General features: G+C 29.5%; 38 protein-coding genes and 2 pseudogenes. 9 read left to right on the top strand and 31 right to left on the bottom strand.

Annotation, left to right across the window (positions count from 1 at the left end):
- Positions 1-304: 304 nt before the first annotated feature.
- The 17 genes from B3630_RS11970 to selD all read right to left on the bottom strand — a co-directional run bounded on the left by B3630_RS11970 (position 305) and on the right by selD (position 19884).
- Positions 305-1861 carry an AMP-binding protein gene (locus B3630_RS11970; protein WP_346898446.1) on the bottom strand — a complete coding sequence of 519 codons (1557 nt, stop codon included), beginning with the start codon at positions 1859-1861 and terminating at the stop codon, positions 305-307.
- A gap of 4 nt (positions 1862-1865) precedes the next feature.
- Entirely contained in the window at positions 1866-3056 is a 1191-nt protein-coding gene (locus tag B3630_RS11965; RefSeq protein ID WP_346898444.1) for an MFS transporter, read from the bottom strand.
- Positions 3057-3190: 134 nt separating this feature from the next.
- Positions 3191-4450 carry an ATP-grasp domain-containing protein gene (locus tag B3630_RS11960; protein ID WP_346898442.1) on the bottom strand — a complete coding sequence of 420 codons (1260 nt, stop codon included), beginning with the start codon at positions 4448-4450 and terminating at the stop codon, positions 3191-3193.
- 855 nt (positions 4451-5305) lie between these two features.
- Entirely contained in the window at positions 5306-5557 is a 252-nt protein-coding gene (locus B3630_RS11955) for an acyl carrier protein (RefSeq protein WP_346898440.1), read from the bottom strand.
- 257 nt (positions 5558-5814) lie between these two features.
- On the bottom strand, positions 5815-6846 hold the full coding sequence (locus B3630_RS11950; RefSeq protein ID WP_346898438.1) for a hypothetical protein: 1032 nt from the start codon (positions 6844-6846) through the stop codon (positions 5815-5817).
- 133 nt (positions 6847-6979) lie between these two features.
- Complete coding sequence (gene ispG / locus B3630_RS11945) at positions 6980-8029, bottom strand: flavodoxin-dependent (E)-4-hydroxy-3-methylbut-2-enyl-diphosphate synthase (protein ID WP_346898436.1); 1050 nt, start codon at positions 8027-8029, stop codon at positions 6980-6982.
- 176 nt (positions 8030-8205) lie between these two features.
- Positions 8206-8916: a UPF0280 family protein gene (locus B3630_RS11940; protein ID WP_346898434.1), complete on the bottom strand. Its 711-nt coding sequence runs from the start codon at positions 8914-8916 to the stop codon at positions 8206-8208.
- A gap of 42 nt (positions 8917-8958) precedes the next feature.
- A complete protein-coding gene (locus B3630_RS11935) occupies positions 8959-10122 on the bottom strand; it encodes a homocysteine biosynthesis protein (RefSeq protein ID WP_346898432.1) in 1164 nt (387 codons plus the stop codon).
- 19 nt (positions 10123-10141) lie between these two features.
- On the bottom strand, positions 10142-11023 hold the full coding sequence (gene aepX / locus B3630_RS11930; protein ID WP_346898430.1) for a phosphoenolpyruvate mutase: 882 nt from the start codon (positions 11021-11023) through the stop codon (positions 10142-10144).
- Positions 11024-11095: 72 nt separating this feature from the next.
- Positions 11096-12190: a phosphonopyruvate decarboxylase gene (gene aepY / locus B3630_RS11925; protein WP_346898428.1), complete on the bottom strand. Its 1095-nt coding sequence runs from the start codon at positions 12188-12190 to the stop codon at positions 11096-11098.
- Between the two features lie 78 nt (positions 12191-12268).
- Entirely contained in the window at positions 12269-13030 is a 762-nt protein-coding gene (locus tag B3630_RS11920) for an isopentenyl phosphate kinase (RefSeq protein ID WP_346898426.1), read from the bottom strand.
- A gap of 28 nt (positions 13031-13058) precedes the next feature.
- Positions 13059-14042: a DHH family phosphoesterase gene (locus tag B3630_RS11915; protein WP_346898424.1), complete on the bottom strand. Its 984-nt coding sequence runs from the start codon at positions 14040-14042 to the stop codon at positions 13059-13061.
- 262 nt (positions 14043-14304) lie between these two features.
- Entirely contained in the window at positions 14305-15507 is a 1203-nt protein-coding gene (locus tag B3630_RS11910; protein ID WP_346898422.1) for a hypothetical protein, read from the bottom strand.
- Positions 15497-16789 carry a CMP-5'-phosphonoformate--3-phosphoglycerate phosphonoformyl transferase gene (locus B3630_RS11905; RefSeq protein ID WP_346898420.1) on the bottom strand — a complete coding sequence of 431 codons (1293 nt, stop codon included), beginning with the start codon at positions 16787-16789 and terminating at the stop codon, positions 15497-15499. The genes B3630_RS11910 and B3630_RS11905 overlap by 11 nt, the downstream gene beginning before the upstream one ends.
- Positions 16790-16862: 73 nt before the next feature.
- Complete coding sequence (locus tag B3630_RS11900) at positions 16863-17417, bottom strand: adenylyltransferase/cytidyltransferase family protein (RefSeq protein WP_346898418.1); 555 nt, start codon at positions 17415-17417, stop codon at positions 16863-16865.
- A gap of 80 nt (positions 17418-17497) precedes the next feature.
- A complete protein-coding gene (locus B3630_RS11895) occupies positions 17498-18673 on the bottom strand; it encodes a cysteine desulfurase family protein (protein WP_346898416.1) in 1176 nt (391 codons plus the stop codon).
- A 170-nt stretch (positions 18674-18843) separates the two neighbouring features.
- Positions 18844-19884 (bottom strand): selenide, water dikinase SelD, encoded by a 1041-nt coding sequence (selD, locus tag B3630_RS11890; RefSeq protein ID WP_346898414.1) that lies wholly within the window; start codon positions 19882-19884, stop codon positions 18844-18846.
- Between the two features lie 221 nt (positions 19885-20105).
- Here selD and B3630_RS11885 point away from each other — a divergent pair, with 221 nt between their 5' ends.
- Complete coding sequence (locus tag B3630_RS11885; protein ID WP_346898412.1) at positions 20106-20342, top strand: Tn3 family transposase; 237 nt, start codon at positions 20106-20108, stop codon at positions 20340-20342.
- A gap of 267 nt (positions 20343-20609) precedes the next feature.
- Here B3630_RS11885 and B3630_RS11880 read toward each other — a convergent pair whose 3' ends face one another.
- The 3 genes from B3630_RS11880 to B3630_RS11870 form a co-directional block, all read right to left on the bottom strand.
- Positions 20610-21866, bottom strand: a complete 1257-nt coding sequence (locus tag B3630_RS11880) for a hypothetical protein (protein ID WP_346898410.1) — start codon at positions 21864-21866, stop codon at positions 20610-20612.
- A 142-nt stretch (positions 21867-22008) separates the two neighbouring features.
- Complete coding sequence (locus tag B3630_RS11875; RefSeq protein ID WP_346898408.1) at positions 22009-22662, bottom strand: hypothetical protein; 654 nt, start codon at positions 22660-22662, stop codon at positions 22009-22011.
- Positions 22663-22713: 51 nt separating this feature from the next.
- Positions 22714-23442 (bottom strand): TraX family protein, encoded by a 729-nt coding sequence (locus tag B3630_RS11870; protein WP_346898406.1) that lies wholly within the window; start codon positions 23440-23442, stop codon positions 22714-22716.
- Positions 23443-24057: 615 nt separating this feature from the next.
- Between B3630_RS11870 and B3630_RS11865 the strand changes: the two genes are divergently transcribed.
- The gene (locus B3630_RS11865; protein WP_346898404.1) at positions 24058-24210 is read left to right on the top strand and encodes a hypothetical protein; all 153 of its coding nucleotides are present in this window, start codon (positions 24058-24060) and stop codon (positions 24208-24210) included.
- Between the two features lie 526 nt (positions 24211-24736).
- Here the strand turns inward: B3630_RS11865 and B3630_RS11860 are convergent.
- A complete protein-coding gene (locus tag B3630_RS11860) occupies positions 24737-25057 on the bottom strand; it encodes a hypothetical protein (protein ID WP_346898402.1) in 321 nt (106 codons plus the stop codon).
- A 637-nt stretch (positions 25058-25694) separates the two neighbouring features.
- Here B3630_RS11860 and B3630_RS11855 point away from each other — a divergent pair.
- The 6 genes and pseudogenes from B3630_RS11855 to B3630_RS11835 all read left to right on the top strand — a co-directional run bounded on the left by B3630_RS11855 (position 25695) and on the right by B3630_RS11835 (position 30972).
- Positions 25695-26273 (top strand): class I SAM-dependent methyltransferase, encoded by a 579-nt coding sequence (locus B3630_RS11855; RefSeq protein ID WP_346898400.1) that lies wholly within the window; start codon positions 25695-25697, stop codon positions 26271-26273.
- Positions 26274-26276: 3 nt separating this feature from the next.
- Positions 26277-27065, top strand: coding sequence for a MerR family transcriptional regulator (locus B3630_RS11850; RefSeq protein WP_346898398.1), 789 nt, complete (start codon positions 26277-26279; stop codon positions 27063-27065).
- Positions 27066-27587: 522 nt separating this feature from the next.
- Positions 27588-29045: a class I SAM-dependent DNA methyltransferase gene (locus B3630_RS11845; protein WP_346898396.1), complete on the top strand. Its 1458-nt coding sequence runs from the start codon at positions 27588-27590 to the stop codon at positions 29043-29045.
- A 5-nt stretch (positions 29046-29050) separates the two neighbouring features.
- Positions 29051-30217: a restriction endonuclease subunit S gene (locus B3630_RS11840; RefSeq protein ID WP_346898394.1), complete on the top strand. Its 1167-nt coding sequence runs from the start codon at positions 29051-29053 to the stop codon at positions 30215-30217.
- Positions 30218-30441: 224 nt separating this feature from the next.
- Positions 30442-30561, top strand: a pseudogene (locus tag B3630_RS17460) (DUF3990 domain-containing protein); the annotation flags it as partial.
- 39 nt (positions 30562-30600) lie between these two features.
- Positions 30601-30972, top strand: a complete 372-nt coding sequence (locus tag B3630_RS11835) for a hypothetical protein (RefSeq protein ID WP_346898392.1) — start codon at positions 30601-30603, stop codon at positions 30970-30972.
- A 248-nt stretch (positions 30973-31220) separates the two neighbouring features.
- On the opposite strand, the gene B3630_RS11830 is transcribed toward B3630_RS11835, so the two are convergent.
- From B3630_RS11830 to B3630_RS11805, 6 genes and pseudogenes are all read right to left on the bottom strand, one after another.
- On the bottom strand, positions 31221-31397 hold the full coding sequence (locus B3630_RS11830; RefSeq protein WP_346898390.1) for a hypothetical protein: 177 nt from the start codon (positions 31395-31397) through the stop codon (positions 31221-31223).
- 201 nt (positions 31398-31598) lie between these two features.
- A complete protein-coding gene (locus B3630_RS11825; RefSeq protein WP_346898388.1) occupies positions 31599-32141 on the bottom strand; it encodes a GNAT family N-acetyltransferase in 543 nt (180 codons plus the stop codon).
- Between the two features lie 180 nt (positions 32142-32321).
- Positions 32322-32447 (bottom strand): annotated as a pseudogene (locus B3630_RS11820) (IS1595 family transposase); the annotation flags it as partial.
- Between the two features lie 20 nt (positions 32448-32467).
- Positions 32468-33052 (bottom strand): recombinase family protein, encoded by a 585-nt coding sequence (locus tag B3630_RS11815; RefSeq protein ID WP_346869640.1) that lies wholly within the window; start codon positions 33050-33052, stop codon positions 32468-32470.
- A gap of 421 nt (positions 33053-33473) precedes the next feature.
- Positions 33474-33836, bottom strand: coding sequence for a hypothetical protein (locus tag B3630_RS11810; RefSeq protein ID WP_346898386.1), 363 nt, complete (start codon positions 33834-33836; stop codon positions 33474-33476).
- 184 nt (positions 33837-34020) lie between these two features.
- Positions 34021-35466, bottom strand: a complete 1446-nt coding sequence (locus B3630_RS11805) for a thiol-activated cytolysin family protein (protein WP_414633012.1) — start codon at positions 35464-35466, stop codon at positions 34021-34023.
- 403 nt (positions 35467-35869) lie between these two features.
- Between B3630_RS11805 and B3630_RS11800 the strand changes: the two genes are divergently transcribed.
- Positions 35870-39217 (top strand): DEAD/DEAH box helicase family protein, encoded by a 3348-nt coding sequence (locus tag B3630_RS11800; RefSeq protein ID WP_346898382.1) that lies wholly within the window; start codon positions 35870-35872, stop codon positions 39215-39217.
- A 457-nt stretch (positions 39218-39674) separates the two neighbouring features.
- Here B3630_RS11800 and B3630_RS11795 read toward each other — a convergent pair whose 3' ends face one another.
- From B3630_RS11795 to B3630_RS11780, 4 genes are read right to left on the bottom strand one after another with little or no spacing between them, the layout of a single operon-like run.
- The gene (locus B3630_RS11795) at positions 39675-40121 is read right to left on the bottom strand and encodes a hypothetical protein (protein WP_346898380.1); all 447 of its coding nucleotides are present in this window, start codon (positions 40119-40121) and stop codon (positions 39675-39677) included.
- Positions 40114-40755 (bottom strand): DUF3990 domain-containing protein, encoded by a 642-nt coding sequence (locus B3630_RS11790; RefSeq protein ID WP_346898378.1) that lies wholly within the window; start codon positions 40753-40755, stop codon positions 40114-40116. The genes B3630_RS11795 and B3630_RS11790 overlap by 8 nt, the downstream gene beginning before the upstream one ends.
- Positions 40756-40800: 45 nt before the next feature.
- The gene (locus B3630_RS11785; protein WP_346898376.1) at positions 40801-41433 is read right to left on the bottom strand and encodes a hypothetical protein; all 633 of its coding nucleotides are present in this window, start codon (positions 41431-41433) and stop codon (positions 40801-40803) included.
- Positions 41426-42181 carry an AAA family ATPase gene (locus tag B3630_RS11780; RefSeq protein ID WP_346898374.1) on the bottom strand — a complete coding sequence of 252 codons (756 nt, stop codon included), beginning with the start codon at positions 42179-42181 and terminating at the stop codon, positions 41426-41428. The genes B3630_RS11785 and B3630_RS11780 overlap by 8 nt, the downstream gene beginning before the upstream one ends.
- Positions 42182-42262: the final 81 nt, after the last annotated feature.

The following is a 42262-nucleotide window of genomic DNA, read 5'->3' as shown; positions in this document are numbered from 1 at the left end:
AAAAAGTGGACTAACTTTTTAAAGTTGGTCCACTTTTTCTCACACTTCCAATAATATTAATTTAAAGCTATCCCTAAGCTGTAGTAACACGCTCCTTGTGGAGTTATCTGCCTAATATAACTTTTGGGGGGATAGGCAAGACTACCAAAAGTTTTATATATTTATCTAATTTTAAGTTTTTTTATCATTTGTAAGATCCCTCATTGATATATTTTTTATTTGCAAATGGGAGGCTTTATTTTTATAGAATTTTCTTAGCTTAACGGCTATATGGGGACACCCACATATAAAGTTGTTTACATGTTTAATTGGTAAGACATATCAATTTGTTACGATCTATCTTTCCTGTTACAGTAAGCGGAAATGTATCAATCATAACAACTTTAAAAATCATCATATACGTAGGTAGATATTTTTTTAAAACATTATTAATATCTGCTGTATCATATTTATTGTTAGATTTAACAAATGCAATCAACTTAGTTTGATCTGCTATATTCTCAGATATAACTGCACATTCAACTATATCTTTTATACGTAAGATAGTAGATTCAATTTCACCTATCTCAACTCTATGTCCTCGTATCTTTATTTGAGTATCCTTACGCCCCGAAAAAATTATTTTACCATCTTCACATAGAGTTACGTAATCTCCAGTTCGATATAGTTTTCCAAAAATAGGTGAGTTTATAAAAGCATTTTTAGTAACTTCTTCATTTTTCCAATAACCATTTGCAATGAATCTAGAGCAAATTAATAGTTCACCTTCATTAACGTCATATTTACTTAATTCAGAACAAATATATTTTTTTTCAAAGCAAGTATCAGGTATCTTTTTTACAACCCCATGTTTGCTAACAACAATTAAGTGAGTATCCTTTACAGGGATCCCTATGAAAGCTACGTCATCTTTCTCTGTTATATAATTCCCAGCAGAATAGGAAGATTCTGTTTGTCCGTAAAGATTGTACAATTTCACTTTATTTAATTTTTCATTGCATAATATAAAGTCATGCTCTCTTACTGCTTCTCCACCGAGTACAACTAATCGTAAATAAGGTAAATTTACAACCTTATTATAAGCATTCCAAAACATTCTAAAAAGTGAAGGTACACTATGCCACACAGTTATCTCATTTTCTTTAAGCCAGTTGTGTAGTGTAAAAAAGTTTTTAGGTTCACGCAAATCTAGTGGATATAGACACGCGCCCGATAATAATGAAGAAAAAATATCTATTACTGCGGCATCATGGCCATATGTGGAAAATAACGTTAATTTATCTTCTTTTGTAATGTTTAAATTACTAATATATTCACTTGCAAAGTGAACTATAGATTCAGCTTTTTGAATAACAGCTTTTGGTTTACCCGTCGAACCTGATGTATAGAGGATGTATACATCAGGATTATTGCTCATTTCAATAGGCAATGTGTACTCTTTAGATGCGTTATAATCAAGTTCCTCTAAAACTATAATTTGTGGTTCAGATTTCATTTTGCCGGCTAATTCTTTCGTTAAATTTACTCCTTCATAATCAGTAATTAAAAATTTAATGTTTGAATTATCTGCCATATAAATCAATCGATTTTCAGGGTAAGAACTATCCAATGGCACATAAGTCAAACCTGATAGTACACAAGCAACAATAGCAACAATGCCCGAAACTCCGTGATTGAATATTAGCCCACAACATGGTGACTTAGATTTTAGATTGAACTCATCAACATATTCCTTTAAATTTTGTGAAATATTACATGATTTCTCAATTAGTTCTTCATAAGTTAAAGATTCACTAGCTGTTTTAATTGCTAATTTATTTAAGTATTGATTCTTAATATTTAGTATTGATTTTAAAAGCATTTATCTACCCCTTTTCATTAAAGGTTAGTGTAGTAACTAAAGGTTTTAATAATAAAATAACTCCTAATGCAGCAAAGACACAAATAATTGAAACAACTCCTATAGCTAAAATTATATTGATACTTAATAATAATGAAAGTACTGGTAGAAAAATACTTATCATTAATGAAGTCATAAATTGTCTGACCCCTGATACTCTACCATGAAAACTTTTAGCAGCTGTTTTTTGCAGAGAATAATTAAAACTAGAAACTGAAATAGCATTAGATATTCCTATAAAGAATGTAGAGATTACTACGATTTCTACTGAATGTAGACCAAATCCTATTACAAATAACCCTTGAGTTATAAGACTTACAGCTGTCCATTTTAATGGACATTGTAAATTCTTAAGGTTTCCAAATATATTGGCACCTATAATTGCTCCAATAGCAAAAGCTGAATCCCAGATTCCTAACCACCACATTGGAGATTTCATTTCTGTTAATATTGGTACATATGCTATATTAATGAATGAAACCATAATTATATCGAATGTACATAAAAATACTAGACTAAGAACAATAGGATTTTCTTTTAAATTCTTAATAAGGTCATACCATTCAACAAAGAATTTTTTAAATCCAATTGTTGAGACTGTATCTTTAATTCTTTTTCCTTTACGAGTAAATATTTTTTGATTTGGTATTATTGAGATTCCAATACATGTCGCTGATACAATATATGAAAATCCATTTAATACTATTGCAAAAAGAGGAGACGTAAAGGAAATTATAATACCTGCTATGCCTGCTCCAAGAAGTTGACCTACTTGAAGACAAGTACTTGTTCTAGCATTATATCGAGCTAAACTGTTCCCATCTGCTATCATTGGTCCAATAGCAAAGCTCGCAGTTTTATAAAAAGGTCCTAATAGGCTTATAATTATAGTAGCTAAAAATATACTTGATACGTATCCCTTAAATGCAATTATGGCGCATATAATTACAACTAACCCACGAAGAAACTCTGCTATAAATGCAGACTGCTTGGCTCTTCCTCGGTCTACTGATGAACTCGCAATTGCTTGAGTAAGTAATTTCAAAACATTTTGAATTACTAATAAAAATGCAAATGCTGATACAGCTCCTGTTTTATCATATAGTATTTTACCTACAGCTAATGTATTCATCCCGTTACCGATATTTGTAATCAAGACTCCTAGTGGGATAAGAACTTTTGGATTACGTAATTTATTTAAATTAATAATAATCATCCTCCTTTTTAACACATGTCTAGATGGTTTTATAAATTTATACTTATACCAAATATTAGAATAAAACCTTATAATTATTTATTCTGATATATAACTTTAATATAACTCTGAGCTTTTCTTAGATATGAGTAATAATTATCGAATGTATTTTTCTCAACAAAGTTACCAATAACCCATCCTAGATATGAATATGAGTCACATTCAGCGGGAAGATAGTCGCCAACTTTCTTTCTAATGCATACTTTTTCAACAAATTTTTCTTTTAGAATTTCTTCTTCGCCTTCAATAGATTGTATTATCCCATGACCCTTATATTCAATATTATACCAATAATGTGTTGAAGATGCATTGCTGGTGTTTAAAGACATTTGCTTGAGCAATTCTAATTCATTCTCTGTATGATCCTTTAATGAGACTAATATTAAAGCTTCATAAAATGAAACACCTAAGGCTTTTTCGAAAAGCTGATAAAAGCATCCACCTGCACCTGGTCGTAATGCAGATTCAATTACATAGCCTTTGTTATTTCTCATTCTAATTTCTGTATGTGTTGCCCCTGATATTACTCCAGTTGCTTTTACTGCTTCATGCGATAAGTCTAGAAGCTCTTTCTTTATCTCTTCTGATAAGGATGGTTCTGTCAAATATAACCGATCCGGAAAAGAAGGACCTTGAGGATTTCCCTTTGACATAATTCCATTAAGTATCGGGCTACCTTTAAACCAAATTGTATCTACTGAATATTCTTCTCCATCTATATAATCTTCAATCAAGAATCCTGACTTTACAGCCTTTTCAACATTTAGTGTGGAAACATTGAAACGAAGAATTTTATTTATCTGTTTTTTTAATTCTTCTTTATTAAAAACTATTCCCACACCAGCGCTTGCTGCTCCATGAGCTGGTTTTACAATAAGTGGATACTCTAAGGAACTCAAATCAACATCTGCAAAACTTTTTGCTGAACAAGATGATGGTGTAGATACATTAGCCTCTTTCCAAACTGATTTCATACGACTCTTATTACGCATAATATCATATGTCTCCACTGGACTAGGAGATATTCCAAGATATTCTGCATATTTCGCAATATTGACAGAAAATTGTTCAACACATGATATTATTGCATCTGGACGTCCCATAAATTTTTCAACCTCATTGCCTAATACTTCAATAGGCAAAAATGGATCTATTTTGATATTAGGATACTGAATTTCAATTTTAGATTCACTTGCATAAAATAAATATGGGTCATGTCCCAGCTTTTTAGCAGCAGAAGCTATAAGTGGTCCATTAATTTCATCTGAAAAAATCGCTATTTTATTTTTCTTCATAATAACATTCATTCCTTTCGCTGTGTTCAAGTCACAAAATTTAATTAAAGTGATTATTTCACCAAATATTGTAAATAACATAGATAAGTATACAGGTGTACTACAGAGCACGGCAGAGTAAGTCTGATCGTAATTTATCGTAATCCATATAATAACATGTGCCGAATACTTTTTTAGTACAAATAATTGTTCCAATGACCACGTAAATTAATCTTTGTTTAAACAAAGACCCTTTAAGATCATGAGTATTCAATCAACACTTGTGTACTCTATTTTTTATTTGTAGGTGATATATATGTTAAAAATTGTTTACCAAGTATGTTGTGGTATGAATGTTGCCAAAAAACATGATGCGCTTTGGCTTGTAGACTTGTACAAGCATGGTCTCCTTCATGGAAGCTTTATTCTTCCTAAAAATATCATGGAGTTACGAGACCTTATGTTCTATCGCTTTAAACTTACCAAATATTATCAACTAATTCTTATTGAAACAGGGTATACAATAGATATTAATACAACTTAATATATTTTATTACACTCTTTACAACAAGTGTAATTCTTGCATTTTCACATATTGTATTGTATGAATTAATTTATGAAAATATATGTTATATACAGGTTGTGATTCAATAATGTAGAGGATTTTAAGTTATTTCTGAAATCGGCACCAATATTGTACTCTTCAAGGATGCAAAACACCTATATTCTTAGGATGGTGTTACTTCTTAAAATAATTTACTATCATAATATAAAACTATAAGAGATACTTCAATCACATACCTCTAAGCTATTTAAATTGAAAATATCCCTATAACTTCATTCTTATTTATCCTTTACTTAATGTATAATTATTTCCTATTGTTTTTTTGAGTTTAACATATCTAAAATTAGACGCGGAGTCTTTATTTGTTCAATTTTAAAGCTCTCATAGTCAATTTCAATTTGAAGGAGCTCTTCAATTCTAAATAATAGTTCCATTATTGCAAGCGAATCAACGCCAAGATCCTGAATATCTGTATCAGCAACTTCTTTAAAATCATTAATAATTAAATTCATGCTTTCTTGTGAAATTATTCCATTGAAGACTTTATAAAGCTTATTTTTCATCTTTAAATTACACCTTCTTCTATATATTTTTTAAAATTTTGATAACTCACTCATTCTTAGAATACATTATTGCAAAAATAAACTATCTTAATATATATTGAACTAATGTATTTATATAGACATAGATTAGTTACGTGAACAGAGTTACATTCTTTTATTTATGGTTAAGGCGGATATTTGTATACGCTTTCTTACCATGACTATGCCATTATAGAGTGATTTTAGCTATGTTTTAAATTTAAATGGTATATTAGAAACTAATTTTTTAATATAATAGCATTTGCTTCGCAAATAAGTTTTTGATATATTTCAAAATCTTTAATTAATGCACTCAATTCATTTATATAAGAATTCATAAAGTTTATATTAGGGCGTGAAAATACCATACTAGCCCACTTTAATAATGATTTTAATCTCTCTCTAATTATAGTACTCTGGTTTAAAATAGCCTGAGAATGTTCTTTTCCAACTATGCTACTACACTCAGTATCAGCTAAAATAGAATTCCAAGCAAACAACATTGGTTCAATTTTATTTGCAATATGCCTATGCATACGCAATTGATTTCTTTTACTAATTTCATTAAGAACTAATTCTTTTTTGTATGACTCAAAATAATTTAAAAGTTCATATAATCCAATATTATTAATCTTTAAATTTGGATTATATTTTTGTTTAACTAAACCTTCATCATAGTAAAATCCGTATAAATTTTTCATTATTTCTTTATATAGTTTCACACCACTACACTTTAGTTTTTTAATCAATGACTCGGTTGCACGTATAAAAGTAATAGTTACTTTTCCTTCTCCATCTTTAGGAAGTTTCGAAATAAATTCTTTAAATTCCATTGGTATGCAAGTTAAGGAACATGTCTTACCGGTTTTTGTATAATAAATTAAATCATCTTTCATACCTTCAAACAGAGTGCTCGTAACATATAAGGTTCCATCAGGTCTCTCCACAGTAAACATTGCATAAGCTTTATAACCATCAGAAAATTTTTCTTTCATTATGCCGCGAAGCTTTTCTGTTTCAACACATAAGGTTTCCGTAATTAAATCAACAATTTTACTAAGCCCATTTTGTATTGGCGTAATAGGCTCATTATTTTCAGAATATAAAAATCCCCAAAAACGGTCTGCAAATAACCAATTGAAATTTTTCATATTAGAATTTCTTTTTAAATAATGATATAAGGAACGATCATAACATACGTAAATAGCACTTTCTTCTCTTTCTTCTGTGGTAAGTTGAATTGAATCAAAATGGTGCAACATTGATTGCAATATATCCCTCCTCTTGTATAAAATTAATAAATTTTATTGACTAATATTTAAAAAGTTATTTGCTTTTTACTTGACTATTATAAGTTAATCAATGAATTATATTTAATTTTTAGTTTGTTCTTCATCTTTGTTATCAAAGTCTTTCTATTTCTTCTACTAATTCTTTTACAGCATTATCTTTTGATATCTTCCTTATAATTTTTCCTTTTTTAAATAGTAGAAACTCTCCATCTCCGCCAGCTATTCCTATATCTGCATCTCTTGCCTCTCCTGGTCCATTTACTGAACATCCCATAATTGCCACTTTTAAATTTTTATTTATAGAAGATATTTTGGCATCTACTGCTTTAGCTACTTCAATTGAATTAACTTTACATCTTCCACAAGTAGGACATGAAACTAATTGTATACCCTCTTTTCTTATCTCTAATCCTTTAAGTATTTCTTTAGCAACAGTTACTTGTTCAATAAGATCTCCAGTAAGCGAAACTCTTACAGTATCTCCTATTCCTTCAGCTAAAAGAGTTCCTATTCCTAATGTAGACTTAATTGTTCCTTTATAAGAAGTTCCTGTTTCAGTTACCCCTATATGAAGTGGATAATCTGTCATTTTTGATATTTTTCTATAAGCGTCTATACTCATAGGAACACTAGATGATTTAACTGCAATTACAATGTTTTCAAAATTAAAAGTTTCGAAAATATTACAATAATTTAATACGCTTTCAACCATTCCATCTGCAGTTATCCCATTATATTTCTTTAATATCTCTTTTTCCATACATCCTGAATTTATTCCTATTCTTATAGGTACTTCTTTAATCTTTGCAAATTCAACTAGTTTTTTTAATTCAAGCTTATCAGCAATATTTCCAGGATTTATTCTTATTTTATCTACACCATTTTCTATACATGCTAGAGCTAATCTATAATCATAGTGAATATCAGCGACTAAAGGTATTCTTATTTCTTTTTTTATTTTTTTAATTGCATCAGCAGCTTCCTGATCTACTATAGCAACTCTTACAATTTCACAACCTGCAACCTCTAATCTTTTTATTTGATCTATTGTAGCTTTGATATCTCTAGTATCACTATAAGTCATAGCTTGAATAGTAATGGGAGCATCTCCACCTATAAAAACATCTCCTACCCTTATTTTTCTAGTAGTTCTTCTTTCCATAAAAATACTCTCTCCTAATCTAAAATATATTTTTAAATGCAAGCATATATATCTAACAGACTTAATGTAATAATTCAATTATAACAACAAGGAACCGTTCTTCTCTTTTTTACTACAAGTTCTTAATTTATAGGCTATAGGAATCATGTGCAAAACTTGAATTAATCATAAATTTGTTACTTTATAATACTTATATCTCCTCGAATACCTATCTTATCTTTGTAAACAATAACTACTCCAATTATTTCATCTATAGCTTCAGTACTATTAATGACTGTTAAAATATCGTCTTCTTTTTTAACCTTATTGCATAATGATGTAGCATATGCATCAGCTAATGCTGTATTTTTACATATTACTGTAACTGCATCTGCCTTGCCAAAACTTAGAGAATGTCCTACTGTTCCAGAAGACGTACATATTCCAACTGGCAAATATGACTTGTCTACTTGTAGCTTCAACTTAGATGAAAATGGTGAATCTCCTGCAAATATTGATATCACAATATTTGTATCACTGCTTGCATATATATCTCCACCATTTTCTAAAATTATTTCATTAATATTAAACTTACTTTTTATTTCCTCTCCTATAAGGTGTGAAAAGGTTCCTGCCACTGTAGCCATAGGGCCTACTGCAGCCTTTTCTGCTACCTCAGCCATTGTTTTTGCAATTTCTGGTGCATTATCCTTTACCTTGTAAGGAACTAGAGTACTTGCAAATATCGTATCAGTTGTTATAAAATTTTCTAAAATACCCCTTAATGCCTTAACTCTTTCATATGCGAATTCTTCCATTTCTTTCTTGTATTCATCACTTTTAACAGAAATCCAAATATCAGTCTCGAAGTAGCTAATAATAAAGGATTTAAATCCTAATTTTTTCATATCATTTCTATATAATCGTAATTCATGCATAATCTTAACCAATTACGTCAAAGTTTTAAAAACTGAGTCAGTAGGTAATAACTCTACTGGTTCTTGGATAAGAAATTCACCTTTAATTATCCATTCTTTTAAAACTTGAGCAATTTTTCTGGCTTTACTCATACTTGAAATTGGGTAAGTTTTCACATCTTTATCATTAACTTTTACTGAACCTGATTTTAATTGTTCATAATTTACTATTTGTACTCTTGGTTTCTCTCTTCTTTGTATGCCATAATCAAGTAGTACTGTATTAATATCCTTATCTCTTACAGATACAAATTTCATCATTTCTTCATTTAAAATAGGTATGGGTATACCAATTCCTACACATAAACTAACGCCATAATTTTCAATTGCCATAGCCTTAATATATTCAGTACTCATTTTTTTCAAGTCACCTACTACACTTAACGTGCAACCTTGACCTATTGGAATTGATTTATCGTTCTTTTCTTTTAATGGATTATGTTGAGTTCCATTCCATGAAACATATCCAACACTACCCCCTAAAAAGATTCTACTACCAATTCCTATAGTTCGTAATTCCGGATCATTTAATAAAGGACTTAGTTGACCTGCACTTGAATAAGTTATATTTCCATAATTAGGTTTTAATTTTCCCATGTATGTATACATTAATTTATCTGTAGAATTTATTGCTGCTGCATAATTCTGATATGCATTACGTGGATTAAAGAGAATACATTGATTTAAACTATTTTTATCTACATATGTTTCTAATCCAGGGTTTGGTTTACAATCTGTTACCCCACCTTTAGCTTTTAACGTTATCTTCTCTCCAGAAACTATGCTCTCAATTACATGAGCACCACCATATAGTTCATCTGAATCTTCTTTCATTTCTGTTACTCCTAAATAAGCATCAACAGAAGCAAGTCCACCATATGCAGGAACTCCATTTAACCAAACTTTCTTCATTTTTATTGGTGGATCTGATTGACCAAAGTTAATAAATGCACCTGATGAACACATTGGTCCAAATGTGCCTGTGGTTACAACATCAACCATTCTTGTTGCTTCCTCAATACCTTTTTCAGCAATTATATCCAAAACTTCTTCTGCTGTAAAAACAACAGCTGTTCCATTCTTTATCTTTTGATTTATCTCTGCATAAGTTTTAATTATTTTTAAAATTTGTCTCACCCCTATTAATATTATAAATTTAATTTTTTTTACTAGGAATATATTTCTCTTTTGCAAGAATATATTCATCAATATTTTGCAACTTAAAAATTTCATCTATTGGCGTAATCTTTTTTTCAACACCTTGTACTGTTCTTTCTTCAAAAATCTGTCTTGAAACCTGTCTCATTGCACTTATAGATGATCTAATATTATGATTTCCCCATATAATTAAAGATATTTTCATGTCAATAAACTTTTCAATAGGCTCTTTATAATATTTTGTAGGTACTATTATAATAGGTTTTCTATTATCCCATCTTTTCATAAACTGTTCTATTTCTGATGCATTATCTAATTTACTATGTATAAGTAACGCATCTGCACCACTATCAGCATAGGCATAAGCACGTTTTAAAGTTTCTTCCAATCCTTTCCCTACGATAAAAGATTCTACTCTTGCTACTATAACGAAATCGGGATTACTAGAAGCATCTTTTCCCGCTCTTATCTTTCCACAAAACTCTTCTATATTAGCTAACTCTTGTGTCTCGGATTCTACAAAAGAACACATTTTAGGAAAGTTTTTATCCTCTATGCATACCCCTGCAACACCAATTTGTTCTAATTTCTTAACAAAAAGTCTAAAATTATTAAAGTCGCCAAAGCCAGAATCACCATCTAATAAAATTGGAATTTGTGTACCATTAGTCATAAATTCACATATATCGCACACTTGTGTGCAACTTAATTCATTAGTATCTCTTACACCTAGTGAAGCAGACATACTAAGTCCACTAGCCCAAATACCATCAAATCCTGTTTCTTCAACAATCTTAGCTGATAAACCATTATGTGCCTCCATTATGAAGTTTGTTTTTCCATTATAAAGTAAATCTTTTAGTATCTTTGATTTATTCATATTCGTTAACCATCCTATCATTAAATATCTATTATTTACATAATTTATAATTAAATATATTTATTAAACTAACTAGCAACCCAGAAAATTCATAAAACGTTCTTTATAAAATTCACAAGTTTCTTTTGGTCTTCCTAAATCTTTAGCTGAACCTTTTAAAACCTTAATTAGAATTAAAATGGTACCTTTTTTCTCATTTTCAAACTTAATTGTTTTTTCTAAATCATCTAAAGTATTTATTCTATAAGTTCTATCATATCCACAAGCTTTAGCAACTTCATCTATCTTAGTTATTTCTGAATTACAACGTTGACCACCAGTTGAATCATAAGCCTCATTATCTAAAACAATATGCATAAAATTGTTAGGCTTATATTTTCCTACAGTAGATAAGCTACCCATCTTCATTAATACTGCACCATCGCCATCTAGTACTATTATCTTTTTATCTTCATTACTAAGAGAAACTCCAAGTGCAATTGAAGCAGCACATCCCATAGATCCAACCATATAAAAGTTATTTTCACTTTCTTTACCGTAATAATACAACTCCCTAGATATTTTTCCAGTAGTTGAAATTATAACCTCATCACCTTTTAATGAATTACTTATAGTTTCTATGGCAGCTACCCTTTGTATTGTGCCACTACTATAACCATCCTCATATTTATATGATTCTAAAAAACCTTTTTTTAGTAACAAGACTACTGAAGTATCCATGGTATTTATATAGTCACTTAATCTCTCTACTTGTTCTTCATACTGATTTTCATCTAAAAACTCATATTTTACACCTAAAGCTTTTAATAAATCTTCAGTTACAGCTCCCATTATTTCATGTTGAGGCTCATCCGGTATCCCTATTTCTCCTCTTAAGGTAACAACTATTAAAGTTTTTAGCTTAAACAGTAAATTTAAAGAAGTTAAAGGATTTATTATGTTTCCTAATCCAGAATTTTGCACCATAACAACAGGTATCCTATTGCTTAAGCTGAATCCTGCTGCTAATCCCATTGCTTCTCCTTCATTTGCTGTAGAATAATAATCATAAGTATCTTTATTGTCTAATATAAAATTTATTGCTGGTTTAAGGAATGAACATGGCACTCCCATATATGGTCCAAATCCCTTTGAATTTAATGTTTCAATAAAATACTTTGCTTTCATTTTTATCCCTCACAATTTTTTAAATGTGTATTATGTTATATGATAATTTATTTTCTAACGGTTATATGAACACTAACATTATTTATCTATAGTTGTTCCACAAACTTTTTTTCCACTTAATGCATCTGCTATTCTATTATCTTTATTTCCATTTACAATTACTGATTTAATACCCAAGTCAGCTAATTTAAGAGAAATATTAACTTTATTTAGCATACCACCCGTAATATCACTAGAATTATAATTTGAATTCCACATTTTATTTAAGTTACTTCTATTTAATGTTTTCATTACAGTAAGGTTATCATTTTCATCTTTCGATAATACTCCATCTACATCTGATGCCCAAATGACCTCTGAAGGATTTAATTGAATAGCCATTTCCTCAAGTATATGATCACTTGATAAAATGAAGTATTTTTTAAAATCATCCCATACTGTTCCTCCATGTAAAATAGGCACATAATTCTTATTAATGTAGTATGTAATTATATCCAAAAAAGAATCTACTATTTTGCCATTTTCACAAGCAAATATAGATTCAAGATCTATACTTCTTACTGGAACTCCAGATTTTAAAAGAGTATTTGCAAAATAATTATGAAACTCTTTAATATTAACTTGAATATTTCTTGCTAATGTAGAATTTTCACATGATATATAACCTTTTTCATATAAAGGAACATAGGTACGACCAAAACTACCTAATCCATGAACTAATATGAGTGGTTCATTATATTCCTTTAACTGAAGTGATATTTTTCTTATATTTTCTTCATCTATTTCACGCCATATATTTTTATGGGTCATTAGACTTCCACCAATTTTCAATAACTTCATAGTATACCTCCAAAACAAATAAAACCCTTTATTGAATTGATTTTTTTCCCATAATTATAGACTTTTTAATTATCTCTTTACGAAGATACATTTTGTCCATTGTTCCTACACCATTCTTAAATTCTATGTTAAGTAATTTATTTAGTTTCTTTTTACAGTCATTATTATGAGTTACAATATAACTTTTACCATCACTAATGCTAATAAGATTTAACATCCAGTCTTCACCTAAATTACGTAGAGTTTTTTCAATAATGTCTAAATTATTCTGTAATATATTTAATCCTTTCCAGACTACTAATTGTCCAAATACACTAGGTAAATAATCTGTAGGTTCCATAGTCTTGACATCATTGTTAATAGCAATTTCCAAATTGGATTCAATTCTTTTTTGACATTCAGAAAAATATTTTAACGGCCAATCCTCTGGCAAATTTGCTATTTCGGCAAGAGTTTTGTAAGCACTAATATCGCGCTCAGTTGTAATATTCGATTCGAAATTAAGAGTATTATCTAAAATTCCAGTTGCAATTAACCGTGCACTATCATAACTAATCTTAGAAAGTAAATTGTTAAATTTATACTTTTCAAAAACTAACGTGCAAGCAGAACCAATAAATTCAATATTAGCTTTTTTACCAAGTTTTTCTTCCCAATATTCTTCAAATCCCACATGGTGATCAATAATTTCTACAATCTTTTTTTCTACAACAATAGGATCAAAAAATTTGTTATTTGAAACATCAATTAGTATAAACTCATCCTTGTCTTTTGGTTCATACTCATTAAGTTTTAAATCCCATCCTTGTATAGTTGGTGTAATACTTTCATTTAGTGGAGAACTACTAACAGCTTTAGCCTCATATCCTTGTAATCTAAGTAATTCCGTATAGGCAATACACCCACCATAAGCATCTATATCCATATAAGAAGATCCAGAAGTAACTACTTTAACTACTTTTTTTGAATCATTTTTAATAAACGAATTCAAATTATCATTGTCTATATCCATATATACTTTAGCTCCTCTATTATTTAAAACCATAAATAGTAAATTAAACTCAATAATCTTAAAAATAAAAAACAGACATTTTGCATTTTTATCAATAGTTCACCTAATATAACTATGTCTGAAACTTTTATACTTAATTCTTTAAATTTTTTATTGAAATTGACGTATATAAAAAAACTTTAATAAGCATTTATTATATACTTGTAAAATTATTTAAGTTGTTGTGCACAATTATAGTTTTTATTTTATAAATTTAATTTTCCTATTGTACTTTTTCAATAAACATTTCTTCAAGACGAATAAGTTGATTATATCTTGAAGTACGATCTCCTCTTCTTGGTCCACCAAGTTTTATAAATTTTACTCCAAGAGCAACAGCAAGATCACACATAAAGGAATCCTCAGTTTCTAATGATCTATGCGATACACATAAAGTCATTCCCTGTGATTTAGATTTCTCAACTGCACGTAAAGTTGCTGAAAGTGTACCTGCTTGATTCATCTTAAGTAATATCCCATCTGCTAGAGAAATATCTATATACTTAGAGTTTGTAGCGAATAAGTCATCACCAACTATAATTACTTTAGAATCTAATCTCTTCCTGAGATCTCTCCATGCATCCTCTTCATCTAGATCAAAAGGATCTTCAAGATATACTATTGGATACTTTTTGCACATATTTATATACTCTTCAATAATATCTGTTGCCATTTGTTTCTTACCAAAAATATTATATTTTCCATCTTCTTCTCTAAGGTGTTCTGCTGCTACATCTACAGCTATCCCTACTAAGTCAATATATCCAAGATCATGTATTGTCTTAGTAACTATTTCAAACATTTCATCCATACCAATTTCATTAGCAATCATACCACTTGATGATGAATATCCATTTAAAAGTTTTCTTTTTTTTAGTAAATCTTCAATATATTTGTATATTTTTTTTGTAGCTAAAAGAGCTTCGTCAAGAACTGAAATATTTACTGCTAACATAATTTGTTGAAATGGTAAATTGCCTTCACTATTATGAATTCCTCCAGAAAAAACCGCAACAAGAGGATATGGCATTTTTATGGTTGTTTTTGCTAACTTAGAAATATATGATACTAAATTACAAGAAGAACTTGAAGCAGCGGCTCTAGCAAATGCTAATGAAAGAGCTAAACAAACATCAGATCCTAGTATATTAGCCCACGATTCCAATTTTGAGTCAAACCCTTCTTGGCTTATAAAAGAGCAGCCTTTAAATTCTTGAACTTTAATATTTAAATCTGAAATAATACTAGATTTTTCAGAATCTAACCCAAAAGTTCTTGTTGTTTCCCTTCTTCCTGGTAAAATTGCCACTGGCGCAGAAGCTCTCCCAAAATTTCCACCCAAAAGCATAACTTCAGCTTCTACTGCAATTCCACCTCCAGAGTTAAGTATTTCTCTTATCTTGATTCCACTAATATTATATTTCATACATTCCATCCTTTCTGTAATTTACCAATAATGGAATCAATTCAATGGCCTTTTCCATATGTAGTCCACCATTTAAAGCAAATCTCTCTGCAAAGCGATTTGCTCCATCATGACCAATAATCGATCCACTAACTAGTATAGGTACCTTATCAGTTGAGTGAATTCCTAATTCACATGGAGTAGCATGATCACATGTCACCACTACAATATCATTTTCATCAATATGACTTATAAGTGGAGCGAAGAAATTCTTGTCTATTAATTCAATTGCTTTAACTTTTTCCTCAGGCCTATTGTCATGTCCTGGCTCATCTGGGCCTTTTAAATGTACAAATATAACATCTGTTTCTTTCTTGTTAACCTTAATTTCTAATTCCTTTAAAAATTCACTCTCAGACTGTGACTTTTCAGCTTTAGAATAGAAAAACTCTCCTCCTATTAATCTTGCTAATCCACATTCTGCTGGAATCTGACCATATAAAGCTACTTTGCATCCATACTTTTGAAAAAATGAAGGAAGTGATTGAGGATTTTCTCCTCCATCTCTAACAAGTAAAAGATTAGCAGGTAACCTATTTTCAATAACTCGCTTAAGATTTATAGGATGTTCTTTTAATACTTTATGAGATCTTTCTATAAAAGCATTAACAATGTTAGCAGTATTTTGAGCACCTTCATCATCTATCAAAGGAGTACATTTTAGTGGTATAGGCGTATAATTTAGTACAGGAACACCGAATGGACCTACATTCTTAAATCCTGGATCTGTATTTGATACAAGACCAGAAAGTTGCAACCCATTACCAGAAAAGCATAAAATTCCGCGATGATGTCCAAAAGCAAGTAACTTGAAAGTAACATCTCCGAAGTCACTTAAATCTACTTCCTTACATATAGCATCAGCCAATATCTGAAGCTCGTTATCCTCTAAATCGCGAGATGTTCTTCGATCAAGTTTATTATTTATATTATCAAAACTTGCAAAATTCACGCGAAAAGCTATAGAAGATTTACTATTATCCAAAAATCCTGTTCCAAGCCCTTCCAATGGACCTCTCCCAGTATAGTATTTCATAGGATCATATGAAAGTAGTGCCATTGATCCTGAGTCCGATTCTGGACATATATTATCATCTATAACTGTTATCATTGTTTGTTTACCTTTAGAAGCAAGCTTATCCAAGTTAGGTGTGCAAGCTTTTTCTAAAGGTGTTTTTTTCCCTAATATATCTATAGGCCTATCTGCCGCTCCATCTAAGACAATAATATATATTTTATTCATAATTACCTCCAAACATTTATATTACTATAAACAATATATTTACTACTAAAATATTTTCAGCCTTATCCTATTTTTAAAAATTTAGAGCACGTATTCTTTCATCTATGCCTAATTCTTTTATAATTCTAGCAGTTGATGGATATACCATTTGTTCCCAAGGTGCACTTTGTATAATAGCATTTCTAACTTTAGTCGCTGAAATTCCTTTATCTTTACTTTTCCATAAAACATATGTTTTAAGATTTAAATTTTTAAGTCTTTTTAATTTTTCCTCTCCCCAACTATCATAGATTGTTAAAAAATATATTGCATCTTGTGGCGCATAATACTCTATTCTCTCTGGGAAACCTATTGGAAATGGAGTAATAACAAACTCTGAGCAAGGTATGCCAGCCTCAACTAAAGCATTTTCAATCATGATCATCCTCTCGTAATACGTACAAGGATTTGTTGTAGACTTCCCACGGTTTTCATCACAACTCTCAGCAGGAGACTGCCATGGATCAGGCGACGTAATCCCTATTATAAGTTTCTTGCAATGTTTTTTTGCTTCTAAAATATATTTCATATGATCTAAATGTAAAACTTGAAATCTTCCATTAACTAATCCTATATCTACTTGTTCCATAAACATACTCCTCTATAATTTATTTATACATTTAAACGCTTACATGATTATGAAATCATTTATCTATATATTACTGAAAACTAACGCAATGTTTTTTTATTTAAGAGTTTAGATACTCCCTCTCCAATAATCTTAGCAGCCTCATCAATTTCTTCTTCAGTAGTAAATCTTCCCACTCCAAATCGAACTGAACTATGTATACGTTCATGTTCTAATTTCATTGCCTCAAGTACATGAGATATCTTTCCTGTTCCACTAGAACAAGCTGATCCAGTAGAAAATGAAATTCCCTTTGTTACAGAAAAAAGTGATAATGCCGACACACCTAGAAAAGAAACATTAAGATTAGAAACAATTCTATTCTCAATAGAACCGTTAACTTTAATATCTTGAATCTGTTCTCTTAATTTATTTAATAGCCTATCCCTAAGTTTTCTTACATGTTCTCTTTCTTGTGCTCCACTAGAATAAACTAGTTCAGCAGCTTTCCCTAAGCCTACTACCCCTGGAACATTAATTGTTCCAGCTCTAAGCCCTCCTTGTTGTACTCCACCACAAATTTGTCCAGTGATATTAACTGGATTTGTTGATAGTCTGACATAAAGAGCTCCAACACCTTTAGGTCCATAGAATTTATGTGCTGAAATAGTTGCTAAATCAACTCCTAATTGATCTACATTAAATTCCATAGACGTAATAGCTTGGGTTGCATCTGTATGAAAAAGTGCACCATATTCATGTGCTATACTAGCAATTTCCTTAATTGGCTGAATAGTTCCTACCTCATTATTACCGAGTATAACAGATACTAATACAGTATCTTTTCTCATCTCTCTAAGAATATCATTAGGATTTACTCTTCCTTCATGATTAACCCCTACATAAGTTACTTCCACACCTTCACGTTCCATTTTTCTACAAGTTTCAATGACTGATGGATGTTCTATTTTGGTAGTAATAATATGTTTTTTTCTTTTATGAGGTAATGCATCTATAACACCACAAATTGCTAAGTTATTTGATTCTGTAGCTCCCGAAGTAAAAATAATATTATTTGATGATGATGATCCTAAAAGAGTTGCAACTTGTTCTCTAGCATTATCTACAGCATCTTCTGCTAACAATCCGTATTCATGAGACGTACTAGATGGATTTCCATAATATTTATTGTAGTACATAGACATACTTTCTATAACTTTGGGATCTACAATAGTCGTTGAATTATTATCTAAATAAATATTTAATTTATTTTTCATTGAGGACTCCCCTCCTAACTTATATTCTGCATGAATAAATCTATTTTTTAATATGTATTTATCTGCATTATTATTGAGTAGTGATTTTATATAATTAACATATAGTTCTTATTGATACATAAGGCGTGTTACATAATGTATATGAATTTCACGCCAAATATAATTTCTAATCATTTAACTACTATGTTTTTTGTATCATTTACAATACCAATTTTTTTGAAGCCATATGATTCTAATTTACTAACTTTTTCTTCATTAACTGAAACTAAAACTGCTCCATTAGTTTGTGGATCCACTAAAGCTAATTCTGATATACTTGAAATGTTTAATTTTACTTTATGTTTTCTTTTTGTATACTCTAGATTGTCTAAAATAAATGATGTTTTAATACCAATATGTGATAACTGAGAAATTGAACTTAAAATTGGTACCTCTGATAAAAAAATATCGGCTCCATGCTCAGAACCTAACATTTCTGATAAATGCCCTAACAAACCAAATCCAGTAACATCCGTAAGGGCATGTACACTAACTGAAAAAGCTGCTTGAGCTGCTTCTTTATTTGATGTTGTCATAATAGAAATACTCTCTTCAAGAGCCTCTTCTCCTAACATTCCATGGAAAACTGCACGTAGTGCTATTCCAGTACCAATAGGCTTAGACACCATTAAAACATCTCCTGACTCACAGCTACATTTAGCGATATAACCAGATTCAGGAGCCTTTCCTAAAACTGAAAGCCCAACAAGAGATTCCTCACTCTTTATTGTATGCCCCCCACTAACTTCTACACCTTCACTTTTACATGCACTAAAAACTCCGCCTAATACAGCTTGAGCTTGTAAGTTAGAGTCAGTCTTTGATATCACAAATGTAACCAATGCATGAGTGGGTATACCTCCCATTACATAAATATCACTTAATGCATGAAGTGCAGCAATTTTTCCAGCAATATATCCATCTACTCCCACAAGAGGGCCAATATCTGTACTTAAAAGTAATGTCTTATCATCAATTTGTACAACAGCAGCATCTTCTGGATTTTCCGCAGTAGTTACAGGTTCAAAATCGCCCGCAATTAAATGTGCACCATTTACAAGCCTAATTAGATCACTTCCTGAAACTTTTGCCAAACATCCACCTCTCTCACACATAGATATTGGAACAGTTTTACTATTTTGATTATTTTGATTATTTAAATTATTATTCATTATTACACCCTCTAACTTAACTACTTTATTAAAATTAATCTTCGTATAACAATAAGTTATACATCTGATTTCATATAAAAATATATCATATTCATGTATAAATTTCAACATTTTTCAATAAATTTCAATAAATTTCAATAATCACAATTTTACACAATAAAATTGAAATTTATACCTATTTATATATAAAACTTGATTTGCCTAATTCTCTAAAGTCACTAATGGTCTCAATCTATCATCATCAATTCGGGGTATCTTCTCTATATGCTGATTATAATGCTCATTATGGTACTGGTAAAAGTGCTTCCATATATAGACATGGAAGTGGTCAATTTTCAACATTTTATACTAAAGTTATAAATACTAATGCTACGAATGCATTAATTGCATTTAGAAATCCTCCTTACCATGTTTTTAGCTTTTTATGTTTTTATGTTCTTATACCCTTAAAGCATTGATATAACTAACATTAAACCTCCTAGGGATAAATAGCATTTTATAAATATATATATTTAATTTTTTCAAATATAGTTCTTACTTAAATTTCGGCTATAACCTTTTGATTAGTTGGAAAAATTCTATAATATTAAGCTTTCCTATTACGCCTTAAATCAATTGTATGTAACAGATTTAAAAACTGTCTATGATTATGTATTTTATAATATCCTAGATAATATTATAATTTAAGCCAATGATAACTTAATATCATTGGCTTAATTTTAGTCTTATAAATCTATTCCAGGATTTGTAGTAATATCATCTGCAAAGATAGCTATACCATCTACTTTTGTACCTTGCTCTACTCTAGGTTGAGTAGATGGATTAGCTGGATAAGTAGTACCATCATATTTGACCCATGCATAGAAACTTTCTATACCGCCTCCAGCTACATACATAATTATATCCCTATAACCATTTGTCTTAGTATCGCTGATAATAACTGGGTTTCTTACAAGGGAAAATCTTGATAATAATTTATTTTCACCATTTTTCTGTTCAAAAATAGCACCACTGCAGCCACCGGTACCGCAAACATACGGGCCTACCAGATAGACGAAAACTTCAGGATTTCCATCTTCATTCAGGTCTACTTTATTATAATAATACTTTACATTGCCACCCATTTCTTTTAAATTGAATTCCTCTTCTATGGCCTGTTCAAGTTTCACATCCCTATCAGTTTCAGAAGTAATAAATTCTACTGACGAAAAATCTATGCCGAACTTTTCGCCATAAAGGCTAACTTGAAGTAGCTGATTTTTTAAGTGAAGCAATTCCTCTTTTGAGGGATAAGGATATTCAAAGGCCAAAGCCCTATCAATTGATTTCAAAGCACCTGTAGTATCACCTGTTTTTATTTGGGCATCAGCTAGATAGTACCAGTAGGTAGTTGAATCCTTCTCTTTTAAAAGATTTTCATAATAATTAACTACCTTTTTAAAATACTCAGGATATGCATCTGGCGCTAATAAAAACTTGCCATCCACCCACCTATATATCTCTACCTTATAAGCATCTCCAGTATCATGTATCCACAGAGCTAACTCGTACAATCCATCTTTACCTTCCGTACCTTCTACATCTATCTTGCTAAAATATTTGTTTCCGTCAATCAAATCACTTATTCCTGTTCCCGTCCATTCATAGACACTAAGATCGGACCAAATTGCCCCAACCTGCCATCCTACTATTAAGTTATTCATTTTTCTATCTGTTATTGGGGCAGTGCCCAAGTAAGTTATATTGTAGCCCTTGCCTTTGATAGTATCTGCCACATGCCAGCTATTATTATAGTATTTTAGTACAATAATATAGTTTTCTCCTTTCCAATAATAAGCAACAATTAATTCTAATACTCCATCTCCATCCAAATCTACGGTTATAACTGCTGGTACTTTGTAAGGGCTTTCTAGCATGATCATTTCAGCCCCTGGTGGCAAAAATTCTTTTATAGTATCTTGCATATATACACTATGCCACATATAATAACATTCCTTTATCTTTGCTCTATAGTTAGTATATGCAGGTATTTTTAATAGGTGTAGTACATTTATATACCACATAGTTAATGAAAAACCAAATGTTAATGTATTAGAGTTACTAAGGTACACTTAAAACACATATTTAATATACATTAGGTAAGAAATAAAAATCTTTATTTTTATCAAATAAACTGTCTCTTTTTAATTTATCAAATAAACCTTTTATGGTATCATCTTCTTCAAAGTTATATGCGAAAACATTAAGAATCTTGTTCTCATTACTAGACTGAAGGTCCTCATATAAACTGTCTGATACAACAATTTGACTGTTAAATAATCCTGTTACCAGTATTTTTTTATAGCCTATGCCTATAACGTCTAATTCAATATCATCAACTTTAAATTTTTTAACTTCCTTTAACTCTTTCCTATATTTAAAGTTTTTTAATCCATCATATTTTGGTATTATTAAGGTTTCATTTTCTTTTAATTTAACTTCTTTAAATCCTAGAACTTTAGATAATTTGTTATACTCAGAATTTTTAATAACTACACTATTATCTTTGGTATTAAGTAATTGAAACTTTATCTGTTCATATTTATAATTATTATCTTTTAATAAATTTTCTATTGTCATCAGTTGTTCTTGTTCCTTTTCATTTCCTTCAGCAGATATATATGTGCAAGAATACGGGAAATTATCACTTATGATAAATTCCTTAAATACAAATCCTCCTGCTAAAATCACTATAACTAGTAGACAGATTAATATTATTTTTGATTTGCTAAATTTCATTTTAACCACTCCTCTTTATAAAACATCATTACAATTAGTACTTCTTAACTGCTACTTTAATATAAACTCCGTTATTGCTAATATCCATAGATGTAATGGATAAAACACATAAAATAAATATTTGCTAAACTTATTGTTTAAACCTCTCTCACCATTATATAAAAGTATAAATGGAACTACTAATATAAATAGAAAATCTGAATTAAACATTATTTGCATTATTGTAAGATTAATATCTCCAGGATATATTTGAATGCCAGAAAAGGCTAACGGAATGAATAATATAATATATCCAATTATTTGATTTTTAAGATTTCCTCTAAAGAAATATGTTATTAATATAAATGGAATAATAACAATACCACCTTCAGTAAACATACTTAAGGGAGTTAGTATTATTGCACCTAAAATTAATAATAATTTTTTTCTGCTATCCTTACCCTTGCTATATTCTATTAGATTTATAATAGTTAGACCAATGAATAAAGTCATAAATATATTATTATGAACTGAGACTCCTTTGGATTCAAGGGCTAGATTAAGTATTCTATTTCCAGCCTCCATAAATATGGCCCATCCAAATAGTCTTATATTATAATTTAATCTACTTCTAGTATGATAAAACCCTTCTATCATCAAAAAAGCAAATATTGGTGCTACCACCCTTGATAATGGATGAAACCATAGTGGGAATATATTACTAAACGTAAAATATAGATGATCCATTAACATAAGTATTAATGCAATAATTTTAAGTTGAAAACTATTCATTTTTTTCATGTTCTAGCCTCCTAGTATTGTTTATGATTTTATTATATGCGATTAAATAAAATCCCGAGTATTTAATTACATTACATTAATCTTACTATTTTGAAAGATAAAACTTCTTATATTATCCTAAATAGAAGTAATGGTCTTCCTTTAAATTCAGTTAAAGGATGTATAGCATATAAAGAATGGGGTGGTTTAAAGCACACTATTAGATTTCTATATATAAAAGTGTATTGAAGGAATTTTTAGTAAATGAACAGGAATGGTATAGCCTTGGTGCTTTTATGACAAATCCTACTGAAAGTGGACTAGGACTTTTCATAAAAAACAATGGCATGAGAATTATAAACAAGACATAATATTATATAAATGTGTAAAGTCCTTGTAATTACAAATGTATATTCTCATGGGGAACTATAAATCATAGAATTAAGTAAAATAAAATATAATTTATTTTACAATATAACTAAAGGATTATATTTACAATTACATGTCAATAGAGTACAATTTTATTATCCCAATTTTATAAAACCGTAGGAGATGGCTGCGGTGGTTTTGTTCATTTTACCCACCTGGGCTAGTGGTAATTAATTTTACTAAAGCTTAGAAGGTGGTGGTACTGTTATGCGAGAAATGATTTTTATAGGAATTACATTATTAATCCTAATAAAATTAATATTAAAACATAATAAAGATTTTAATTATATAAAAATTAAACTTAAATTTATTGGTGTTGATATAGAGATTCAAAGCAAAGAAAAAAAGAACCCATCTTAACCGCGTTCTTTTTTTCTTAATTAAATACCTATTTAATTTTTCAGTAGCCCGAAACAAAAATAAATGTTCAGGAGAGATTAGTGTTAGCAGCACTAATCTTTTTCTTATCTATATTATATCAAATATTTATAAAAAATAAACATTAAATTATAAAAATCAAATATTTATATTTTTACATTTAATGTATATAATAAAGATTAGGTGTCTATAATTTATTTGAGTTCACTCTCAGCTATGTGCTTAAACAAAAGAAAAAAAACTCCTACCTGTATACTTAATATACAAGTAGGAGTTCTGCTTTTCCAAAATAATAATATATTTAAATTATTTTTGTATGCAGTAATTAATTTTTAAATATCACTCCATAATTCTTTTGCTGGTATTGATACTTGCCCTATTCGAAAGTCTATTTTTTCAGCTCCATTAACTGTAATAAAATAATAGCTAATAAACCTCCTATTGGTGTTAGTGTTATTTTGACACCTACCAATGGAACTACAATTTCCTCACTACCCTCTAAAATCTTCTATAACTTACCTATAAATCTTAGCATATTCTTACAAGTCTCATATCTATCCTTACCAGTTATAAAATTTTGTGGCTTAAGATAGCTTGTATACATTCCAATACTACCTCCAACTCCATAAACTGTTCCTACATTTCTAAAATCAAAATTTCTATCTGAACTTATAATAGGATGTCCATAGTAATCAGACATATATTCTGCAGCTCTCTTATCAATATCATTACTGTATACTATAATTCCTGAAAGATACCTTGTCTGGATAACTCCTTCCTCTATAGTATTGTTTCCTTCAATAATAGTGTTTTGATTTTCTGTGTTCATATTATCTTCCTCCTTAAAATTTGATTATTTATTACTCATTTAATATATATGCATTAATCTTATTTATTGGAAAATATTAATTTTATCTTTCTAGGTTATGTAGAAACTTTTTTTCTTAATCCTTTAAATATAATATTTACTGATTGATATGAAGTAAATCTAAAGTGCAAATAATTATCTTAATAACTACTTCACCACCCATAGCAAGTATAGACTCATCAATCAATACAAATATTGTTGCATTTAATAACACATATTATGATACAAATAATATTACATAATACGTTACAAAAATTGTTACAAATAAATTACATAAATAACCCTGGCTACGATTTGATTTATATTACACCGTATAAGGAGTATATAAATTCATTACTTGGTATTATACTATTTTTTATAATCAAATTACATTTAATTTATCTTAAACCTATGTTTCTCTAGGAGACCTAAACCTTGTAATACCAATAGATTAAACTCCCAAGAACATAAAAACATAAAAACATATGAAAGGAATTTAAAAATTAAAAGATAAATTTCCAACTTTTACTTGACTGAAACTAAAGAAAATACATATTGACTATGATGTAACAACACAGTATATAATTATACTAATAATAACTGTGATAGGAGAAAATTAATGAAGTTTTTTATGAAAGAAGAAAATGTAAATCAATATATAGAAATGACAAAGGAGTATGATCCAACATCTATAGTTAATAAAGTAAAAAAATATCTCCCTAAAGGTTCAACACTATTAGAGCTTGGTATGGGTGAAGGCAGAGATTTAGAATTATTGTCTAAAGAGTATAAAGTGGTAGGCTCTGATAATTCAGAAGTATTTATAAACAAATATAAGAAAAAAAATAAAGGTATAGAGGTTCTTCCTATAGATGCTACCATGATGAATACAGAAAGAAAATTTGATTGTATATATTCAAATAAAGTTCTTCATCACCTAACAAAGAAAGATTTTATAAAATCTCTTAAACTACAAAAGAATAATTTAAATAATAAAGGAATAATATTTATGACTCTATGGAATGGTGAATATAGAGAAGAAATTATGTTTGATGGTGAAATACGATTTACTTATTATTTAGAAAATGATATAAGAGAGATTGTAAAAAATGACTACGATATAGTTACTATAGAAACTTATAATGAATTTGAAGAACATGAAAATGATTCATTATTAGTAATTTTAAGAAAGAGATAATATATGAGAACAAAACTAATAAAAGGTGAATTATCAAAGCTTTTAAACATAACTAAAGCAACTATCAGGTACTATGAAGATAAAAAGGTTATATCAGCATCTAAAGATGAAAATGGATATAATCTATATGATTGGGAAGATTTAGAGAATATAAGTAATATTCTATTCTTAAAAGATTTAGGTGTAAGTATAGAGGATGTTAAAAAATATAAAGAAGATGAAAAAGATATTAAGACTTTACTAGAAGATAAAAGATATACCATAGATAATGAAATATATAAATTAAAAAACATTAGAAGTAGGCTAGATACTATACTTAATCTAGGTTGTAGTGAAAATATAGTATTAAATACTGTACAAATAAAACAAATCCAAGAAAGACAATACCTTACTTTCAAAAAATCAAAATATAATAGTATAAAAGAATTTTATGATAATGCGTATAGATTATACGCTGAAATAAGTTCGTGTAGTCAATCTTTTATATTACTCCATAAAGATTATGATCATAAAAAACATTCTTTTGAAAATAGCAAAATGCTTTTACCTTATATAGATAATGTAGTACAAAATAATTTATGTGAGATACTTATTCCAAAGTCTAATTATATTATAATTAAGTATGTATATAAAAATTTAAAAGATTTTGAATGTGCTTATGAAAAAATTGTAGATTATGCTGAATCTAATAATTTAAAGATTGATAAGTCTTGTTTTATAGAAATAGAATATAAAGATTACAGTATTTTGTACAAGGAAAAGATGTATGAATTACAATTTCAAATATTTTAATTGACATTAACGTGAATAAAAATATTTGCGTCCCAATTGCATATTGAGATACTATTTTTTACATTATATCAATAAGTAACACTATACATGAGCCAATGATATTTTTAATATCATTGGCTTAATTTTAGTCTTTTAAACATCTCTTTAAATTTTACTTCCTCATAGGTACGATCCTCTATAAGATAGTATTATTATCTATTGCCTAGGGCAACTACTTCACCACCCATAGCAAGTATAGCCTCATCAATGAATACAAATATTGTTGCATTTAATAACACATATTATGATACAGATAACATTACATAGTATGTTACAAAAACCGTTACAAATAAAACACAAAAATAACCCTGGCTACAATTTGATTTATATCACACCATATAAGTAGTATATAAATTCATCTCTAGGAAATTGGATCCTTAGACATTATCAATAACCAATAATAATGCTATAATAATGCTAGTAATTAATTATAATAACAACTATATAATGATTTTAAAAATAAAGACACATTAGGAGGACATTATGCTTACAGGAGAATTAAAAAGTAAAGTTGATAGGATATGGGAAACCTTTTGGACAGGTGGCATTACAAACCCTCTTGAGGTTATAGAGCAATTTACATATTTATTATTTATAAAAGGTCTTGATGACATAGAAACTACAAAGGAAAATGAAGCAGCTTTTCTTGGGCTTACCTATGAGGGTATGTTTAAAGAAGAGAATAAGAACCTTAGATGGAGCCAGTTTAAGAACATGGAAGCTACAGAAATGTATAACATAGTTTTAAATAAGGTGTTTCCATTTATAAAGAATCTTCATGAAGATGGAGGCTCAGCTTATTCAAAATATATGGGAGATGCTATCTTTAAAATTCCAACTCCACAGATGCTTTCTAAGATTGTAGATGGTATTGATGGTATTGACCTGGAGAAGAGAGATACTAAGGGAGATTTATATGAGCATCTTCTTTCTAAGGTAGCTACAGCTGGTACAAATGGACAGTTCCGTACACCAAGGCATATCATAGGGATGATGGTAAGGCTTATGAAGCCAACACCCAGTGATGTAATTGTTGACCCTGCCATGGGAAGTGCAGGTTTTTTAGTAGCTGCCCAGGAGTATTTAAGGGAAAATGAATCAGACCTATTTTTAAATGCAGGACTTAAGGATCACTTTAATAACCATATGTTTCATGGCTTTGATATGGATAGAACCATGCTTCGTATCGGTGCTATGAACATGTTCCTTCATGGAGTTGATAACCCAAACATTGAATATAAGGATAGTCTATCAGAGAAAAATATAGACAAGGAAAAATACACCCTAGTCCTTGCAAACCCACCTTTTAAAGGCTCCCTTGACTATGAGGCAGTAAGTGCTGAGCTACTTAAAGTGACAAAGACAAAGAAAACAGAACTACTATTCTTAGCACTAATCCTTAGAAGTCTTAAAATTGGTGGAAGAAGTGCAACTATAGTACCCGATGGAGTACTCTTTGGAAGCAGTAAAGCTCATAAAGAAATCCGCAGGGAAATAGTAGATAATAACAAATTAGAAGCAGTTATCTCCATGCCAAGCGGTGTATTTAAACCCTATGCAGGAGTTAGCACAGCCATTCTAATCTTCACAAAAACAGCCTCAGGTGGAACAGACAAGGTTTGGTTCTATGACATGAAATCAGATGGTTACTCCCTAGATGATAAAAGACAAGAAATAGAAGGCAGTGACATTCCAGATATCATTGAAAGATTTAACAATCTAGATAAAGAGATAGATAGAAAACCAACAGACCAAAGTTTCTTTGTTGATGTAGAAGAAATCAAAGATAATGGCTACGACCTTTCAATTAATAAATACAAAGAAATTGTATATGAAGAAGTAAAATATCCTCACCCACAAGAGATTCTTATGAAAATAAGAGAGCTAGAGATGGACATAAGTCAAGGCATTGAAGAGCTAAGTGAGATGATTGAGGGGTAGAGAAGATGGAATATAAAATGATGAAATTAGGAGACATTGCAACATTTGTAAATGGATATGCATTCAAACCTAATGAATGGGATACAAAAGGATTTCCTATAATTAGAATACAAAATTTAAACAATCTTAATCAGACATTTAATTATTACTCAGGTGATATTGATGAAAAATATTTAGTAACTAAAGGTGATATTTTAATATCATGGTCAGCTAGTATAGGTGTGTTTGAATGGTACAGAGAAGATTCAGTTTTAAATCAACATATCTTTAAAGTTAATTTTGATAAGATAAAGATGAATACAATATATTTCAAATTTATGGTAAGTATTGCATTAAAGAGAGCTATGCAATATATGCATGGTTCAACAATGAAACATATTACAAAAGGGTATTTTGATGCTATAGAAGTTCCAGTACCTAGCCTTGAAATCCAACAAAAAATAGCAACCATCCTAGACAAAGCCCAATCCCTCATAGACAAAAGAAAAGAACAAATTGAAGCTTGTGATGAACTGGTAAAGAGTTTGTTTTATGTGATGTTTGGGGATCCAGTTTTAAATCCAAAAGGATGGCATATTAGAGACTTAGGAACATTGGGTTACTTTAAAAATGGAATCAATTATAAGCAAAGTGATTCAGGATTTAATATAAAATTTTTTGGAGTTAGTGAATTTAAGTATGGAAATACAATAAATAATTCTAATATATTACCTACATTAGAATTACAACAAGAACCAAACGAAGAATATTTACTTAAAAAAGGTGATATCATATTTGTTCGTTCAAATGGTAGTAAAGAATTAGTAGGAAGAAGTATTTTAGTTAGAGAATTAGAGGAAAAGACAATATATAGTGGTTTTTGTATAAGATATAGAAATCAATGTAGAGAAATAATACCTGATTTCTTAATTCAATTATTTTTAGACCAAAACTTTAAAAAGTCACTTAAGAAAGATAGCCGTGGTGCTAATATAAATAACTTGAATCAACAAATGCTATCGAGTTTAAAAGTAATAGTACCTCCACTATCCCTCCAAAACAAATTTGCCACTCAAGTGGAAAAAATAGAGCAACAAAAAACCCTTCTTGAACAAAGTCTTAAAGAATTAGAAAACAGCTTTAACTCCCTTATGCAAATGGCTTTTAAAGGGGAATTGTTTAATGGAATTTAATGAAATAAATACAGTTTCAGGTGAAACATATTTTAGAACACCATAAGATAGATGCAACACTTCAATATGCAATAGTAAACCAAAATAATCTTAAGACCTCATATAAGAATTATATTGGATGGTATTTTAGGTGAAATATTTACATTTACTTAAATTGGAAAAAGTAAATATACTAAAGATTTTTGGTGGGGATTCTATTTTACAAATAATTTTGAGCTGAGGATATTTCAAGAGAGGTATTTGGCGATCTAGCAAAATTTAAATATCCTACTCATCAAATAAGTTTTCATACTTTAAAAGCTCTTGATTATCTGAAGTTTGAAAGAGATGAGATTATAAAGCAGAAAAAGGCTCTGTATTATAAAGAATGGGGGAAAAATTATATGAAACAAGATTATAGGAATAATATTAATACATTATCAATGATAGGTACAGAAGACTTTAATATATACTATACAATTAATGATAATGAGACTTTTATAAAATGGGGTGATTCAAAGCACACTATTAGTAATTCTATGTATAAAGGCATATTGAAGGAATTTTTAGTAAATGAACATGAATGGTATAGCCTTGGTGCTTCTAGGACAAATCCTACTGAAGGTGGACTAGGGCTTTTCATAAAAAACAATAGCGTGAGAATTATAAATAAGTCATTAGATTCAGAATATGCATCTCTCATCGCTGCAATAATGTATAATGAGGGTTGGATTGATTATAAAGGTAAAAAACCAATAAAAATAAGGAAAATTTAATGTAATAACATGCTGACCTTGAAAAATTGGAATAAAAATTAAAGCTAAGGTTCATGGTATTAGAACTGTTTCAAAATATGTAGACGGTTTTAATATGATTTCCTGGTATTAAAGTTTAAAGGCATTGATCTTTCAATGCCTTTGTGTTTTATAAAGAATAAATATCCTTTTCTATTCGAACATACAATTGTAATTACATCCCTATACTCCCTAATTTCATGTAGAATCATATAATTATAGATTTCTTATTAATCCTTTCGATTCTTTACAGTTTCCCAAAAACCCTCATTATAGTTGGGATTTTCTGTTGCTGTGTTTTTCTCTTCCAGTAACTTATTTATGATTTTATGTAATTCCTCAATCTGCCTATCTTTCATCCTTAGCTGGTCTAGTAGAGCTTTAATGACTTCTTCGTTTGTATTCATCTAAATTCCTCCTATAGTTTCCTCAATTATTTTAGCATTAAAATATCTATTTATTATATTAATTATATATATATTGTTTAAAATTACCCATAATAAATATCCATGATAAGATATATTTCTTTGAACATAAAAAGAGTAATAATTTTAAGAATATTACTCTCTTGGTTTACAGTATAATAAAATTGGGCATTAATAATAAATTTATTTATTAACTTGTTGCATATACTCTTCTTTAGTTAATGCATATATTAAATGAAATACGTCTTTTCCATTATTGTCTCTCATATAATCATCTATAACTTTCATCCCTAGTCTTTCAGCAATTCTACTTGAGCTAGTATTTTCAGGAATTACTTGAGCTATACATTTATCAGCATTAAGAACGCTAAATATGTAATCTACACACCCTTTGATTCCTTCTGTTGCATATCCCTTACTCCAAAACTCTTGCTTTAATATATATGCAATCTCTATATAATCAGTTTCTTTTATATTTACTGGTAATATACCCATTATTCCAATAACTACATTAGTTGATTTTTCTACAGCTAAATAGTAACTGTATCCAAAATCCTCATATTGTTCAGTAATTTTATCTATCCAACCGTAAACTTCTTCATCCGAGTAAGTTTTTCCCCATCCAACAAGCATTAGTTTTTCATCTTGCAAAATGATTTTCATTTCTTCATAATCACTTTGCTCTATTTTTCTTAATGTTAATCTTTCAGTTTTTATATTCTCCATTTGTCCTCCTAATTGAAAAATATATTTTTACTAGCTCTTGAAAGTCTTATTTAATTTTTTCATTTAGCATCTCCATTTATGAACAATAGAACACTATTGTGATTTAGATACTATGTATATTATACATTAATGTTAGATTATATGGAATATATTTGAATATCAAATGGAAATGGCCTCTCTTCAATGATAACTCTTTATTCTGGTATCTATAAAAGGAACTACACTATGGATTAGCATATTTTTAGTCCTTATAATTTCCTTTTCATCATTAAAACTGTAGAGCCACTTGTACAAAGCCATATAATTTGTATTCATCTATATTCCTCCTATAGTTTTCTTTTGTTAACTTCCCTTATAAGGGTACTTTTACTTATTCCTGTAATTTCTGCAACTTCTGTATAGCTAGAATTACCACCATTTACTACCAGCATTCCTAAGGCATGTTCTATCTGCTTAGGACTATGCTTTTTAGGTCTACCCTCTTTAAATCCTGGTTTTGTTTTTGCTATTGCTTTACCACTTTGAGTACGTTCTATTATCATAGCTCTTTCAAATTCTGCAAAGGCAAGTAGATTAGTTACTATTAATCTTCCCATTGGTGTATCTTCAATTAAACCCATATTAAGAATATGGATTTTAACCCCCTTACCCATTAGCTTATCTATATACTGTAATCCCTCTTTTGTTGTTCTACAGAATCTATCAAGCTTAGTTACAACCAAAGTATCTCCAGGTTCAATATCATCTAATAATTTATTAAATACATATCTATCTTTAGCTGCACTATAACTTTCCTCAATTATTTTAGCATTAGAATATCTATCTAATATATTCTTTCTTTGATCCTCTATTGAATTACCTTCTAATTGTCCCTTGGTTGATACTCTTATATATCCTATAATATTACCCATATAATCACCTTACTTTTGAATATTAGTTTTGACACTGCTTTATATATTGAGTATAGGTTATTCCTTAAGAGGTGTCAATACTGTTAAGTTTTGACACCTCACTAATAAACTTAACTATTACGAAGCCTACATCGTTGGATTTCATAATAGTTTTTTCTCACCATAAAAACACAACTGCTATCAGTAACACACACTTCCTGACAACATTATAAAAGCTTAATTCTTTATAATGTTAATTAACTATATTCTCACATTTATAAATATAATTGGACATCTTGTTTCTCATATTGTATTATGATACATATAACGTAATTAAGGAGAATTTATGTATGAATACTTTTAGAAAAGTGAAATCTTTATTTTCCGTATTATTAATAATTCTGGTTATATTTTCATCCTACATCTATTCTTGTAGTAACACTCAATCTATAAATTTTTCAATATTTATAACGCTTATGGCTGCCTTACTTGGATTTATTGATGGCTTAGAATATATAATCATAAAAAAATCCACCAAAATAGGATATCTAATTTGCACATTATCTATTCTTCTTCCTATTCCAATTATAATTTTAACAAATACTATATCATAAAAATAATTAATTTCTCTTACTGATGTATGTTTACTAAACGTAAATCTTATCGTACTATCGCACTCTTCATCAGTTAATCCTATTGCTTTTAACACATGAGATTGCATCAATAAATTTTCAGAACAAGCAGAACTAGATGATACATATATATTTTTGCTATCGAGCAACATCTTAAATAGTATACCATTCATATTATCCAACTTATGTATATCTTTAAATGATAAACACTCAACAAGTGCTATGCACATATATCCGCAGGATCTAATTAATGAAATTAAAATAAAAATAGGTAAAGCTATGAATAAAATATAAAAAGAGCCATCTTTTGTTATGGTTTGTTTTTTAACTTACCATAGTAAAAGATGGCTCTGATAATTAATGACTAATATTAGCTGTTGGATATAGTGTAGTTCCTCCAATTGAAACATTTATTTCATTTGTCAATGGAACATTATATTCATCAATAATTGTTCTCCACCATTCCCAAGCGAGTCCGGTACACTCTCTTGCATAAATTCTTATATTTTTTGCATTAGCTGGCAGTGGAATTACTGTAGAGTAATGAGCTGTTTTGTCCTCCCAACTTCCATCCCATCTCTTATGTTCCAGTACCTCTTGTCCACTCTCATCATAAGAAATTTCATCCCATGATATATCAAACTGGGCAACATATGCACCATAATGGTCAAGGTTTATTTTCCCTTTAGAATATTCAGTAGATGTAGTTTCAATATAATCTGTTTTGTTATGAACTGCTGCAACTGAATTATCTTTTAAGAATACACTTGTATATGATATAGGATATGCTGGATTTTTAGGATTAAATTCAGCATTATTTTTAATTACATTTCGTATTTCTTCAAAATCCTTTGTAATAATCTTGTTATGTTCCTTAGAATCTCCACCTAATACAACGGCAGTATATGAGCTTTCTTCAAAAATATCATTATATTTTGATTTGGTTTCTACGCTGTTATCATTAAGTAATGCTTTAAATGCAGCTTGTACATCTTTGCTCTTAGATGTTGTTTCTAATTTTACATAAATTGTTCTACCATAGGCTACATTTGATACCATAACAGGTGGTGCTGAATTACTTACTCCTTTACGGGTTAATTCTTTAAAAGTAACACTATCATCAAAAAGATCTGATGGATTGTTAGGAAGCTCTGCACTTACAGTATAAAATATTTGTTTATATGCGGCAATCATAACTTTTTTTTCTCCATTTGAAATTGCATCAAAATCAATTCCAAGTGAACCATTCATAACTTTAGCGTTAACATTCAGAGCAGTTGATAGCTGAGATTTGCTATAAACCATAGATTCTGAGTATTGCATTCTTGCAGGCAGTGTATGTGTTGTTGAATATTTTTCATTCCAAGTAGATATTAACCCATCTATTTCTCCAGACACATTAGCATATGTTGGATTTTCAACTGTTACTGTATTTTCTTTTTTCATACCTGGTAAATCTATACTAATATTTAAAGTTTTTCTTTTACACACCAATAAATTAGGTTGGTTTTCAACAAAACCATTATCAGCAAGTTGCAATGCTCCAGGATATGTGCGATCAGTCATGGAATCAATAATAGAAATATCTACTGGTGAAGTTGTAAGTGATTTTTTATTACGTTCAACTACTACAAATTTGTCTTTTGACTTTAACCCTTCTTTAGGAACAAAACTTTCTATACTATCACCATTTGATGCCAAAATTTGATTTTTATCATAACTTAATTTTGCTATACCATTATCAATACCTTTAGATGGACTAGGTTGACTTACTGATTTAGGTGCAGGCACTTCAGCAAAGATGTTAATTGGCTGTTGAATAATACAAAAACCAATTAACAGGCATATTAATACTTTAAACCTTTTTGCATAATTTAAGAATTTCACACTAGTTACCCCCTTTTTTAATATATTAATTAATGCTCTTTATGAACAAACATCATTATTTCTGCTATTATTTTATATTTGTTCATATTATACAATATATTATCGGTATAATAAACGTTAACATTAATAGTGAAAATAGATTCAAAGCTTAAAATAAAAAACTTAAATGCTAAAATCATAAAGAGTACATCTATAGAAATATAGGTGTATTTTGTTATAATAAGGTATAATATAGTTAATTAAACATAATTAATATTAAAATATACATATAATTCGATAAAAGTAATATATATCAAATGCCCATAGGGAGGGGATTTTATTGTGTACCAACTTTGACTTTTTAAAGTCAAAACATATATTTAAAAGCTTTGCAACTAGTGCAGTGGAGGCGGAGAAGAGTCTTCTTGTGTCTCCTGCTACTTGTGCTATTCTTTCAAGGAGAGCAGTGGAGCTTGCTGTTAAGTGGGTTTATAGTTTTGATAATGATCTTACAGTTCCTTATCAAGATAATATTTCAAGTCTTATTCATGAGACTACCTTTAGGCAGATTATAGACCCATCTTTGTTTTCACTTATTAAATACATAATTAAACTTGGTAATACTGCAGTTCATACAAATGCTAGCATTACAAGGGATGAGGCTGTGCTTTCTCTTAGGAATCTTCATGAAGTGGTAAGATGGATTGATTATTGTTATGCAGATGAATATACTTGTAAAGATTTTGATGAGGGTATTCTAGCACAAGGTGAAGAAAAACGTACAAGACATCAGGAGCTTAGAGACCTTTATGATAGGCTAAGTTCAAAGGATAAAAAACTTGAAGATATACGCAAAGATAATGAATCTTTACGTAAGACTATGACGGAGCAAAGAATAAGCAATACTGAAAGCTATGACTTTCAGGTTGATGAGCTAAGTGAGGCAGAGACAAGAAAGAAATATATTGATGTTGAGCTTAAGCTGGCAGGGTGGAATATAGGCACGGATTGTCTTATAGAAGTACCAGTGGAGGGAATGCCTAATGCTGCAGGTACAGGTTTTGTAGATTATGTGCTCTATGGTAATAATGGAAAACCCCTTGCAGTGGTTGAGGCTAAGAAAACAAGTAAGGACCCTAATGTGGGTTCTCAGCAAGCAAGGCTTTATGTAGATTCTTTGGAGCATCAATACATGCAAAGGCCTCTTGTTTTTACCACCAATGGCTTTGACATAAATTATATCAACGATGCAGAGGACTATCCTCAAAGACCTGTCAGTGGAATTTTCACTAAGGATGAATTACAACTTATAGTTGATAGAAGAAGTAATAAAATCTCTTTTGACAATGTAATGATTAATGATGATATTTCTAACCGTTATTATCAAAAGGAAGCAATTATGTCTGTATGTGAAGCTATAAAAACTAAGCATAGAAAGATGCTTCTCGTTATGGCTACAGGAAGTGGTAAAACAAGAACTGCCATTTCTATAGTTGATATATTAATGAGACATAATCACGTGAAAAATATTTTATTTCTTGCAGATAGGAAGGCCCTTGTGAAGCAAGCTAAGAATAACTTTAGTAATCTACTACCAAGTCTTACTCTTTGCAATTTATTAGATAATAAAGATAATCCAGAGCAGGCTCGAATGATTTTCTCTACATATCCAACTATGATGAATGCTATAGATGAGAAAAGAAGCAAGGATGGACGAAAACTTTTCACTCCTGGACATTTTGACCTTATAATCATTGATGAAAGTCATAGAAGTATTTATAAAAAGTATGGAGATATTTTTCAGTACTTTGATGCCATGCTCCTTGGACTTACTGCAACTCCAAAGGATGATATTGATAAGAATACCTATAGCATTTTTGAGCTGGAGAATAATGTACCAACCTTTGCCTATGAACTAGAAAAAGCTGTAGAGGATGAATTTTTGGTAGATTATAGGTCGATAGAGGTTAAATCTAAGTTTATAGAAAAGGGAATTTATTACGACGACCTTAGTGATGAGGAAAAGGATGAATTTGAAAAAACCTTTGAAGAAGATGAAAATATAGATGATAACATTTCAAATAGTGCTATTAATGAATGGCTTTTTAATGCAAATACTATAGATATGGTTCTTAGAGAGCTTATGGAAAAAGGCCTAAAGGTTGAGGGTGGCGATAAACTTGGAAAAACAATTATCTTTGCAAAAAGTAGTCGCCATGCCCAGGCTATTGTAGATAGGTTTAATATAATCTTTTCAGAGTATGGCTCACATTTTATAAAGCAGATAGATTATAGCATTAACTATGTAGATACCTTGATAGATGATTTTAGTACAAAGGAAAAGATGCCACAAATAGCTGTATCTGTAGATATGCTTGATACTGGTATTGATATCCCTGAAATATTAAACCTTGTGCTCTTTAAAAAGGTACGTTCTAAATCTAAGTTCTGGCAGATGATAGGAAGAGGTACAAGACTCTGTACTGACCTCCTTGGAGTGGGTCTTAACAAGGAACTGTTTTATATATTTGATTTTTGTACTAACTTTGAATTCTTTAGAGCTAATCCTAAAGGCATGGAGAGTAAGGGCACCCATAGCTTAACAGAGAGAATCTTTAATACTAAAGTTGATATTTTAAGAGAACTTCAAGATATTAAGTATCAAGAGGAAGATTATATTCATTATAGAAAAGACATCTTAAGAGACCTTTTAGAGGATGTAAGAAGCCTAAATAGAGAAAACTTTAGAGTGAAGCTCCATGAAAGATATGTAGAAATCTATAAAAACAATGAGCCATGGAATGCCTTAGGAACGGGAAGTGTAGCTGATATAAAGGAGTACATCTCACCATTAATTACACCACTTAATGATGATGAACTTGCCAAGAGATTTGATTGTCTTATCTATACAGTGGATCTTGCATATTTGCAAAACAAAAATGCCACAAAGCCTATAAAAGCTATTATTAATACAGCAGAGCAACTTTCTAAATTAGGGACAATCCCAAAGGTTATGGAGCAAAAACATATCATTGAAAAAGTTCTAACTGATGAGTTCTGGGAAAGTGCAGATATCCTTGACCTTGAAGAAGTAAGAAATGCCTTAAGAGACCTTATTAGGTTTATCGAAAAAGATGGCCAAAAGATATATTACACCAACTTTAAAGATGAAATCCTTGAAATCAATGAAAATGGAGCAATGTATAATAGTAATGACCTTAAGGATTATAAGAAAAAGGTGGAGCATTACCTAAAAGAGCATAAAGATGAATTAGCTATATATAAACTTCGTAATAATAAAAAACTCACAAAAGAAGATATGAAAACCTTAGAACGTATCCTATGGAAGGACCTTGGCAGCAAAGTAGAATATGAAAAAGAGTATGGAAATACTCCAGTTACCAAGCTAGTGAGAAAAATAGTAGGACTTCAAAGAGAAGCAGCCAATGAGGCCTTTAGCAAATTTCTTAGTGAAGAGAATCTCAATCTAATACAAATAAGATTTGTAAAACTTATTGTAGACTACATTGTAGCTAATGGAATTATAGAGGACAATAGAGTTCTTATGGAAGAGCCTTTCAGAAGTCTTGGAAGTATCACCACCTTATTTAAAGATAACATAAATGATGCAAGAGAAATCATGAATGTTATAACAGATATTAAAAATAATTGTGAGCAGATTAGTTAATGTAAGTGAAAGTGAAATAACTATATATATAAGTAAAAATGAAAAATAAAATGTGAAAAGCTACGTAAATTTTAGATACGTAGCTTTTTATAATAATTAAGAAATTCTGTTTGATTTATAAATAAAACTCCCAATACTATTTATTGGAATATAATACATTTTTTAATATTAGCTTATTTTTTAAATTTTACCTTATTATTATTAATTTTATAATATTATACATGTAAATAAATGTAATGTAAAATTATTCAAATTTCATTCAATATAATAACGGTTATGTTGAATGGTGACATATTTTGTAATAATTTTTGCTAATTGTATAATAAAATTGTTATTTAATTAAATAAAAGTTAATAATTTAAATATATTTATTTATTTTACTTTTATGTAATTTAAAGTTTAAAGACTTTTGATAAATTACTAGTATATTATAGAAATAAAAAAACAGCCCTGATTTTTAATCAAAGCCGTTAAATAATTTTATTCCTAAATAATCCTGACAATCCTCTAAAACATACATTGGGTCTACAGTATGATAGATTTTATAATTTCTTATCAGATGTTTAACTCCATCTTCTCCTAAAGCAGCTGCGATTTCCTCACCTGTTACCTTTGCTCTATTGCTCCAATCTTGTAGACAATATCCCAGCCAATACATCCTTTCCTTCTCATAGATTATTTCATCCTCATTGTAGACTCTTTCTTTAACCTTATTTTCTTCCATAAATTCTTCAAAGTAGTAATATTGACTTTGTGAATACCATTGAGGTTGATATATTTCAATTCCCTGCTTATATTCACTATTTAAGGCAGTTAAAGTAAAATCTACTTCATCCATATTATATTCCACTGCTAACTTGAAGAATTGTCCAAGGTGTCTACAAGCCATTGAATATTCATCCATTAATATCAACTCCCTCTAACTCATCAAAATATTTACCTACCTTACCAAACTTTTGTCTTATAAAAGTCATCTTTTTATTCATTATATCTTTTTTAGCTCTTACTTCTTTAGAATAATATGCTTTGTCTAATTCATCTAATTGAGTAGCACTACTAAATTCCACTGCATCTATACCAGCTTGAGTCTTTATATTGTATTGAACATCTAAGTCCATTGAGTTTAGAGCATGAAGACAATGATCTATAGTTATATTATTATTAAAAAATAAATTTAAAGTATCAAACATTTTATCATCTGCAGTAGGACCAATTATAACATCATACTCATGAATATTTTCATATTTTTTATTTAGTATATGATTAATCTCATCATTTAATATAAGTCCTCTATTATAAGCTATAAACAATATCCAATGAATATCTAAATCAAAAGTCAATGAATTAAGACCATCTACATTAAACATATACTTATTAACATAGGCTGGTTTATCTTTTTTACGAGTTGCCCAGCTTTTAGCCATTTCTATATTAGTAGTTGCATAAAACCCTCTTCCAAAATCACTAAATTTTCTTCCACCCTCATAATTAGGTTTATCTATAATATTATCACTTCCATGATATATAATAAGTTTCATTTAATTCACTTCCTCTCACTCTAAATAACTTAAACCTATATTTTATTATCTCTTGTTTCCCTTATTAAGTATTTCCGTTAATACACTATTTAAAACAAGATCAACAAATTCCGCCTTTTTCAGTCCAGATAACTTAGAACATACCTCTATTTTATCTATGGTATCTTTTCTTAAATGATAAGCACATCTAGTAGTTGATTCCTCGGTGGAATAAGTGCTTTCAAGGGTTCTATTACCTATCCTTATAGACTTTACATGGGTTATCTTCGGAATTTTATTTGTAACAGTTTTTGTTACATCATTTGTAACTCTTTCTGTTTTATTATTTGTTTCATTATTTGTAATATTTTCTGTGTTAATTTTTGTTTCATTATCTTTAACATTTTCTGTGTACTTATTTGTTTCATTGTTTGTAATATTTTTTGTGTTAATTTTTGTTTTATTATCTTTAACAATATTTGTGTTTATTATTGTTTCACTTTCTTTAACATTTTCTGTACTATTTGTATTGCTTTTTTCTTTAGTTTCTAGTGACTTATCTAGTACTTTTTTAGGTGTATTTTTTGTGTCATTTTTATTAATGTCATCATTAGAACTTGATACAAAGGCGCTCATAACTCCTTTAATAACCTTTGGAGTTTCCTTTTCTCTCTTATCTAAACTTGCTCTTTTACTCATGGCTAACAATCTCCTTTGCTATACTCATATAGGCCTGTGACCCTTCAAAATTATCTCCTTCAGTTTCAAAAATACTGCTCATACTTAAACAAGCATCAGGGAATTTAATACTTCTTTTTATTAGACTATTAAATACAGGGTATCTTTCCTTTAAGGCTGCTACCACTTCATTATGGTGCTTAGTTCTACCATCATACATGGTAACCACTACCCCTAGGAACTCTAACTCCTTATTCCATTCTTTAACTTCCTCTAAAGTTGAATTTAATATTTCTAACCCCTTAAGAGCAAAGAAGGTAGGATCCGTTGGTGCAATTACATAATCAGCAGCCATTAAACTGTTAATAGTTAAAATACCTAAGCTAGGTGAGTTATCTATTATTATGTAATCATAATCCTCTTCAAGGGCATTAATTTTATTTTTAAGTATATACTCTCTACCCATTTTATTAATTATAGTAAACTCAGCTCTAGATAATTCTATACTACTTGTCACTATCCATAAATTTTCTATATGCGTTGCACATATAGTCTCATCTATTGGAGTATCCTCAGTTAAAACATTGTTTATACTTATCATTCTCTCTAGTGGATCTATCCCAAAGTTAACACTTAAACTAGCCTGTGGATCTAAATCAATCATAAGTACCTTTTTACCAAGCTTAGTTAATGCCACTGCTATATTTAATGTAGTAGTAGTTTTAGCTACACCACCCTTATTATTAGTAATACTTATTACTTTTCTCATTATGTTGCCTCCTAACATTTGTACACTCATTGAAACAAATTTTGTTACAAATCATGTAACTATTATAACACATATTATTTA

The sequence above is a fragment of the Clostridium sp. UBA7503 genome (assembly GCF_002477055.1).
GTDB lineage: Bacteria > Bacillota > Clostridia > Clostridiales > Clostridiaceae > Clostridium_J > Clostridium_J sulfidigenes.
The sequence above is the reverse complement of the archived record's forward strand: the minus strand, read 5'-3'. Positions and strand labels throughout refer to the sequence as shown.

Bases quoted from the DNA above. Each gene is read 5' to 3' on its own strand.
- B3630_RS11955 (WP_346898440.1), bottom strand. From the start codon at position 5,557: ATGAAAAATAAGCTTTATAAAGTCTTCAATGGAATAATTTCACAAGAA.
- B3630_RS11780 (WP_346898374.1), bottom strand. From the start codon at position 42,181: ATGAGAAAAGTAATAAGTATTACTAATAATAAGGGTGGTGTAGCTAAA.
- B3630_RS11960 (WP_346898442.1), bottom strand. From the start codon at position 4,450: ATGAAGAAAAATAAAATAGCGATTTTTTCAGATGAAATTAATGGACCA.
- B3630_RS11940 (WP_346898434.1), bottom strand. From the start codon at position 8,916: ATGAAAAAATTAGGATTTAAATCCTTTATTATTAGCTACTTCGAGACT.
- B3630_RS11855 (WP_346898400.1), top strand. From the start codon at position 25,695: ATGAAGTTTTTTATGAAAGAAGAAAATGTAAATCAATATATAGAAATG.
- B3630_RS11865 (WP_346898404.1), top strand. From the start codon at position 24,058: ATGCGAGAAATGATTTTTATAGGAATTACATTATTAATCCTAATAAAA.
- B3630_RS11875 (WP_346898408.1), bottom strand. From the start codon at position 22,662: ATGAAATTTAGCAAATCAAAAATAATATTAATCTGTCTACTAGTTATA.
- B3630_RS11870 (WP_346898406.1), bottom strand. From the start codon at position 23,442: ATGAAAAAAATGAATAGTTTTCAACTTAAAATTATTGCATTAATACTT.
- B3630_RS11860 (WP_346898402.1), bottom strand. From the start codon at position 25,057: ATGAACACAGAAAATCAAAACACTATTATTGAAGGAAACAATACTATA.
- B3630_RS11795 (WP_346898380.1), bottom strand. From the start codon at position 40,121: ATGGATGAATATTCAATGGCTTGTAGACACCTTGGACAATTCTTCAAG.
- B3630_RS11850 (WP_346898398.1), top strand. From the start codon at position 26,277: ATGAGAACAAAACTAATAAAAGGTGAATTATCAAAGCTTTTAAACATA.
- B3630_RS11815 (WP_346869640.1), bottom strand. From the start codon at position 33,052: ATGGGTAATATTATAGGATATATAAGAGTATCAACCAAGGGACAATTA.
- B3630_RS11840 (WP_346898394.1), top strand. From the start codon at position 29,051: ATGGAATATAAAATGATGAAATTAGGAGACATTGCAACATTTGTAAAT.
- B3630_RS11880 (WP_346898410.1), bottom strand. From the start codon at position 21,866: ATGTGGCATAGTGTATATATGCAAGATACTATAAAAGAATTTTTGCCA.
- B3630_RS11905 (WP_346898420.1), bottom strand. From the start codon at position 16,789: ATGAATAAAATATATATTATTGTCTTAGATGGAGCGGCAGATAGGCCT.
- selD (WP_346898414.1), bottom strand. From the start codon at position 19,884: ATGAATAATAATTTAAATAATCAAAATAATCAAAATAGTAAAACTGTT.
- B3630_RS11825 (WP_346898388.1), bottom strand. From the start codon at position 32,141: ATGGAGAATATAAAAACTGAAAGATTAACATTAAGAAAAATAGAGCAA.
- B3630_RS11900 (WP_346898418.1), bottom strand. From the start codon at position 17,417: ATGGAACAAGTAGATATAGGATTAGTTAATGGAAGATTTCAAGTTTTA.
- B3630_RS11915 (WP_346898424.1), bottom strand. From the start codon at position 14,042: ATGGATATAGACAATGATAATTTGAATTCGTTTATTAAAAATGATTCA.
- B3630_RS11885 (WP_346898412.1), top strand. From the start codon at position 20,106: ATGGTCTCAATCTATCATCATCAATTCGGGGTATCTTCTCTATATGCT.
- aepY (WP_346898428.1), bottom strand. From the start codon at position 12,190: ATGAAAGCAAAGTATTTTATTGAAACATTAAATTCAAAGGGATTTGGA.
- B3630_RS11810 (WP_346898386.1), bottom strand. From the start codon at position 33,836: ATGAATGGTATACTATTTAAGATGTTGCTCGATAGCAAAAATATATAT.
- aepX (WP_346898430.1), bottom strand. From the start codon at position 11,023: ATGAATAAATCAAAGATACTAAAAGATTTACTTTATAATGGAAAAACA.
- B3630_RS11895 (WP_346898416.1), bottom strand. From the start codon at position 18,673: ATGAAAAATAAATTAAATATTTATTTAGATAATAATTCAACGACTATT.
- B3630_RS11785 (WP_346898376.1), bottom strand. From the start codon at position 41,433: ATGAGTAAAAGAGCAAGTTTAGATAAGAGAGAAAAGGAAACTCCAAAG.
- B3630_RS11830 (WP_346898390.1), bottom strand. From the start codon at position 31,397: ATGAATACAAACGAAGAAGTCATTAAAGCTCTACTAGACCAGCTAAGG.
- B3630_RS11845 (WP_346898396.1), top strand. From the start codon at position 27,588: ATGCTTACAGGAGAATTAAAAAGTAAAGTTGATAGGATATGGGAAACC.
- B3630_RS11790 (WP_346898378.1), bottom strand. From the start codon at position 40,755: ATGAAACTTATTATATATCATGGAAGTGATAATATTATAGATAAACCT.
- B3630_RS11910 (WP_346898422.1), bottom strand. From the start codon at position 15,507: ATGAAATATAATATTAGTGGAATCAAGATAAGAGAAATACTTAACTCT.
- B3630_RS11970 (WP_346898446.1), bottom strand. From the start codon at position 1,861: ATGCTTTTAAAATCAATACTAAATATTAAGAATCAATACTTAAATAAA.
- B3630_RS11835 (WP_346898392.1), top strand. From the start codon at position 30,601: ATGAAACAAGATTATAGGAATAATATTAATACATTATCAATGATAGGT.
- ispG (WP_346898436.1), bottom strand. From the start codon at position 8,029: ATGGAAAGAAGAACTACTAGAAAAATAAGGGTAGGAGATGTTTTTATA.
- B3630_RS11920 (WP_346898426.1), bottom strand. From the start codon at position 13,030: ATGAAGTTATTGAAAATTGGTGGAAGTCTAATGACCCATAAAAATATA.